We start from the raw sequence: 56,295 nt of genomic DNA, 5'->3' as shown, positions 1-56,295 counted from the left end.
GAGCGTCTGCGTGGCGGCCGGCACCGGCAGTTCGTCCTGCAGCAGCGCCGGCGAGATCAGCGGACGCACGGCGCCGATGCGGACGTCGTCGATACGCGTGGTGTCCTGCGTCGCGTCGGCACTGCCTACCTCGCGATCATGGGAAGGATTGTCGAGGTTCTGCATGGTGATTCTCCGGGGGACGTCTGGAATGAGGTGCAGGCTCGATTATGGCACTCGCGCAAGGCGGCAGCGAGGCGCGGCGGGGGCATGCGATCTGCGTCAAGAGGCCGGGCGAAAGAACGGCGATCCGCAACGGATCGCCCGGGCATTCGGCGCGTTGCGCCGATGCCGCGCGATTCGGGCGCGCGCCTGCCGACGTTTCCGGGCCTGTCGACAGGGCTTCATGGAACGGGCGTCATGCAGGCGCCGCCGGTCGCCAGCCGCAACGCGACCCGGGGCGCCGGCCGTTCGGCCGAGTGGTCGCGTGTGGCCGACGTACCGTACGATCATGGCTGTCCGCTGCCGATGACGCCTCGCCTTCTGCGCAGGCGGCACGACGCACCACCTGTCTGTGATTGATCGTACGCAACATGACCCGACACGCCACGATGACCGTATCCGAACTGCTCAGCGCCATCCGCCAGCCCTACGCCGACCTGCTCGCACAAGCGGCAGCGCAACCGGCGGCCGTCGTCGAACCGGCCTACCGGAAAGCCGACGGCACGCTGGCCACCGAAGGCCCGCTCGCACTGCCGTGCCGCGCCGACATCGTTCACACCGAAGGCGAATCGGCCGGCCAGCCGGCAATGGTCGACTCGACCACGCAACTGGACTTCGAACCGTTCGCGTTCGAACTCGAAACGGCGGCGGTGTCGATCCGGCCGTTCGTGTGGGACTGGGCGACGATCGAAGCCGACGGCATCGGCGAGGCCGCGGCCACCGACGCGTTCAGGACATGGTTCTTCGCGTGGTTCGACGCCGACGACGCAGGCGAGCCGGCCGAGGACGGCCTGCACGGCATCGTTCACTATCTGTCGGAACCGGCGGGCACGGAGCAAGGATGGCGCGTCAATGCGGACCTGGGCTCGGCGCCGGGCGCGGCCGTCGAGGATCTGCTGTTCCGGCTCGTCGACGCAGGTGCCACGCGAATCAGCATCGGCTGAATCGCTTCTCCATCCACGACTCAAATGCGCGCCGGTGTCGAGTTGGCTCGGGCGGGCAATCAGCCGGCGTCGCCCGGGGTATCGACGTCGATCCCGAGTTCGGTCGCCATCCGCTGCACGAGTGCGTTCAGCCGCGCCACTTCATCCGCAAGCCGCTTCTGCTCGGCCTTGAGCGCCTCGAACTCCGACGGCGGAACGGAATCCGCGCCGCCGCCCGCGTCCGCACCGGCGTAGTCGGCGACGTTCACCTCGCCGCACATCAGGTGCATCCAGCGGTTCTCGCGCGCACCGGGCGCGCGCGGCAGCCGGACGACGAGCGGCTGCGCACGCGCCGCGAGTTCGTCGAGGAACGCCTCGACCGACGAGATGTCCGCGAAGCCGTGCAGGCGTGCGCTGTTCAGGCGCAGTTCGGCGGCCGTCTGCGGGCCGCGCAGCAGCAGGATCGTCAGCAGCGCGATCGCCTGGCTCGGAATCCCGAGCACGCGGTTCACATTGTGCTCGAAACGCGGCACGCGGCTGCTGCTGCCCTCCATCACGAGGCTCAGGTGCTTGAGCCCGTCGAGCGCGGTCGTGACTTCGTCCTCGCTGACGTTCATCACCGGCGAGCGCGCGGTTTTCTGGTTGCAGCCCGCGGTCAGCGCATTCAGCGACAACGGATAGGTGTCCGGCACCGTGTGCTGCTTCTCGACGAGCACCCCGAGAATGCGGGCCTCGAGGGGCGTGAGTTCGCGCAGGGCGCGTGGCGTGGGCATGTCCGGCGTGGTGTTCATGGATGGCGTCGCAGCGTGCAGCGGGTGAAGGGAAACGGTCGCGGCCCGTCCGGCGTCGCGAACGGGCGAGCCATATGATAGCTCGCGACGTGAGGCCCGGCGCCACTCGCCGCCGCGGCGCGCGCACTTGCCGCGGCCGGTTTTCGTCCAACGGTTCGGCCGTGCGGCGGCGCACGACGACGCCTGCGTTCGGCCGCACGAACGCATGCTCCGCGCTCACGCGCGGCGTCGTCCCGCGTTTGCGCGTCGCGCAGGCCGGCGCTACGATATGCGTACACCCGGACGCGCGGCGCTCGGCCGGATTCGTCCGCCAGTTCAATACCGCGCATCGCCCGTCCCGCACGCCGTGCCGCCCCGCCTGCGCGCCGCGCCTGTCAACACGCTTCAACCGTTCACTCGTTCACCGCCATGATCGCCTCCTCTCTCGCGCCGCACGTGCGCGCCATCGTCACCGGACACACGCGCGGCCTCGGCGCGTCGCTTGCCGAACAATTGCTGCAGGAAGGCATCGCCGTGCTCGGCGTATCGCGCAGCCGTCATCCGTCGCTCGCCGCGCAGGCCGGCGACCGTTTCGCCGAAATCGAACTCGACCTGTCGGACACGTCGGCCGTCGCAACCTGGCTCGCCGGCGACACGCTGCGCCGCTTCGTCGACGGCGCGTCGATCGTGCTGCTCTTCAACAACGCGGGCATCGTCGATCCGATCGGGCCGCTCGACGCACAGGATCCGGCGCTCGTCGCGCGCGCGGTCGGCCTGAACGTCGCGGCGCCGCTGATGCTGTCGGCCGCGCTCGTGCAGGCGGCAGCGGCGCCGACCGAATGCCGGATCCTGCACGTGTCGAGCGGCGCCGCGCGCAACGCGTACGCGGGCTGGAGCGTCTACTGCGCGACCAAGGCCGCGCTCGATCATCACGCGCGCGCCGTCGCGCTCGATGCGAACCGCGCGCTGCGGATCTGCAGCGTCGCGCCGGGCGTCGTCGATACGGGCATGCAGGCGACGATCCGCTCGACCAGCGAAGCGAACTTCCCGATGCGCGAGAAATTCGACGAACTGAAGTCGAGCGGCGCGCTGTCGACACCCGAGGCTGCCGCGCGGCAGCTGATCGGCTATGCGCTGAGCGATGCGTTCGGATCCGTGCCGACGGCCGACGTTCGCGAACTGCCCGCGTCCTGATCCGGGATAGAATTTCGCGATTGCCCTTCCCCAAGGATCCCCGATGGTCACGAAGACCACCGCACCGTTCCAGCAGATCAAGACACTCGTTCGCCAGAACGTCGATGCGGGCGACTGGCGCCCGGGGGACCGCATTCCGTCCGAACTCGATCTCGCCGCGCAATTCGGCGTCGCGCGCATGACGGTCAACCGCGCGCTGCGCGAGCTGACCGAGGAAGGCGTGCTGAAGCGCATCGCGGGCGTCGGCACCTTCGTCGCCGAGGTGAAGCCGCAGTCGAACCTGCTGATGATCGCGCACATCCGCGACGAGATCCGCGCGCGCGGCCACGAGTACCGCTGCCGCGTGCTCAGCCAGTCGCGCGAGCCCGCGTCGTTCGACGTCGCGGCCGCGTTCGGGCTGGCGGTCAACACGCCGGTGTTTCACGTGGTGTGCGTGCACGAGGAAAACGGCCGCCCGATCCAGCTCGAGGATCGCTACGTGAACCCGGCCGCCGCGCCCGAATTCATCGATCAGGATTTCCAGGCCGAGCCACCGTCCGAATACCTGTTCAACAACGTGTCGCACTACGAACTGGAGATCGAGCACGTGGTCGACGCGTCGCTGCCGTCCGGTGAACAGGCGCGGCTGCTCGACATGCGCGCCGACGAGCCGTGCCTCACGCTCACGCGCCGCACCTGGACGAACGGGCTGCCCGTCACGTTCGTGCACTTCCTGCATCCGGGCAACCGCTACCGGCTCGGCTCGCGCTTCAAGCCGGGCGCCGGACGTCACCAGACCTGAACCTTCCTCAGCGCGGGTAAGAGACCACGCGGGGCGCGCCGCTTCGCGAAGCAACGGCCACCGCGCGCATGGCGTCGCTGAAGGTCGCTTGCCGTCGCTTGCCGTCGCTTGCCGTCGCTCGATGTCGCTCGATGTCGCGCGACGTAGTCGATCCGCGCCGCTCAGATCGCCCCGACCTGCCCCGCGCCGCGCGACCACACGACCGGAAACAGCGCATGCTCGAGCGGCGCGCCGTCGGGCAGTTCGTCGGCCAGTCCCGGGAAATCGGGCGACGTCTTCCAGCGGCGCGGCGCATGACGGATATCGTCGCCGACGAAGCGGATCGAGAACGCGCGCCGGCGGTTCTGCGTCCCGCCCGACGCATGCAGCGTCAGCATCCGGAAGCACACCATGTCGCCCGGCTCGAGCGCCCAGTGACGGATCGGGAACGCCGCGCGGTCGGCTTCGATGTCGGGCAGGTCGGCGAGGCTGCCTTCCGGGAACCACTTCGCCTCCTTGTCCATGAACGTGCGCGGCATCAGCCATGGCCCCTGGTGCGAACCCGCGACGAATTCGAGCGTCGATTCGAGCGGCACCGGATCGACCGGAATCCACATGCTGACGTTGTCGTCGCCTTCGATGTTGTAGTACGGCTGGTCCTGGTGCCACGGCGTGCGCTGCCGCGTGCCGGGCTCCTTCACGAGCAGGTGGTCGTGATGCAGCCGCACCGTCTGCGTGCCCATCAGCGCCGCGGCCACCGACGGCGCGGGCGACCGCACGATGAAGTCGCGATACGCGTCGTTGTGCTGCCAGTTGCAGAAGTCCTCGAAGAACCAGCCCGGATCGTCGGGCCGGCTCGCGACCTTCGCGCGCGCGCTCGGCTGCGCGAGGTTCGCGTCGATGCCGGCACGCAGCGCGGCCACTTCGTCGGGCGAGAAGATGCCCTTGATGCATACCGCGCCTTCGTCGCGGAAGGCGGCGATCAGTTCGGGCGTCACGGCTTTCGCGACGCGTTCCTGGATACTCGTCATGGGTTGCCTGTCGATTGATTGAGCCACGGGGTCATGGAATTGCAGGGTCACGGGTTCACGGCGCGGAAGTCAGCTGCTGCTTGGCGCCGTAGATGTCGAAGTCGAAATATTTCGCGGCGATCTTCTGGTACGTGCCGTTCGCGCGGATCGCGACGATCGCGTCGTTCAGCCGCTTCTTCATCTCGGCGTCGCCTTTGCGCACGCCCATCGCGACGCCGTAGCCGGTGATGCGCACGTCGGTCACGTCGGGCCCCGCGAATGCATAACCCTTGCCGCGCGGCGTCTTCAGGAACGAATAGCCGGCTTGCGTCTTGTCCTGGAAGGTCGCGTCGAGGCGGCCGTTCACGAGATCCTGATACACCTGGTCCTGGTTCTGGTACGACACGATCGTCACGCCCTTGGTCGCCCATTCGGCCTTCGCGTAGGCCTCCTGCGTCGTGCCCTGGTCGATCCCGACGCGCTTGCCGGCGAGCGACGCCGCGGTCGGCAGCAGCTTCGAGCCGGCCGGTGCGACGAGCGCGCCCGGCGACGCATACAGCTTGTTCGAGAAGTCGATCTGCTTGAGCCGCTCGTCGGTGGCCGTCATCGCGGACATGATCACGTCGAACTTGCGCGCGCGCAGCGCCGGAATCATCCCGTCGAAACCCTGCTCGACCCACACGCATTTCGCGCGCAGCTGCTCGCAGATCGCATTGCGCAGGTCGATGTCGAAGCCGGCGAGCGAGCCGTCGGGCTGCTTCGCCTCGAACGGCGGATAGGTGGGATCGATGCCCCAGCGGATCGTCGCCGTGTCCTGCGCGAACGAGACGAGCGGCGCGAACGCCAGCGCGGAAGCGAGAAGCCTTGCAGTGCGGTTCATGGTGTGTCCTTTTGGTCTCGACGTGGCGGGGGAAGGCGCCGGGCGTCCGTTGGGGAGCGTCGTGCCGGCTGGCCCGGCGCGGTACGCGAAAGACGGGGACTTCGATGAAGCTGCGATGCAGTCTAGACCGCTTGATTTTCGAGCGCAAGCGGAAGGAATGGATGTGGGGCGGATTGAGGGAGTCGGGGAAATTAAATCGGGGAAAGGAGCAGAATAGATGAGCGAAAAATGGGCATTTACACGATTTTCTCCATATTTTGAGCGTTTACCCGGGGTGATGCTTGACTGCCACAAAACGAGTTTTCACGGATTTCCGTCGAGCGAGTATGTCTATACAGCGCGACCGATCGCCGTCTCTCGCAACATTTTCTTCGCTTGAACAGACCATCCATCCTATACCGCACCCGCGTCCATGCGTGACAATGCATACCATCGAGATGTAAGATATAACTTACATTTTCGTGCGGTGAACCTGCGTCGGGAGGTGAACATGCAACTCTATGAAATCGGTCAGGCCGTTGCCAAACGGCGGGCGGAACTCGATCTCACACAGGCCCAGCTTGCAAAACTCGCCGGATTGTCTCGTCTCACGGTGAACCAGCTCGAAACCGGCAAGGTCAAGGATCTTGGAATCAACAAGCTCATCCCGTTGCTCAGCGTGCTCGGCATCGAACTCCTGGCGCAGCCGCGATCGGCCCAAAGCGGCCTCTACAAGGCCGTCGTGAGCTCGAACGTCAGCTATAAGGGTGAATTGACCGAGCGACTGCTGGCGGACGCGCTGACCACGGGACAAATTCCGGCAGGGTACGAATCGCAGATCTCCGTCATCCTCGACGAGGTGCCGTTGCCGGTGGTGGTGAAGGCCGCCGAAGAAGCGGCCGCACGCTCCGGCACGCCGCTTCGCGCCATCTGGAAAAACCTGGCCGCATGGTCGAAGGATCTTCATCTGTACCGGGAGGTATGGGCATGACTGCACCGGCCGAATTGCCCGACGGCCCGTGGCAGGGGCTTTTCCGCAAAACGCTGACGCTAATCGACGAGATACGCCAGTACGGCACGGCACATCCGTTCTGGACATTTGGCGGCGGCACCGTCCTCATGCTGCGTCACGGACATCGTGTCAGCAAGGACATCGATATCTTCGTACCCGACCCGCAGTACCTCGGGTACGTGAACCCACGCATCAGCGACGCCGCATCCGACATCACGACCGAGTACGAGGAACACGCCGGTTTCGTGAAACTGGTGTTGCCCGACGGTGAAATCGACTTCGTGGTCTCCCGAAACCTGATGTCTCCCGGTTACGACGAATGGATGCTGATGGACCACATCGTCAAGGTCGAGACTTCAGCGGAAATCGTGGCCAAGAAAATGTGGCATCGCGGAGATCGTCCCACCGCGCGGGACCTGTTCGATCTCTGCCTGGTCATCGAGCGGGAGCCGGAGAGCCTGATGGAGGCAAGCGCATTTCTCGTTCGCCATCGAGATACCTTCCTGCATCTGCTCGACGAACGTCGCACGTTCGTTCAGTCTCGCTTCAACGATATCTCGACACTCGGTTACACGCCGTCGTTCGACTACTGCGTGAATCTGGCCGGCGAGTTCCTCCGCCAGCTTCCCGACACCGGCACCGCGCGCAAATCGCATCCCCGCTGACGCCACTGCCCTTTCGCTGCCCCCGAAATCCGCTCGATCTTCGTATACCTCGGCTGCGCGCATGCCACAGCGGTGTCTCGCCGTTCGAATCGGCCAGGTTCACGTCCGCCTTCGCATCCACCAGCAACTGCACGATCCGCACATGGCGCTCGCCGCCGTCGCCGAGCGCAATCGCTTCCAGCAGCGCGGCCGCGCCGAGCCGGTTCACGTGATCGACCTTCACGCCCGTGTCGATCAACGTGCGCACCGTGTCGCCGTGGCCACGCTCGGCCGCCCCTTCGAGCGCGCCACCGTCGGCGGCGGCACTCGTGAGCTTCATCAACACAAACGCGCCGACGATCGCCATCCGTTTGAAAAACCCCCGGTGCCTCCTTGCAAGTCCGCCCGCACAGCCGCGCCGGGTCCGGCGAAACCGCGATTGCCCGCGGTCTCGGGCCATGTTAAAAGTCGTCGCACGCATTTGAAAATGAAATGCTCGAATCCGAAAAAGTGCAGAAATGAATAGACCTTTGTTCGACCTCGACCTGTTGCGCGCGCTCGTGATGGTCGCCGACTGCGGCAGCTTCACGACCGCGTCCGCGCGCCTGCATTCGACGCAGTCGACGGTCAGCCAGAAGGTGCGGCGGCTGGAGGAGATCGCCGGGCATCGCCTGCTCGATCGCGGTACGCGCGACGTGCGGCCGACCGACGCCGGCGTGACGGTGCTCAGCTACGCGCGGCGCATGATCGCGCTGAACGACGAGATGCTGGAAGCGCTGTCGGGCGCGACCGTCGCGCTGACGATCCGGCTCGGCGTGCCCGACGATTTCGCGGCGGGCCGCACGACCCATGCGCTCGCCGCGTTCAAGCGCGATCATCCGCAGGTGAAGCTCGAGGTCACGTGCGGGCTGAGCCGCGACATCTGCGCGGCCTACGATCGCGGCGAGCTCGATCTCGTGCTGATCAAGCAGCGGCGCGACAGCCGCGAGGCGGTGGTGCGCTGGCCGGAGAAACTGCGCTGGATCGACAGCGCGCAGCATCCGACGATCGACCTCGATCCGGTGCCGATCGTCGTGTTCCCGCCGCGCGGGCTTTATCGCGACGACATGATCAAGGCGATCGAGGAACGCGGCCGCCGCTGGCGGATCAGCTTCACGACGTCGAGCCTGAGCGGGATCCAGGCAGCCGTCGCGGACGGGCTCGGCATCAGCGTGCTGCCCGCGCGCGTGGTGACCGACGACCACGTCGTGCTGACCGACGCGCACGGCGGCTTCGCGCCGATCGAGCACATGGACATCGCGATCCTGCATCGGCCGACCGCCGATCCGATGGTCAGCGAGCTGACGAAGGCGCTCGCGGCGATGCTGGAGCACGAGCAGGAATGAGCGCAGCGATGCGGGCCGGCATCGACCGGGCGGCGGCGCATGTCGAGAAAACCGACCGTCAGAACATCGTGTTCCCGTTCGCCGCCTGCTCCGGCACCGGCTGGTTCACGTCCCAGTGTTCGACGATCTTGCCGTGTTCGAGGCGGAAGATGTCCACGATCGCGCTGCCGCGCGTGCCGGGTTCGCGCACCGCGTGCACGTGCAGGATCACGTAGTCGCCGTCGACGAACGAGCGCTTGATCTCGCTGTGCGACTGCGGATACTTGTCGCGCAGGAACGCGACGAACTTGCGGAAACCGTCGCGGCCGTCGGCCGCGTTCGGGTTGTGCTGCACGTACCGTTCGCCGACGTACGCGAGGGCGGCATCCGCATCCTTCTCGTTCAGGCCTTTCTCGTAGAACGCGAGCACCGTGCGGCGATTCGCTTCCTGCTGCGCGCTGTCCGCACCGCCCACGCCGGCGGCCATCGCCTGCGCGGCCGCCGTCGCGAACGTCGCCGCGGCGATCCATCCTGCGGCCCGTGCGGCCATCGTGCGTGTGCGTCGCATCGTCGTCTCCCGGAAGATCAGGCTGAAGGAAGCCCGATCATACCCGGCACGATGCGGCGCCCGGTTCAGACCAGCGCGCCGTCGCGCGCGACGATCCGCCCCGACGACACGACGAGCCGCCGCGTCGGCCGCGCGACGACGGCCTCGGCGAACGTCAGCGCATCGACGAGCACGACGTCCGCGCGCTTGCCTGCTTCCAGGCCATAGTCGGCGAAGCCGCAACCGCGTGCCGCGCCGTGCGTCACGCAGTCGAGCGCGACTTCGAGCGCGTCGTCGCGGCGGAAATCGTTGCGCATGCCGATCAGCATCGCGCGTTCGAGCATGTCGGGCGAGCCGTACGGCGTCCACGTGTCGCGCACGCCGTCGTTGCCGCCGATCACGGTCACGCCGGCCGCGCGGCACGCAACGACCGACGGCACCGGCACCGCGGCCGGCGCGGTCGTGACGATCGCGACGCCGAGCTCGGCCATCCGCGCGAGCAGCGCGTCGCGCTCGCGCTCGGCGATGTCGCCGAGGCAGAAGCCGTGGCTGATCGTGACCTTGCCCTGCATGCCGAGCGCGGCCGTGCGCTGCAAGACGAGATCGAGCGAATACGCGCCCATCGATCCGCGTTCGTGCAGATGCAGGTCGAGGCCGCGGCCATGACGCTCGGCGATCCCGAACAGCACGTCGACCGCCTCGACCGGATCGCCTTCGATCGCGCACGGGTCGAGGCCGCCGAGCAGGTCGGCGCCCGCGCCGAGCGCGTCGGACAGCAGCGCGGCCGTGCCGGGCCGCTTGAGCACGCCCGACTGCGGAAACGCGACGATCTGGATCTCCACCTGGCCGCGCAGCGTCTCGCGCGTCGCGAGCACGCCGTGCAGATGGCGCAACCCGGCTTCGGTGTCGACGTCGACGTGCGTGCGGATGCGCGTCGTGCCGGCCGCGAGGAATGCGCGCGACAGCGCGAGCGACGCGGTGCCCGCGTCATGGCCGCTCGTCGCGCGGTAATTGCGCTCGTTCTCGATGCGGTCGACGAGACGCGGCCCCACCGCGTTGCGATACCACGGCATCCCCCAGTGGGTCTTGTCGAGATGCGTGTGGCCTTCGACGAGGCCGGGCAGCGCGAGCGCGCCCGCGCCGTCCTCGATCGCGCAGCCGGCGGGCGCGTCGAGCGACGGGCCGACGCGCGCGATGCGCTCGCCGTCGATCAGGATGTCGAGCGCTTCGTCGGCGTGCGTGCGGACGTTGCGGATCAGCAGGTTCGTCATGTCGGTTCCGGTGTGGTCGGTCAATCGTTCAGTCAGTTTGAAGCCGTCGCGATGCACGCACCGCGACGGCGGTCGGGTCGTCAGCGCGTGAAACGCAGCGCCGGCGCGAACGGCGCGCCGGTGTCGCTTTCGCCGCGCCGGAACACCCAGCGTTCGGCCGGCACGCCGGCGACGGCGGCCGCCGCATTCGGCGCGCGCACCGCGACGAAGCTCGCGTCGCAGCCGACCGCGATGCCGTAGTGCGCGAGGCCGAGCGCGCGCGCGCCGGCGTGCGTCGCCATGTCGAGCGCGATGCCGAGCGCTTCGTCGGTATGGAAGCCCGAGCGGTAGCCGACCATCATCGCGCGCTGCAGCATGTCGCCGTTGCCGTACGGCCACCACGCGTCGCGAATGTTGTCGTTGCCGGCGAACACGTGGACGCCCGCGTCGCGCAGCTGCTGAACCGGCGGGAATGCGCAGTCGCCCGGCGCGTTGGTCAGGATCGACACGCCGGCGTCGGCGAGTGCCGCGGCCGCACGCTCGACGTCGCCATGTTCGACCTGGCCGAGCGCATACGCGTGGCTCACGTTCACGCGGCCGCCGAGGCCGGCCGCGCGCGTGCGCGCCGCGATCCGCAGCAGTTGCGCGATGCCGGTCTCGCCCGGTTCGTGCAGGTGGATGTCGATCTTCGCGCCGCGCTTCTCGGCGATGCCGAACACGATGTCGAGCTGGCCGTCCGCGTCGCCGTCGAGCGTCGTCGGGTCGATCCCGCCGACCACGTCCGCGCCTTCGCGCACGGCCGCATCGAGGAGCGCGGTGGTGCCCGGGCACGTCACCACGCCGGCCTGCGGAAACGCGACCAGTTCGATGTCGACGATTCCGCGCCACTGTTCGCGCGCGGCCATCACGGCGTGCAGGTTCGACAGGCCGGTCGTCGCGTCCACGTCGACGTGGCTGCGCATCGCGATCGTGCCGAACGCGGCGGCCTGCGCGATCAGCGCATTCGCGCGCTCGACGATCGGCGGCGCGGCCGCGAGCTGGCGCTTCTCGACCACGAGCCGCTCGCGCAGCGAGTCGACCGATTGGTGCGGCACCCAGCGGTCGCCGACGAAACTCTTGTCGAGATGGATGTGGCCGTCGACGAAGCCGGGCAGCACGACGCGGCCGCCGAGGTCGATCGTTTCGGCGCCGGGTGCGGCAGTGCAATCGGTGCCGATCGCGACGAAGCGGCCGTCATTGACGACGAGGTTGACGGGCCGGCCGCCGGCATCGACGGCGTTGGTGAAGAAGCGATCGGTCATGAGTCGGAATGAGTGGGGCGGACGCTGCGCGACGCCGACGCGGACAGGGGAAGGCACCGCAGCCGGCACGGCGCGACCGTTGGCAGGGATGTGCGGTCACGATATCGGACGGGGCGGCCAGTGGCCAATTAAATGTCGCGATGCCGCGCATTCGATTTCGCGATATGCGGGCGAGCTGCCCGTCGGGCGTGGCGCGAAGATGGGGTGTGATCACCGGGCGGGCGCCCGCGGATGCCGATCGTCGCACAATCGGCGCCCTCACGCGGCTGCCGGACGGCGAACCGCATCGTCGAATCTCGGCCGCGCCGCACCGCGATTTGCGCGGCAACAGACTTTACACGTTGTTACCCGGCCGCACCGGACGTGCATCCGCCCTTTCCTTATACTCACGCCGAGTTCGCCACCCGTCCCGGAATTCGTCGGCGAACACGTTGCCGATGCAGGAAACATCATGATGCGCATGCCTTCCACGAAGACCGTTCTGTTCGCCACGCTCGTCGCCGTGGCGGCGCTTCCGCTGACCGCCTGTGTCGCGCCGGGCTACTACGGCGCGCAACCGGGCTATCCGCAGCAACAGTACGCGACGCCCGGCTACGCGCAACCCGCGTATTCGCAACCGGGTTACGTGCAGCCGCAGCAGCCGGCCTATCCGAACCAGGCGCCGCAGTACGACCAGTACGGCAACCCGCAGCCTTACGGCGGCCAGTACGGCAACGGCTACGGCACGCAATACGGCACCGTCGCGAACATCCAGCCGATCAACGGCTCGGTCGGCACGTCGGGCGTCGCCGGCACCGTCGTCGGTGCGCTGGTCGGCGGCCTGGTGGGCAACCAGTTCGGCCGCGGCCACGGCCGCGATGCGGCCACCGTGATCGGCGCGCTCGGCGGCGCCGTCGCCGGCAACCAGATCGGCCAGCAAATGGGCGCGGCCCAGCCGCCGAGCAGCTACCGGATCGACGTGCGGGTGAGCGACGGCTCGACGCGCTCGTTCGACGTGCAGTCGCCGGGCGACCTGCGCCCGGGCGATCGCGTGCAGATCAACGGCAATCAGCTGTCGCGGTATTGAGGCGGATCGCATGCGCCTGAGCTGATCGGGTGCATCACACGTATCGCGGACACCTCACGTCGCGGAGGCGGTATCGAGGCGGATCGCATGCGCCTGAACTGATCGGGCGCATCACATATATCGCGGCCCCCTCACGTCGCGGACGTATTTCGCGTGTCCGGCGGCGCTTCGGCGCAATGGCCGGCACGCGCTTCACTTCATCCCTCTTCCACGAGTCGGCGCGGCATGCCTGTCGCGCACGGCACTGCGTCGTCACGTTCCTCACGTCGCGCGCCACATGCACGCGTTCGCGTCCAACGCAACGGCAGGTGCGTTCGCATCCGGCTCGTTTCCACGCGCATGCGTTCGGCGCCCCGAGCACGATTGCCTGCGGACTTCGCGAACGCGCAGCGATGCTCCACGCGTCATCCCGACCATCACTCGCGCCTCGGTAGCGCGCTTCACGCCTGTCGATGCGGCGTGCCGATCGCACCGGCAAATGCGTGTGTTTTCGATTAGCATCGGTCGATGCCTTGCCGCGCACCGCGCCGCAGATTCCGACCTTCCGGCACACCAACGACAACACCGACCGATGATCACGATCCGCCTGCTCGACGCCGCCGACGCGGCGCAATTCCAGTCCGTTCGCCTGCGCGCGGTCGACTCGTCGCCGACTTCGTTCCTGCCGACCCGCGACGAGGAAGCCGGCGTCCCGGTCGACGAATTCGCGACGCGCATCACGCCCACCCACGAGCGCGCCGTGTTCGGCGCATTCGACGATGCATCGCTCGTCGGCATCACGGGCGTGCGCCGCGACGCGCGCGCCAAGGTCGCGCACAAGGCGACGATCTGGGGCGTGTTCGTCGACCCCGCGTATCGTGGCCGCGGCATTGCGCAATCGCTGCTCGACGGCGCGACCGCGCATGCGGCGCATGCGTGGAAGTGCAGGCAACTGATCCTGTGCGTGAACGAGATCAACGGCACCGCGGAACGCTTGTATGTGTCTCAAGGGTTCGTCCGGTTCGGCACGGAACCGCGTTCGCTGTTCGTCGACGGCCGCTTCTACGATGAACATCACATGGTCAAGACGCTGGCATGACGCGTCGCGTTCGCGCGCATCGGCCGGCCGCACGCGAACGCCCCTCCACCCCGTTGCGCCACCGCTTGCCGGTGCTCGTCGCGTTGCTGCCTGCCTGGCGATCGTCACGTTCGTCAGCGTCATCGCGCTCACATTGAATGCATGGATCGCCCCCGGCGATGTGACCATCGGCATGCCCGATACACCGGCGTGCCGAAGTCGTAGTTGCCGATCGTCACGCGGGAAATCGGCTGCACGGCGGGCAGCGGCGGCGTGCCGTTGTAGTCGAACGCAACCGGCCCCTGCACGACGATCGCCTGGAAACACGACGCAGTCACGCCGCTCAACGTCACGTCCGAGATCGCCACGTTCCGCGCGACCGGCGGCCGCGTGTGTACCGCATCGTTCGCGGGCTGATCGTCGCGGTCGAACGCGCCCCATTCATATGTCGTCGTACCATACTGTGCAGCCTAGACGCGATCGAGGCTGGGGATGAATTGGTTGTTTACTCCGATTACATTGGTCTAATGCCGTAAATGTGAGTACACACTCACATCTAATTTCGCGCCCCAAGAGATAGGTTGTCGTATGTTTATGCGCAAAAACTTCGACTGAAAGACCCCGCCCGATACGTCCGACGGGGCCACGGCCTTACTCGCCGACTGCGGAAACCCGCTCCACCGCCGGCTCGCGTCCAGCCGACGCGGCCGGTTCGAACACCAGCACGACACTGGCCGGATTACGGCCGACAGTCGGCTGCCCGGTTCCGCGCACGTCCTGCACGTGCGCGCTGATCTTCACGTCATGAGTTTCGTCGTAGCCGTCGAAACCGTCGTGTCCGCGCTTCGCCAGCCGGACCGGCCGGCCGGCGCCAGGCACCGTGCCCCGGTCGCCCGCGTTGTCCGTCAGACCGACCTTCACATCGGCCAGGCCGTCAACGCCGCTCGGCGAACCGGACGGCCGCAACAGTACGACGTTGATATCGGGATTCGTCGCGCGCACGCGAATCGGCAACGTTGCGCCGACGGTCTGCTGCGCGCCGCCCGTCGCGTTCAGTTCGACCACATCGCCCAACGCCGAGTTGTCCGGCCTCGAAACGAACAGACTGTCGCCGATGTTCGCGGTCAGCGTGATCTTCTTGACGACCGCCTGCGGCGATGTCGGCCCGGCGTACGTCAGGCCGGTCAATGCGCAGCAAGCGGCGAGCGCGGCGAGTTGATGGTGGATCTTCATTGTGAGGTCCCGCTTTCAGGATGGTTGAAACCCGGTTGCCGAAATAGCCGGCCCGTTTCGAGCGCCCGATCACCATCGCAATGAAAAATCCGCATTCCGTTATCCCGAAATTGGCCTGCAATGCGAGGTGGAATTCGCTTCGCTCAGCCGTATGCGTGTGCGATCGAAGCACCCGCCAGCCATTGCGATCGTGCGTCGGATACGCTGCACAGCCAGCAACGATGGCATCCGGCAGACCGCATGCGCCACGGCTTACCACCACGATAGGTCGCGAAACCTCATACCAGAATCCATGAAAACCTTCATGTTTCTGCCGGGTTTCGATTTACCTGTGCAATCTCGAAATCAAACAGGAATTCGCCGCGAACATGCCGTACTCACTTGCGCATCGGTGTCGGTAATTCTGCGTCTGTTCAGCCCCCGCCCGCCGCGCTATCGTTGTTCCACCTTCACAGCCCAGGAGTTGCCTTTGCCTTCCCGCCACGGAGTCGACCTCATCCGCGCCCGCGCGCTGTTCGATCGCGAGCGCCGTGCATTCACCGAAGCCATGCCGATCTCCCGCGCGTTGTCCGCGGAAGCGTCCGAGCATTTGCTGTTCGGCGTGCCGCTGCACTGGATGCAGGACTGGTCGACCCCGTTCTCGCTGGTCGTGAAGGAGGCGCGCGGCGCGACCTTCACCGACGTCGACGGTCATCGCTACGCGGACTTCTGTCTCGGCGACACGGGCGCGATGTTCGGCCATGCGCCCGAGCCGGTCGCACGCGCGCTCGCCGAACAGGCGACGCGCGGCTACACGACGATGCTGCCGAGCGAGGACGCCGCCTGGGTGTCGCGCGAACTCGCGCGCCGCTTCAGGCTGCCGGTCTGGCAGTTCGCGCTGAGCGCGAGCGACGCGAATCGCTTCGTGCTGCGCTGGGCGCGCGCGGCCACCGGCCGCAACACGATCGTCGTGTTCAACGGCTGCTATCACGGCACGGTCGACGACGTGTTCGTCGATCTCGTCGACGGCCGCCCGGTGCAGCGCGACAGCCTGCTGGGGCAGTCCTACGACCTGCTGGCGAACACGCGCGTGGTCGAGTTCAACGATCTGGCCGCGCTCGAGGCGGCGCTGAAGGATGGCGACGTCGCATGCGTGCTCGCCGAGCCGGCGATGACGAATATCGGCATGGTCCTGCCCGAGCCGGGCTTCTGGGAGGCGGCGCGCGAACTCACGCGCCGCTACGGCACGCTGCTCGTGATCGACGAAACCCACACGATCAGCAGCGGCCCGGGTGGCTACGCGGCCGCACACGGTCTCGAACCGGACGCGCTGGTGGTCGGCAAGCCGATCGCGGGCGGCGTGCCGTGCGCGGTGTACGGATTCAGCGCCGAATTCGCGGAACGCGCGAAACAGGCGAAGCTGAGCGCACCGCCCGGCCATTCCGGGATCGGCACGACGCTCACCGCGAACATGCTCGCGATGCATGCGATGCGCGCGACGCTCGCCGACGTCGCGACCGATGCCGCGTATGCGCATATGTTCGAACTGGCCGCGCGGCTTGCGACCGGGCTCGAACAGGCGATCGCGAAGCATCGGCTGCCGTGGTGCGTGACGCGCATCGGCGCACGCACCGAGTTCCAGTTCACGCCGGTGCCGCCACGCAACGGCACGATCGCCGGCGAGCAGCTCGACAGCGAACTCGAGCACATCGTGCATCTGTATCTGCTGAACCGCGGGGTGCTGATCACGCCGTTCCACAACATGATGCTCGTGTGTCCGCAGACGACGGCCGACGATGTCGACACGCTCGTCGCGCAGTTCGACGCGTGCCTGGGTGAACTGGTGTGATGTGGGACACGCGGTGTGTCCGGCCCGCCTGCATCGGGCCGACCGGACACATGCCCGACGCTACTTCGGCAGATCCGTCGAATCGACCTGCGCGCCGGGCACGCCCACGGAGCACGCACTCACTTCCCGCTCCACACGCAGCGCCGCACACGTATCGACGCGCCTACTTCGGCAGATCCGTCGGATCGAGCTGCGTGCCGGGCACGCCCGCGGTGCGCGCACTCACTTCGAGTTCGTCGCGCAGCGCCGCAAGCGTATCGCCGGCGCCGCCGCCCTGCCCCGACGCCGCACCGCCATCGAGCGCCGGCAGGATGTAGCCGTTCACCATCCGCCGGAACAGCTTCACGTTCTCCGCGTCGCGCAGGCCGCCGTCCACCGGCAGCACGCCCGTCATCACGATCACCGTATTGCGCTTCGGCAACACCGTGATGAATTGCCCCTTGAAGCCCATCGCGTCGAATTCCGGCTCGCTGTCGACGATGTTGTTGATCCACCAGTAGTAGCCGAAGTGCGGCGACACGCGCGGCGCCGTCATCTGCGCGATCCACGCCCGCGGCACCACCTGCCGCCCCTGCCAGCGCCCGCCGTCGAGCACGAGCATGCCGATCTTCGCCATGTCGACGGCGCGCAGCCGCAGCCCCCAGCCGGCCGACACGAGCCCGGTGCGATCCGCGCGCTCCCATGCCGCGCGCTTCATGTCGAGCGGGCCGAACAGGTGCGTGCGCGCATAGCGCTCGACGGGCTCGCCGGCCGCCGCGCTCAACATCGCCGACGCGAGGATCGGGTTCACGTCGGTGTACTCGAACGCGGTGCCCGGCGCGACCTTCGGCGCGGCCGACGCGGCGAGCTTCAGCCGGTCCGGCGCGGTGTAGTAGATCGGATCGTCCTTCGGGCTGAAGTCGTAATGCAGGCCGCTCGACATCGACAGCACGTGCTTCAATTCGATGCCGCGCTTGTCCGCGAGCGCGCCGCCGAGCTCGGGGCGCCACGCGGCAAGCCGCGCGGCCACCGGCTCGTCGAGCTGCACGGCGCCCTGCTCGACCAGGATGCCCGCGACGAGCGACGTCACGGCCTTCGTCACCGAGTACAGCTCGTAGGTCGAGTCGCGCGACGCGTTCGCGCCGTAGCGCTCGAAGATCAGCTTGCCGTCCTTCACGACGAGCAGGCTGTACACGTCGAGCTTCTGCTCGCGGATCCAGCGCGACAGCGCGACGAGCCTGCGCGAATCGACGCCGACGTCTTCGGGTGCGGCCGCCGCGATGCCGGTTTCATGCAGCGGCAACGCGTCGGCCGCGTGCGCCGCGGACAGCATCGGTGCCGATGCCGAGGCCAGCGCCCCGCCGCCGATCAGCAACGCGGCAACCCGTGCGAGCAGCCGGCGCATGAACGGCGCAGCGGGCCGCCGTGCATCGGAACGCCACACGGACGAATGGTCACTGAAATTTGCAATCCTCATCAAATCTCCGGCGCATCGTTGAACGCGGTGGCGGTACCGGGCACCCCCTTCGTCTGCCGGCTGCGCTCGAGTTCGTCGCGCAGCGCCTGCGTGGCTGCCGCGCTTTCGACCGGCGGCCGCGCGGGCGTGAGCGCCGGCAGGATGTAGTCGTCGACCATCCGCCGATAGAGGTTCAGGTAGGTCGCGTCGCGCAACCCGCCGTCGGTCGGCAGCAGGCTCGTCATCACGACGACCGCGCGCTGCGCGGGCAGCACCGTGATGAACTGCCCCTTGAAGCCCATCGCGCCGAATTCCGGCGTGCCGCGCTCGACGACATGGCCGATCCAGCAGTAGTAGCCGTAGTCGGCCGCGGCCGGCGATGGCGTCGTCATCTGCCGGACCCAGCCGGCCGGCACGACCTGCTTGCCGTTCCAGCGGCCGTTGTCGAGCAGCAGCATGCCGATCTTCGCCATGTCGACGGCGCGCAGCCGCAGGCCCCAGCCACCCGCCACCGCGCCGGTGCCGTCGGCGCCGCTCCAGCGGTAGTGCGCGAAGCCGAGCGGCTCGAACAGCCGCTCGCGCGCGAAGTCGTCCTCGCGCTCGCCCGCGGCGATCGACACGGCCGTACCGACCAGCACCGGGTTCACGTCGATGTAGTCGAAATGCGTGCCGGGCGGCTGCGCGGCACGGCTCGTCACGGCAACCTGCAGCCGGTCGGGCGCGTCGTAGTACAGCGGATCGGTGCCTTCGCGCGTCGTGTAGCGCAACCCGCTCGACATCGACATCAGGTGCCGCAGCTCGATATCCTGCTTGTCCGCGAGTTCGCCCGCGAGATCGGGCCGCGCGGCCGCGATCAGCGGCGCGACCTTCGTCGACGGGCCGAGCTTGCCATCGCCGTCGAGAATGCCGGCGAGCAGCGCGGTGATCGTCTTCGTCACCGAATACAGCTCGTAGTTGTTGTCGCGCGTGAGGCCGTCGCCGTAGCGCTCGAACACGATCTTGCCGTCCTTCACGACGACCAGGCTGCGCACGTCCATCCGGTCGCGGCGCAGCCATTCGGACAGCCGCACGAGCGGCGCCGAATCGACGCCGGCCGCTTCGGGCACGACGCTCGGCGGATCCTGCGGCGCGCCGCCGGCAGCCAGCGCCGGGCCGCCGCCGCATGACCCGGCGACGATCGCCGCGGCCGCGAGGCCGCGCATTGCGAGGGAAACGCTCATCGTAGCTCCTGTTGAAACGGCGCCCGCCGCGTCGCGCGGGCGCTCACATCGCAATCGCATCGCGCGACATCAGTCGAGGCACGGCTTGCCGGCCGGCAGGAACTGCCCGCGCCCCGGCTCCGCCGCGAGCAGCCGGCCGTCCTCGACGAGCAGCTCGCCGCGCGACAGGCAATGACGCGGCCAGCCCGTCACCTCGATCCCTTCATAAGGCGTGTAGTCGACCGCATGATGCAGCGACGCATTCGCGATCCGCACGCGCTTGTCCGGATCCCACACGACGATATCCGCGTCGGCACCGACCGCGATCGTCCCCTTGCGCGGATACAGCCCGTACAGCTTCGCGGGGCGCAGCGAAGTCAGCTCGACGAACTGGTGCAGCGACAGGCGCCCGTTGCGCACGCCGTCGAACAGCAGCGGCAGGCGCGTCTCCAGCCCCGGAATGCCGTTCGGGATATGGTCGAACGAGACGGCCTGCCCGCCCGGATGCTTGCCGCACGGATCGTCGTAGTTGAACGGCGCGTGATCGGACGAGAATACCGAGAACACGCCCTGCTTCAGCGCCTTCCACACCGCCTGCTGGTTCGCCGGATCGCGCGGCGGCGGGCTGCATACGCATTTCGCGCCTTCGTAGCCGTCGTGACCGTGATGACCGAGATCGGCGGCCGTCAGATACAGGTACTGCGGGCAGGTTTCGGCGAGAATTGGCAGCCCGCGCGACTGCCCCCAGCGAATCTGCTCGATCGCCTCGGCGCCCGATACATGCACGATCAGGATCGGCACGTCGACGAGTTCCGCGAACGCGATCGCGCGATGCGTCGCCTCGCGCTCGACCACGGCCGGCCGCGCGTGCGCATGAAAATGCGGCGCGACGTGGCCGTCGCCGAGCAGCCGCTCGGTCAGCCAGCCGATGCAGTCCGAATTCTCCGCATGCACCATCACGAGCGCGCCGTGCTCGCGCGCGACCGACAGCACGTCGAGCATCTGCCGGTCATTCAGCTTCAGGTCGTCGTAGGTCATGTACACCTTGAACGACGTGTAGCCGTTCGCGATCAGCCGCGGCAGCTCGTCGGCCAGCACGTGCGGCGTCGGATCGGCGACGATCAGGTGAAAACCGTAGTCGATCAGCGCGCGCCCTTCCGCGCGCCGGTGATAGTCGTCGACGGCCGCCTGCAGCGACTGCCCCTTCGCCTGCGCGGCGAACGGCACGACGGTGGTCGTGCCGCCGCACAGCGCGGAGCGCGTGCCGGACAGGAAATCGTCGGCCATCTTCAGCCCGTCGGGCATCGGCTGGTCGAGGTGGCAGTGCGCATCGACGCCGCCCGGCATCACGAGCATGCCGCTCGCATCGAGCTCGCGCGGCGCGCGCGGCAGCCCGTGGCCGAGCATGGCCACGCGCCCCGCGCGGATGCCGATGTCGCACGAGAACCGGTCCGCCGCCGTCACGACGTCCGCGTGACGGATCACGAAATCGAGATCGTTCGACATGACGCGCGCCTCAGATCACGTCGCTGAAGAGACGCCCCCAGCCCTTCACCTGCCGCGTGTCGTAATCGGCGAGCTGCAGCGACTTCCACACGACGGTCGAGATCGTGTCGTAGATCGGAATGCCCGTCTCTTCCTCGAGCGCCGGCACCAGGTGCGCGGCGTTCAGGTTCGTGCAGAAGATCGAGATCGCGCGCGGGCCGGCCTTCGCCACTTCGCGCACCATCCCGCCGATCTGGTCGCCCGTCACTTCGGAGAACGAGAAATTGACCTTCAGGTTCAGATGGCGCTCGGCGATGCAGTTCAGCCCCGAGCGGCGATAGTTGTCGACGATCTTCGTCTGCACGTCGTCGAGATACGGCGTGACGAGGCCGAACTCGTGCGCGTTCGTCTTCTTCAGGATCTCGTTGAGCGCGAGCACCGAGGTCGTGGCGGGGATCCCGGTCGCTTCGGTGATGCGCTGGCACAGCCGCTCGTCGGCCTCGAAGCCGAGCCAGCCGGACGACGTGCCGTTCCATGCGATCACGTCGACCTTCGCGTCCGCGAGCAGCATCGCGGCCTGGATGATCTTGTCGTCGTCGAACTGGCCGAGCGCCTGGCCCGTCAGCGAGATTTCGGTGACGGGAAAGCGCGCGAAGTGCGCGGACACGCCCGGCAGGCCGGCGACCATCGCGCTCGTCAGCGGTTCGAGCGACGTGTTGGACGAAGGGGTGAGCATGCCGAGCAGGGTACGTTTCTTCATGATGGGTTTTCTCTCTACCAATGAATGCAGTCGATGCAGTGAAAGGGGGCGGTCAGACGGGGAGCTTGTTTTCGTAGTCGATCGCGCTGGAGCACACGAACAGGCCGACGCCGGCCGCCGCGAACACCATCAGCGCAAGGAAGTAGGAACCGGTGAACTGCACGATCGCGCCGACGAGGATCGGCACGGTGATGCCGCCGATGTTGCCGCCGAGGTTCATGAGGCCGCCGAGGAAGCCGATCTTGTTGCGTGTGCCGAGCGACGACGGGATGCACCAGTACAGCCCGCACCAGCGCAGGAAGAACAGCGTCGTCGACAGCAGCGCGACGCACACGACCGGGCTCTTCACGTAGGCGACGGAAAAGATCGACACGGTCGCGATCACCGCGGCGATGCCGAACAGCGTGCGCATCACGACGTTCGGACGCCCGCCCGCGGCTTTCCACTTGTCGGCGATCCAGCCGCCGAGCAGCTCGCCGACGAAGCCGCAGAAAAAGATGATGAAGGTCGACCCGCCCATCTGCTTGATGTCGAAGCCGTGCACCTTGTGCAGGTAGTTCGGCATCCACGTGAGCAGCCCGTAGAACACGCTGTTGAAGCACATCCAGCCGAAGAACATGCACCACACCGAGCGGTATTTGAAGAAGTCGCGCGAGCGCCCCGATGCACCGGCCGGCTCGGCCGCGAGGTCGCTCGCGTGCGACGCCTCGATGTAGTCGGCCTCGAGATCGTTGACGCCCGGATGCTCGCGCGGCGTGTTGCGGATGTAGTACCACGCGAGGAAACCGGCCAGCACGGTGCCGACGCCGGCCACCGCGAACGCGAGCCGCCACGAGCCGAGCAGCGCGATCAGGCCGGCGATCAGCACCGCGCCCAAGGCCGCGCCGAGCGGCGCGCCGCCGTCGAGCAGCGTGGCGCCGCGGCCGCGCTCGGTCTGCGTCATCCAGATCGCGTTGAGCTTGCCGCCGGCCGGATAGATCGGCGCTTCGGATGCGCCGAGGCCGAGGCGCGTGAGCAGCAGCGACGGCGCGTTCGTGCACAGCGCGGCGATCGCCTGGAAGAAGCCCCAGAACACGGTCGCCGTCGCGATCACGATGCGCGGCTTGAACCGGTCGGCCAGCATCCCGCCCGGGATCTGCATCACCGCATAGGTCCAGAAGAACGAGCTGAGGATCAGGCCCTCCATCGCCGGCCCGATCTTGAACTCCTGCGAGATGTAAGGCATGGCGACGGACAGCGACGCGCGATCGACGTAGTTGATCGCGATGAGGCTCAGCATGACGACGAATATCTTCCAGCGGACGGCGGACTTGCCGACCGTCAGGGCGGCGACACCGGAGGTTGAAGACATGGACGGACTCCAGGGATGAACGAGGATGGTCAGGACGTCGCGCAACGTTGAGCCGAGTATAGGATTAGAAATTTATAATTACCGTTAGCGTAAACGCTTGGTTTCATTGAATTTGTTTTATCACTATCGTGATGCAGGGTAAGCCCCGATATCGTGATAAGCTTGCGCCATCATGAGCCAGACACCCCGCAATCCCCTGCTTCTGCGCACGCGCGGCATGGCCGCGGAGATCGCCGCGCGCCTGCGCGTGATGATCGACGAGGGCGAACTGCCGCCCGGCGCGCGGATCGACGAAAAGGAACTGAGCCTCGCGTTCGACGTGTCGAAGACGCCGCTGCGCGAAGCGCTGAAGGTGCTCGTCGCGGAAGGCGCCGTCACGCATCGCCAGTACATCGGCTATCGCGTCGCGTCGATCGACATCGACGATCTCGTGTCGACGTTCGAGCTGCTGCACGGGCTCGAGGCAATGGCGGGCGAATTGCTGCGCAAGCGGATCGGCACGTCGACGCTCGCCTCGCTGCAGGCGAAGCACCGGCGGATGGTCGAGTGTCACGAGGCCGGCAAGCGGGTCGAGTATTTCCGGCTGAACCAGCAGATTCATCAGATGATCATCGACGCGGCCGGCAACCCGGTGCTGTCGGGCATTTATGCGTCGCTGATGTCGAAGGTGCACCGCGCGCGCGGCGCCGCGAACGCGGACACGCTGCGCTGGGCCGAATCGCTGCACGAGCACGAAGCGATCATGGCTGCGCTCGCCGAGCCCGACCACGCACGGCTGCCGCAGGTGCTGCGCAGCCATTCGGAGAACACCGCGCGCGAAGTGCTGGCGATCCTCGATCGCACCGGCACGGCCGACGTGTCGGCCAAGCGGGCGGCCGAAGCGTAACGGCCTGCCGGCGAACCGAACGCGTAGCGGGGGCCCTGCGAACAGACCGCCGACGGCCTGCTACGCCGCCTTCAACGCCCGTCGCGCCACCTCCGCGAAATACCGCGCGCCGACCGGCAGAATCTCGTCGTTGAAATCGTACGCCGCGTTGTGCAGCGGCACCCCGCCGCGCTCGGCCGCTTCGCCGTTGCCGATGAACACGAAGTTGCCCGGCACCGCCTGCAGGAACGCGCCGAAGTCCTCCGAGATCATCATCGGCTGCACGTCGGCGTTCACCGCGTCGGCGCCCGCGACCTGCGCCGCGGCCTCGACGGCCGTGTCGACCCATTCCGGGGAATTCACCGTCGGCGCGAACTCGTGCGTGTATTCGAACGTGCAGGTCGCACCGTGCGCGCGGCAGATCCCTTCGCTGATCTCGCGCATCCGTGTTTCGAGCAGCGTTTGCACGTCACGCGCATAGCTGCGCGTGTCGCCCTTGATCGTCACCGTCGACGGCAGCACGTTGCGCAGCCCGTCGGTGATGAACTCGGTGCACGAGATCACCGCCTGCAGGCCCGGATCGAGATTGCGCGACACGATCGTCTGCAGCGCGAGCACGATCTGCGAGCCGATCACGATCGGATCGATGCCCATGTGCGGGCGCGCCGCATGCGTGCCGCGCCCGTCGATCCGGATCACGAAGTTGTCCTCGCTCGCCATGATGCCGCCCGCGCGCGTCGCGAACGTGCCGGCGCGCATGCCCGGCATGTTGTGCGCGCCGAAGATCGCGTCGACCGGGAAGCGCTCGAACAGCCCGTCGGCCATCATCGCCTTCGCGCCGCGGCCATGTTCCTCGGCCGGCTGGAAGATGAAGCGCACGGTGCCGTCGAAGTCCTTGCGCTCGGCCAGCAGTTGCGCGGCGCCGAGCACCATCGACATGTGTCCGTCGTGCCCGCACGCGTGCATCTTGCCCGGCGTGCGCGACGCATGTTCGCGGCCCGGCGCGTGCTCGGCGATGTTCAGCGCGTCCATGTCCGCGCGGATGCCGATCGCGCGCGTGCCGGTGCCGGCCGTCAGGTTCGCGACCAGCCCCGTGCCGCCGATCCCGCGCTGCACGTCGAGCCCGAGCGTCGTCAGGATCCGCGCGACGTAGTCCGACGTGTTTACTTCCTCGAAACCCGTCTCCGGGTGCTGGTGCAGATGCCGGCGCCAGGTTTTCAGCCGGCCCTGCAGCGTGCTTCCTGCCGTTGCGTCCAGTGCGTCCATCGTGCTTGCCTCGTCGGTCGTCAGGTCGTTCGGGGCGCTCAGGCTTCCGCGGCCGCGCGGGTCCGCGTCAGCCAGTCGCGCTGGCGCGCCAGCACCGCGTCGGCCGTCTCGCCGACACACCGCCGGTAGACGCTCGGCGCGGTCGCGCCTTCCGTGTTGATCGCCAGCACGCGCGCGTTCGCATCGAGCCCCGCCTGCCGCGCCAGCGCCGGATCGCGCATCAGCACGGTCAGCCCCGCGATGCCCGCCGCGCCCGACTCGCCGGACACGAACGGCACGTCGCGTTCGCTGCCGGCGGCCAGCGCGCGCATCGCCTGCACCGCGTCGTCGTCGTCGATCAGCATGAAGTGATCGATGCCCGGCTCGAGAAAGTCCCATGCGAGCGGCGACGCCTCGCCGCACGCGAGCCCCGCCATCACCGAGTCGACGCTGCCGGTCGCCTTCGTCGCGCGCCCGGCGAGCGCGCTCTGGTACAGGCAATCGGCCTGGCGCGGCTCGACGACGATGAAATGCGGCCGCCGTGCGCCGGCATGCTCCCACAGATAGCTCGCGACACCGGCCGCAAGGCCGCCGACGCCGCCCTGCAGGAACACGTGCGTGAACGGCCGGTTATCGCCGCTGCCATCGCCATCGCCATCGCCATCGCCGATGGTTGCCCTCTCCCGCCGCCTGCGCGAGCGCCTCGGCCGCGATCACGCCGTAGCCCTGCATCACGTCGCGCGGAATCGCCTCGTAGCCGTCGTACGACGTATCGGACACCAAGTGCCAGCCGTTCGCGTCCGCGAGCTGCGCGGCGTGCACGACCGATTCGTCGTAGTTGCCGGCGATCCGCACGATCCCTGCGCCATGCGCGGCGATCGCATGCTCGCGCTCCGCGTCGACGTGCGCGTGCAGCACGATCACGCAGCGGCAGCCGATCGCCCTCGCGGCGGCGGCCAGCGCTCGGCCGTGATTGCCGTCGGTTGCGCTGATCACCGTCAGGTCGGCCAGCGACGCCGCGTAGCGGCCCGTGACGAGCCCCTGCGGATCGAGCGCCTCGTTGCGCCGCAACCGCTTCACGAGCCGCATCAGCGCGATCGGCGCGCCGAGCGCCTTGAAGCTGCCGAGCGGCGAACGGCACGCTTCGTCCTTCACGCTGACGCTCGCGACGCCGAGCCGCGCGGCCAGATCGGGCAGCGCGCGCAACGGCGTGCGGGCCGCGCCGACGAGCGGCCAGTGCGCGAGCCACGCGCCGCTCTCGTCGGCCGCGGCGATGTTCATGATGCGGCGCAGCGTGTCGGGATAGTCGGTGCGCGACGCGCGGGGATTGGCAATCAGCATGGCTGGAAGGGCTCCGGAAATTGGCCGCGCGGGCGGCCCGGCGGTGAATGCGGTGCGGGCGCATACGGGTTGCGCACGCCGTCGGTCCGAAAAATAATATTGCGCATCCCGGTCAATAAAATCGCCAAATCGGCGCTCCGGACGCAAAAATTTCTCATTCTTTCGAGGCAGCCGCACCATCATGTCCACCCCACTCGATGCGTTCGATCGCAAGCTGCTGATGGAAGTCCAGCGCGACGCGCACACGCCGCAGACCGAACTCGGCGCCCGCGTGAACCTGTCGACCGCCGCCGTGAACCGCCGCCTGCGGCGGCTCGCGGAAGACGGCGTGATCGAGCGCTACACGGCGGTCGTCGCGCCGGAGAAGGTCGATCATCCGCTGACGATCGTCGTGAACGTCGAAGTCGAGCGCGAGCAGATCGACCAGCTCGACGCGATGAAGCGGACCTTCGAGCGCTGCCCGCAGATCCAGCAGTGCTACTACGTGACCGGGGAATGGGATTTCGTGCTGATCCTCGCCGTGCGCAACATGGATCAGTACAACGCGCTCACGCGCGAGCTGTTCTTCGCGAACAACAACGTGAAGCGCTTCAAGACGCTCGTGAGCATGAGCCGCGTGAAGGTCGGGCTCGAGGTGCCGATGGATCCCGGCGAGTGACGCTCGAACGTCAGCGCCTGTCGGCAGCCAATGAACCGAAAAACGTCGCGACCTTCGCCTTGCTCGTCGTCTGCAATCGCGACATCAGCCCGTGATCGACCTGCCGCAACCCGTAAGTCTCGCCGATGTCGCGCTGCATCCGGCACCACAGATGGCTCGCGATCTCCGCGTCGACCATCGCGCGGTGGGCACGGCCCGTCTGCGGCAAGCGCAGCATGGTCGCGAGGTTCGACAGCCGGTGACTTTGCGCGTGCGGGTAGAGGCGCCGCGCGACGAGCATCGTGCATGCGAACGCATGCTCGGCCGCCATCCCGAGCATCGCGAGTTCGGCCTGCCAGAACCGCTTGTCGAAGCCGGCGTTGTGCGCGACGACGGGATGGCTGCCGACGAACGCGGCGGCTTCCTTCATGACCTTCGCCACCGGCGGCGCCGACGCGATCATGTCGTTCGTGATCCCCGTGAGCGCGACGACGTCGGACGGAATGCGGCGGCCGGCGTTCATGAGGCTCTGGTAGCGGTCGACGATCTGGCCGTCGCGCAGCAGGATCACGGCGATCTCGGTCGCCCTGTCGCCCATGTTCGGAGAAAGCCCGGTTGTTTCGAAGTCGAGTACCGCTACGGTTTGCATGGTCGAATCGGAGGAAGGATAGCTGGCGGCGCACGTCGGCCGGGACGTGTCTCGCCGACGCGAAAGCGCCACAGTGTATCCCCGGATGCCGCGTCGGGCGGCAAACTCGATCGTCATGCGCGGCGCACCGCCGTTTCCATCCGGACGGACCGGCACGCTCGCGCCATCCGCCGCCGAACGGCGGCGAATGTACCGAAGCTTCCGCGCGTCGGTACATCCCCCTTCCCTACATCATCGACAACTGAAGCTCGCCGCCGAATTCACGTCGCCCGAGCCGTTGTAGCGCGCGACCTGCGGATACGGGCACAACGGCCGCGTGCGTCCCGCGCCCCACGACGTCGGCACGTCCGCGTTCGGCACCGCGTTCGTCGTGTCGCGCGCCGTGGCGACGATCGCCGCGGGCGCCTGCCCCTGCTCGACCCACGCGACGAGCGGCGTCAGCATGTCGAACTGGTCGGCCGCCGGCCCGCCCGAGCAGTGGTTCATGCCCGGCACCGGATAGAAGCGCGCGAAGCCCGACGCGTCGCCGCCGTTCGCCTGCGCGAGCCGCCCGTACCAGTCGCTCGTGTCGTTGAACGAGAACACCGGGTCACCGGTGCCGTGATAGACGAGCAGCTTCGCGCCGCGCGATTTCAGCGCGGACAGGTTGGTCTCGTCGGGCGGCGTCATGAACGACCACGACGATTGCGTGTACACGCCGTTCGTCGCGAAGATCGCCGGCGCGTCGTTGTCCATGTCGAAGCCGAGCGCGAAGCCGGTGAGGTTCGCGAGCGTCGCGGCGGTTTTCGGCGGCGTCATGAACGTGAACGCCATCGCGGCCGGGTCGAGCGTGACCGAATTCGACTGCTTCCACGCGGCCCAGCCGCCGCTGGCCATGCCCGGATCGTATGGAAAACTCGCATAGAGCGCCGTGCCCGCGCTGTTGCGCGCGCCCGCGAACACGTTTTCGAGCGCGCTCTTCTGCGCGGTCGTGAGGCACGCGCCGGTGCGCGTGCCGCTCGCGCAGGTCGGGATGTCCGTCTCGACGCTGAAATGCGCCTGGCACGCGGCGACGTCCTGCACCATCCCGTCGGCCACGCCATCGAGCGCATCGCACTTGTCGAGAATCTTCGCACCGACGAACCGGCGTTCCGCATCGGTGAAGCCGCTGCGGATGTCGGGCAGCCCGTTCGAGCCCGTCGCCGATGCGATCTTCGCGAACTGCTGCGCGCCGTACATCTCGCCGATCGCCGCCTTCGGCAGATGGAAGCCAGGATCGCCCGCGATGATCCCGTCGTAGTCGCCCGCGTTGCGCACGGCCGTGACCATCGCGTGCCGGCCGCCGTTCGAGCAGCCGCCGAAATAGCTGCGGTCGGGCGTCTTCCCGTATGCGAGCCGGATCACCTGCTTCGCCATCGGCGTGAGCGCGTCGACCGCGCCGTAGCCGTAATCGATGCGCGCCTGCGGATCGAGGCCGAACAGCGGGTTCTGCGCGGCGCTGTGCCCGGAATCCGAGCTGATCACCGCAAAGCCCATGTTCAGCGCATCGGTCAGCGGCCCGCCGCCGCCGACCTCGCCGGTCGCGGTCACGATATTGCCGTCGAGCCCGCCGTTCGCCTGGTAGAAGAAGCGGCCGTTCCACGCTTTCGGCAAGCGCATCTCGAAGCCGATCGCATAGGTCTTGCCGTCCACCGCGCTCACGCGCTCGTTCATCTTCCCGTCGATCACGCAGTGCTCGGCGATCGGCTTGCCGGCCACCGTCAGCGCGCCGGCGGCTGCGGTCGTCACCGACGTGAACGACGTGTTCGCATACGCGAGCTTCGCGGCGAGCGCGTCGCACGTCTGCGCCATCGCGGCCGGCGTCGCGGCGCTCAGGTGCGTCGGCGTGGCGCTGACCGAATCGTCGCCGCCGCAGCCGGCGAGCATGGCCGCCGCGGACAGCGGCGCAATACAGAGGAATGCAGATTTCCTGTTCAAGATAGCTCCCGTTCGTCTGGCTGCCGGATCAGAACATGTGCCGCACGCCGACCATCGCGCCGAGCTGCCCCATCCCTGCGCCGGGCGTCGTGCCGGGCCCGCCGCCGCTGACCGCGTAGCGTGCATGCGCGCTGTTCCACAGATACGACGACTGTGCGTAGACGGCCGTGCGCTTGCTCAGCAGATAGGTCGCGCGCAGCGTGGCCATCGTCGCGCGCGTGTCGTGCGCGCTGTTGACGATCCGGTAGCCTTCGCCGTCGACGACGAAATCGGGCTTCACCGCATACGACGCGCCAAGGAAGAACAGGTCCGAATGCGCGCCCGGCGCGGCCGGCGAACCGGTCGACACGCGCCGCCCGATCCAGCCCGCGCCGACCCGCGCGCCCGCCGCCTGCGCATACGCGCTCACGTGCGTGCGCGCGTCCTTGCCGCCGCTGCTGGTAAAGGCGACCGGCGCGACGCCGTCGAAGAAGTTCGCGGCCGCGCCGGTGCCGCCGCGCTGCTCCTCGTACGACGCCGCCGCACCGAAATACGCGCTGTCGTACTTGAGCATCACCGACCAGTTGCGGCACTGGACGGCATCGCCCGGCACCTGCCCCGCGCAGGTGCCCTGCCCCGGCGAGTTGCCGGTGCCCGCGCCGTCGCGGCCGAACGAATACGCGGCGCCGAGCGTCACGCCGCGATAGGTGCCGACGTAGGTCACCGCGTTGTCGGCGCGGCCGTTAGGCACGTATGCGTCGAACGAGCCGAGCCCGTAGATGTCGGGGCCGATGATGTCCGCGCCCTGCAGCGCGAGATAGGTCATCGTGTACTGGCGGCCGAACGCGAGCGTGCCGAAGCCGCTCTTCAGCCCGACGAACGCCTGCCGCCCGAACAGCCGGCCGCCCTGGCCGAGATCGCCGCCGCGCACGTTGAAGCCGCTTTCGAGCGTGAATACCGCCTGGTAGCCGCCGCCGAGATCCTCGGTGCCGCGCAGGCCCCAGCGCGACGGCAGCTCGCCCGTCACGCCCGGCATGCGCACGACGTGGTCGCCGGCCGCGTTCGCGTGCGACACGAACTCGACGCCCGTATCGATGATCCCGTACAGCGTCACGCTCGACTGCGCGTGCGCGCCGGTCGCGGCGAGCGCGCATGCGCCGGCCGCCAGCAAGGCTTTGGTGTGCTTCATGGTGTTCGTCTCCAGACCTGTGTCGTAATCGCGCTCTACCGGCGCTCGTGGTTGAAATGGGAAGAAATCAGTCGTGCGCCTGCGGGCGCCGGATCAGCACCAGCGCAGCGACGGCGGCGACGAGCGTGACGGGAATGCTCGCGCCGATCACGACCGACGCGCTGCGGCCCATTGCGAGCAGTTCGGCGGCGGCGAGCGGCCCGACCACCGAGCCGAGGCGGCCGACGGCAACGGCGGAGCCGACGCCGGTGCCGCGCATCGCGGTCGGGTAATAGATCGCGGCCAGCGCATACAGCACCGACTGGCCGCCGACGACGAACATCCCGGCCGCGAACGCGGCGGCGGACAGCCACAGGAGTCCAGGTGCGATCGCCAGCGCTGCAAGCGACAGTACGATCCCAGCGTACATGCCACCGACCACGCGCGATGGACGCAAGCGGTCCATCGACATGCCGATGCCGAGCACGCCGAGGCCGCTGCCGATGTTGAAGAAGATCTGCACGATACCGGCCTGGCTGCGAGCGAGCCCCTTCGCGGCCATCAGCGACGGCAGCCAGTTCAGCAGGAAATACAGCACGATCAGCGTGCAGAAGTAGCTGAGCCACAACGCCAGTGTCGTGCCGGTGCGCGAGCCGCCGAACAGCGTCTGTCCGACGCTGGGGCGCGCCGCGCCCGATGCGCTGACGTCGAGGAACGCACGCGATTCGGGCAGCAGTGCGAGCAGCAGCGGCGCGAGCAGCAGCGGGCCGACACCCCCGACATAGAAAATGTGCCGCCATTCGGTGTCGCCTGCGAGCAGCACGCCGATCAGCGACGCGATCACGCCGCCGAACGGAATCCCGCAGTACATCACGGCCACCGCGCTGCTTCGCGAGCGTGCGTCGACCGCTTCCGACGACAATGCAATGAGGTTCGGCATCGCGCCGCCAAGGCCGAGGCCGGTCAGCGCACGAACGGCGACCAGCATCGCGAAGCTCGACACCTGCGCGGTCGCGATCGACAGCAGCCCGAACAGGCAGACCGACGCGATCAGCACGTGCTTGCGGCCAACCCGGTCGGCCAGCCAGCCGCCGAGCATCGCGCCCGGCAGCAGGCCGAACGTGCCCGCGCTGAACGCGAGCCCCATCTGTGAAACCGAGAGCCCGAATTCGTGGGCCATGCGCGGTGCCGCGACGCCGACCGACTGCAGGTCGAGCCCCTCGAGCAATGCGATCGCGAAACACAGGCCGAGCGTCGTCGCGACGGCCGGCCTTGCGGCAACGGAAGTGTCCATGTCGTCTCCTAACCGTGACTCGCGCGGCATACGCGGAACGCATGCGCGGTGTCCTTGCTTTATCGTGATCGGGTCTCGTCAATTTATCAGGTAACCTGATTAAGAACCCGAAAGAAAATCCCGTCGAGGGACGGGATGATTTAATAACAGGTAACCTGATATTTCAAGTGTCGCGAGCGCGGTGTTAACCCGCAACCCGTTCGCAACCCGGGCCACGCTGCGGCGTGGCCCGGCGCGGCCGGCGAAACCGGAACGAAAGACGCGGCGGCGTGCTCAGTCGCGCAGGTTGCGCACGAACAGTTCGAGCGTACGGTGAACCTGCGCGACGTCGTCGGCGCTCACGTCGTCGCCGAGCATCCGGCGTTCGAGCGGCCGCAGCACCTGCTCGCATTCGCGCAGGATTGCCGAGCCCTCGTCGGTCAGACGCAGCAGGATCACGCGGCCATGGCTGGGATCGGCCTCGCGCGTCACGAAGCCGCGGGCGGCCATCGCAACCATCACTTCGTTCGCGGATTGCGGCGTGATGAACGAGCGCACCGCGAGTTGCGCATTGGACAGCGCGCCGCGCGCCTCGAGCACCGACAGCGCCGTGTACTGCGCGAGCGTCACACCGAGCGGCGCGAGCGCATCGCTCATCTGGCGGCGCAGCAGCCGGTCGAGATTGCCGATCAGGTAGGTAAGCCGCTGCTGCGAACGCATGCGCGGCCTGGCTTCGCTGGCGCGGGCCGTGCGTTTCGTGCCGGCCGGTTTGACGGGTGTCGAGCTCATGAACGTGTCGGAAGGAGGATCGCGGGCCATCTTACCTCACGCGGTCCGTATATCGGCCCGCACGGCGGCTCGTGCCGGCCGGCGAGCCGCCCCGGGCCGTCCACGCCCGGCTCGGACGAACCTTATGCCGCGGCAGCCGGCAACGCCGCGCGGCAGCCCGCGTCCACCAGCGCGAGCCGGTGTGCGAATGCCGCGAGCGGATAGTCGAAGAAGTAGGTGCCGACCGCGCGCTTGCCCGCACGGAACGAATCGTCTCCCGGCGCATCGCCGACGATGCGCAGCGTGCGCGCCCACGCGAACGCGAGCAGCAGCCAGCCGACCAGCGCGAGATAGTCGTCCGCGACCCGGTAGGGCAGATCCGGATCGTGCTCGCTCGCGCGAATCACGCCGCCCGTCACGCGCTCGAGCTCCGCGCACAGCGTGGCGACGCGCGCCCCGGCGTCCCTCGCCCGCTCGTCCGCCGCCGCCTGGACGCTCTGCGCGGCTTCCGCGCGAATCAACTCGAGCAGCGCATGCAGCGCCTCGCCGCGATCCCCCAGCACCTTGCGCACCAGCAGATCGATCGCCTGGATCTCGTTGGTCCCTTCGTACAGCATCGACACGCGGCAATCGCGCACCGTCTGTTCGATCCCGTATTCGTGAACGTAGCCGTAGCCGCCGAATACCTGCAGCGCGTTCGACGCGGCCGCGAAGCCGTTCGCGGTGAAGAACGCCTTGGCAATCGGAGTGAGCAACGATGCCAGCCGCGACGCCGCGAGCCGTGCCGGCGGCTGCGGATCGTGCGCGGCGACGTCGAGCCAGTGCGCGATCCAGTAGCCGATCGCGCGCTCGCCTTCGACGATCGCCTGCGCATCGAGCAGGATGCGGCGGATCGCGGCATGTTGCGCGATCGGCGCCGCCCTGCCCTGCACGCGTTCGCGCGCATAGGCCGACGCGGCCTGCCACGCGCTCTGCGCATGCCCGACACCCTGCATGGCGACCTGCAGGCGCGCCGCGTTCATCATCACGAACATCGATGCGAGCCCGCGATGCGGCTCGCCGACGAGCCAGCCCGCGGCCGCGTCGAAACGCATCGTGCAGGTCGGGCTTGCCTTCAGCCCCATCTTCTTCTCGATGCCGTCGCACCAGACGCCGTTGCGCACACGGCCGCCCGGCGCGTCGAGCCACTTCGGCACGACGAACAGCGACAGCCCCTTCGTTCCCGCCGGCGCATCGGGCAGGCGCGCGAGCACGAGGTGCACGATATTGTCGGTCAGGTCGTGCTCGCCACCGGTGATGAACAGCTTGCTGCCGCTGATTCGGTAGCCGTCGGCGGCCGGGTCCGGCACTGCCTGCGTGCGCAGCAGGCCGAGATCGCTGCCCGCCTGTGGCTCGGTGATGCACATCGTCGTCAGCCACTCGCCGCTCGCGATCTTCGGCAGCACGTCGCGCTTCAGGCGCTCGCCGCCGTGCGCGCGCAGGCACGCCACCGCGCCGTGCGTGAGCCCCGGCGACATCAGCCACGCGTGGTTCGCCCCCGCGAGCATCTCCTGCAGCGCGACGTCGAGCAGATGCGGCAGCCCCTGGCCGCCGCAATCGGCGTCGAGCGCCAGCGTCGGCCAGCCGGCGTCGACGTAGTCGCGGTACGCATCGCGAAAGCCCGCCGGCATCGTCACTCCGGCACCGTCGAACCGGCAGCCCTCGAGATCGCCGGTCGAATCGAGCGGCGCGATGCGTTCGACCACGAAGCGGGCGGCTTCGTCGAGCACTTGCCCGGCAGTCGACAGGTCGAGCTCCGCCCAGTCGGGCACGCGGCGCCACAGCGCCGGCGCATCGAGCCATTCGCCGATCACGAACAGCATGTCGCGCAATGGCGCGCAATACGCGTTGCTCATCGCGCGCACCTCATGCCCGGCGCGCCGTGCCGGCGACGATCACGCCCGTGTCGGCCGCGCCCGGTTCGTACATCGCGTCGACCACTGCCGCACGGTGCATGAGTACCGCACGCTGGTTGATCGAGCCCTTGTCGGTGACTTCGCCGAGATCGAGCGAAGGCGGCGTATCGAGCACGCACAGCCGCGTGACGAACGTCGCGCTGCCGGTCGCATCGCGGTTCAGGCGCTCGAGCAGGTCCGCGAAGAACGCCCGCACCGCGGGCGCCTGCAGGACGGTGCGCACGTCGGCATCCGGTGCCACGCCGGCCAGGCGACGGCAATCGTCGACGCGCGGGAAGATCATCACGCCGACGTCGTCGCGGTTCATCCCCGTGACGACCGCGTCCTGCACGTACGGCGCGCCGTTCGATACGATCCGCGCGCGCATGGGCCCGACGCTCACGAAGGTACCGGACGATAGCTTGAAATCCTCCGCGATGCGCCCGTCGAACATCAAGCCGATCTCCGGCCGCGCGGGATCGACGAAACGCACTGCATCGCCGCTGCGGTAGTAGCCCTCCTCGTCGAATACCTCGCGCGCGTCGTCGCCGCTCGCGCGCCAATAACCGGCCATCACGTTCGGCCCGCGAAAGCGCGCCTCGAGCTTGCCGTCGACCGGCACCAGCTTCGCGTCGCAGCCGGGCGCGGGCAGGCCGATGTAGCCGGCCCCCGACACCGGCCCGGTGGTAAACATGCACGATGGCGCGGCCTCGGTCATCCCGAGGCCCGCCATGATCCGGATGCGCTCGCCGCAGTGCGCGAGCGTCACGCGCTCGAGCCGGTCCCACGCGGCCTGCGACAGTCCGGCGCCCGCGAAGAAATACATCCTCACGCGCGAGAAGAAGGTTTCGCGCAGCGCGGCATCCGTTTCGAGCGCCGCGGTCAGCTCTTCCCAGCCCTTCGGCACGTTGAAATACACGGTGGGCGCGATCTCGCGCAGGTTGCGCAGCGTCTCGCCGAACTTGCCGGCGACCGGCTTGCCGTCGTCGATGTACAGCGTGCCGCCGTTGTACAGCGCGATGCCGACGTTATGGCTGCCGCCGAACGTGTGATTCCACGGCAGCCAGTCGACCAGCACCGGCGGCTCCAGACCGAACTGCGGAAACGTCTCGAGCAGCATCTGCTGGTTGCTGCACAGCATCCGGTGCGTGGTCGGCACCGCCTTGGGCAGCCGTGTCGATCCCGACGTGAACAGGAATTTCGCGATCGTGTCGCCGGTGATCGCATCGTGCGCGGCATCGACGCTGCCCGGTGTCGTGTCGAGCAGCGACGAGAAACGCGTGACGCCGTCCATCCCGTCGGGTGCCGACACGACCACGCGCTCGACATCAGGCGGCACCGACGCGTCGAGCGCGGCACGAAACGCCGCGCCGTCCGACGCGAAGACCAGCCCCGGCGTGAGCAGGGCGAGCGCGTGGCGCAGCTTGCCGTAATCGCTCGACACGAGCGAATACGCGGGCGACAGCGGCGCATGCGGAATGCCGGCCCACATCGCGCCGAACGCGAGTTGCAGATGTTCGAGGTCGTTGCCCGAGAGGATCGCGACGGGCCGCTCGGCCGACAGCCCGCGATCGAGCAGCGCCTGGCCGATCGCGCGGGCGCGCTCGAGCATCTGCGCATACGTGATGCCGATCCACGTACCGTCGGGCCCGCGCCGCGCGACCAGCCAGCGGTCCGGATGCGCGCGCGCGCCGCTCGCGAGCCGGTCGGTCAGCCGGTGCGGGTACGCGCCGAGCGGGGTCGTCGCGCGCAAGGTCCAGCAGCCGTCACGTTGCACGATCTCCGGCGGCGCCGTGCCGATCGCCACGGGGCGATAGCCGGCGGGAACGCGCTGTGCGGCAGCCGCGTCGCGCAGTTGGGTCGGATCCGCATCCAAGTTCTGTCTCCGGTCGGTTCCGCCCCGCGCGCGTGCGCGCGCCGGGCGGAGACTTCATTGTGTCGTTGTCTTAACTGGGGCGCCGCGGCGCCCGGGACTGCTCAGATCGGGTAGTGACGCGGCGTGGTCTGGACCGTGATCCAGCGCAGGTCGGTAAACTCGGCGATCGACGCCTTGCTGCCGAACCGGCCGTAGCCGCTTGCCTTCATGCCGCCGAACGGCATCTGCGCCTCGTCGTGCACCGTCGGCCCGTTGATGTGGCAGATGCCCGATTCGATCTGCTTCGCGACCTGCATCGCGCGCGCGATATCGCGGCTGAACACCGCCGCCGACAGCCCGTACTCGCTGTCGTTCGCGGCCGCGAGCGCGGCGGCGTCGCCGTCGACGCGCTGCACGGTCACCACCGGCCCGAACGATTCGTCCGCATACAGCTGCATGTCGCGCGTGACACCGTCGACGATCGTCGGCTGCATCACCGCGCCGCTGACTTCACAGCCGAGCGGCAGCGCGGCGCCGTGCTCGCGCGCGTCGTCCACCATCGCCGCGATCCGCTGCGCGGCGGCCGCGCTTTCGAGCGTGCCCAGCACGGCGCCCGGCGCGGCCGGGTTGCCGGCCTTCAGCGTGCGTGCCTTCGCGACGAGACGTTCGACGAACGCATCGGCGACCTTGCGATCGACGATCACGCGCTCGGTCGACATGCAGATCTGCCCCTGGTTGAAGAACGCGCCGAATGCGACTGCCTCGACCGCCGCGTCGAGATCGGCGTCGTCGAGCACGAGCACCGGCGCCTTGCCGCCGAGTTCAAGCAGCGCCGGCTTCAGGTGCTGCGCGGCGAGCGTCGCGACGATGCGGCCGACGCGTGTCGAACCGGTGAAGTTCACGCGGCGCACCGCCGGGTTCGCGATCAGCCGCTCGACGATCGCCGGCGCATCCTGCGGCGCATGCGTGATCACGTTGACCACGCCGTCGCCGAGCCCTGCGTCGTGCAGCACGCTGCCGATCAGCCGGTGCACGCCCGGGCAACCCTCGGACGCCTTCAGCACCACCGTGTTGCCGCATGCGAGCGGCATCGCGAGCGCACGGGTCGCGAGAATCACCGGCGCATTCCACGGCGCGATCCCGAGCACGACACCGCACGGCTGGCGCACGGCCATCGCGAGGCTGCCGGGCACGTCCGACGGGATCACCGCGCCGTCGATCTGCGTGGTCATCGCGGCCGCCTCGCGCAGCATGTTCGCCGCGAGCATCACGTTGAAGCCGTACCAGTTCGCCATCGCACCGGTTTCCGCGCGGCCGGTTTCGATGAATTCGCCCGCGCGCGCGTCCATCCGGTCGGCCGCCGCGAGCAGCCGCCGACGGCGCTCGGTCGGCGCGAGCGCGGCCCACGCGGGGAATGCGCGCGCCGCTGCCGCGACCGCGGCGTCCGCGTCGGCAAGCGTCGCCGCGGCGGCGCGCGACGCCACCTGTCCCGTCGCCGGATCGATCCGGTCGAAGGTCCCGCCGTCCGACGCGCCGCGCGACACGCCGTCGATCAACAAACTCACTTCGTGCATTTCCGTGTCTCCACTCGGATCCGGTTGCGTGCGGCGGCGCGCGTCAGCGCTTGTACGCCTGCAGGCCCGGCTTGATGCTCTTGTCGTCGAGGAACTGCTTGAGGCCCTGCTCGCGCCCGCCTTCCGGATCGCGGTAGTTCGCCTGATCGAGCTTCGCGTACAGGTAGTCCTCGTTCTGCTCCCAGGTCAGTTCGCGGCAACGCTTGAAGCCGTGCTTCGCGTTACGGATCACGACCGGGTTCTTGTCGAGCAGCTTCGCGGCCAGCGCGCGCACCTCGTCGCGCAGCTGCGCGCGCGGCACGCTCTTGTTGACGAGCCCCATCTGCGCGGCCTGCGGGCCGGTGAAGGTGTCGCCGGTCATGATGTAGTAGAGCGCCTGGCGATGTCCCACGGTGTCGGCCATCGCCTTGCTGACGAGGTTGCCCGGCGGGATGCCCCAGTTGATTTCCGACAGGCCGAACACCGCTTCGTCGGCCGCGATCGCGAGGTCGCACGCGACGAGCGGCGAGAAGCCGCCACCGAAGCACCAGCCGTTGACCATCGCGATCGTCGGCTTCGCATACATGCGCAGCAATTGCCACTGCCAGCGGCTCGCGTCGCGGCGAATCTTTTCCTGCAGGATTTCCGGGCCCGCGTCGACTTCGCGGAAATACTCCTTCAGGTCCATCCCGGCCGTCCAGGCGTCGCCCTCGCCGGTCAGCACGAGCACCTGCGCCTCGGCATCGAGTTCGATCGCCTCCAGCACGTCGATCATCTCCGCGTTCAGCGTCGGGCTCATCGCGTTGCGCTTGTCCGGACGGTTCAGCGTCACCCATGCGATCCCGCCCTCGACCTCGACCTTCACCGTTTTCCAGCGCCCTTCGTAACCCATTTTCGTTCTCCAATGACGATGCCGCCCTGTGCGACTCGCGACCAATTTACTATCAGGTAACCTGATATGTAAAGTAGAATGGAAGCGGCTCCGGACAAACCCCTAAACGAGCCCGGACAGCCGATTTCGCGCCGTGCCGGCCGACGAATCACGACATGAGGAGACACGCTTGGACATCGACAACCTGATCGCCATCGACACGCACGTGCACGCCGAAGTGTCGTGCTGCCAGCCGCCGGACCTGTTCGCGAAGGCATTCGACGACGCGGCCGACAAGTACTTCGGCACCGTGCTGAAGCAGGGCCGTCGGCCGACCATTCCGGAGACGATCGCGTATTACCGCGAGCGCCGGATCGGCTTCGTGATGTTCACCGTCGACTGCGAGACGAACATCGGCCGGCGGCGCATTCCGAACGAGGAAATCGCGCAATTCGCGCAGGACAACGCCGACGTGATGATCGCGTTCGCGAGCATCGACCCGCACAAGGGCCGCTTCGGCGCGCGCGAGGCGCGCCGCCTGATCGACGAGCATGGCGTGAAGGGCTTCAAGTTCCACCCGACGATGCAGGGATGCTTCCCGAACGACCGGCTCGCATATCCGATCTACGAGGTGATCGCGGAATACGGGTTGCCGGCCGTATTCCACAGCGGGCATTCGGGGATGGGATCGGGGATGCGCGGCGGCGGCGGGCTGCGTCTGAAGTATTCCGAACCGATTCACCTCGACGACGTCGCGGCCGACTTCCCGGACATGAAGATCGTGATCGCGCACCCGTCATGGCCGTGGCAGGAGCAGGCGCTGTCGATCGCGCTGCACAAGCCGAACGTCTACATCGACCTGTCGGGATGGTCGCCGAAGTACTTCTCGCCGGAGCTGGTGAAATACGCGAGCACGCTGCTCAGGCACAAGGTGCTGTTCGCGTCCGATTTTCCGCTGATCCGGCCGGACCGCTGGCTCGAGGATTTTCAGGGTGCCGGGTTCCGGCCCGACGTGCATTCGCTGATTCTGAAAGACAACGCAGTCGCGTTGCTGGGGCTGCAGGCCGCGCAGCAGTCGTGACCCGTCCGGCCGTGACGGCGCCGGCAGCGCGCGGCGGCGCGACCGACCGCGCAGCCGCCCGCACCGGCGCGCTCAGTTCGCGGGCTTGCCCGCGAATCGCGCGGTCGGCAACCCCGCGTAGCGCGTCCGGGCGACGAACACGCCGCCGGCATCGGCATCGCTCGCCAGCGCGTCGTCGCTCAACCCGACACGCGCGCTCGTCACGTACAAGCGGCCTTCACCGTCGATTGCGACGCAGCTGGGCTGCGCGGTCGGCACGGCCACGCGATCCGTCTCGACGCCATCGGGCCCATAACGCACCACCCGCCGGCCGCCCCACTGCGCGTTCCACAGCCCGCCGTCGCGATCCATCGTCGAGCCGTCCGGGTCGCCGTCGGCATCGGTCAGTCGCGCGAACGGCCGCACGTTGGCCACGTCGCCGCCCGCGCGGTAATCGCAGACGAGAATCTCGCGCACCATCGAATCGCAGAAATGCATCTTCGCGCCGTCCGGCGAGAACGCGATGCTGTTCGCGATCGCGGCCGCCGGCAATGCAAGCCGTTCGAGCGTGAGGTCCGGATTGAGCCGGTAGAAGCCGCCGACCGCGCGCGGCGGATCGCCGCCTTCGTCCTTCATCCCGAACACGAACGCGCCGAACGGATCGCAGCGGCCGTCGTTCAGCCGCGTCGGCAGGTCGGATTCGACGTCGACGATCCGCGTGAATTCGCCGCTGCGCAGATCGAAGAACGCGAGATGCGTCGCAAGCCCGACCAGCAGCACGTCGGGATCATGCGTGAGCGCGAAGCACGCGAGCCGTTCGGGCATCGGCCACTGTGCGAGGTCCGAGCCGTCCGCGCGGCAGCGCCACAGCCGCGCGCCTTCGATGTCCGTCCAGTACAGCGCGTGCGTCGCGTCGCACCACGTCGCGCCTTCGCCGAGCGTGTTGCGGCTGTCGACCAGCAGCGCCGCCGCCGTGCCCGGATGAGTCTGTTGCATGCCGTCTCCCGATGTCTTTCGCATTCGCAGGCGGCCGCGCGTTCGTCAGGGTCAGATCTTCATCGCGCGCCGCTGGTTGCGACGATACTGGTCGAACAGCACCGCGAGCAACAGAATTCCGCCGCGTATCAGATATTGGTAAAAGGTCGGCACGTTCAGGAGGCTCATCGCGTCCTGCACGGAGCCCATGATCAGCACGCCGACCAGCACGCCGGAGATCGTCGCGACGCCGCCCGTCAGCGACACGCCGCCGAGCACGCACGCGGAGATCACGCCGAGCTCGAGGCCGACCGACGTCTTCGGGTCGCCGAGGCTCATCCGCGACGCGAGCATCACGCCGGCGAAGCCGGTCACGAGCCCCTGCAGCACGAACACCGCGATCTTGATGCGCATCACCGGCAGCCCCGCGAGCAGCGCGGCCTCGCCGTTGCCGCCGACCGCCAGCACGTTCTTGCCGAACACGGTCTTGCGCAACAGGAAGCCGAACACGACGAAGCCGACGATGTTGCTCCAGATCGGATACGAGATGCCGAGGAACGAGCCGCCGCCGAGATCGAAGAAGCGCTCCTCGGAGATCATCACCGCGTCGCCGTTCGACGTGATGAACGCGAGCCCGCGCACGACTTCCATCATCGCGAGCGTGACGATCAGAGAGTTGATCCGCCAGCGCGCGATCAGCACGCCGTTCACGAGCCCGACCGCACCGCCCGCGAGCACGCCGGCGGCGATGCCGAGCACGACGCTGTGCGTCGCGGTGATCAGCGTCGACGCGACGACGCCCGAGAACGCGACGATCGACGCGACCGACAGGTCGACTTCGCCGAGCGCGAGCACGAACATCATCGTCACCGCGATCGAGCCGATCAGCGTGACCGACAGGAGCAGGCCCTGGATGTTGCGCGGCGTGAGGAAGTCCGGCACGGTCAGCGACAGCGTCGCGAACAGCACGAGAAACACCATCACGATGCCGGAGCGGTTGATCAGTTGCCACACGCCGCCGCGCGCTCGCGCGGGCGCGGCTGCGGCATCGGGGGACGGGGAAGTGCGTTGGGGTTGCATTGCCTGGCTCATAACGTTTGCTTTCCGGTTGACTGCAGGCCGCTAGCGCGGCAGCGCGAGCTTGATCAGCGCGTCGGGCGTCGCCTGCGCCTTCGCGACCTCGCCCGCGATCCGTCCTTCCTTCATCACGATGACGCGGTCCGCCACGCCGATCACCTCGGCCAGATCGCTCGACACGATGATCACCGTGCGGCCCGCTTCCGCGAGTTCGTAGAACAGGTTGTAGATTTCCGCGCGCGCGCCGACGTCGATGCCGCGCGTCGGCTCGTCCATCAGGAACACGTCGATGCGCTCGGCCAGCCAGCGCGCGAGCACGACCTTCTGCTGGTTGCCGCCCGACAACGCGCCGATCGGCGTCTCGCCGTCGCGGGTCTTGATCGCGAGCCGCTCGATGTATTGCTGCGCCAGCTCGCGTTCGCGCCGCGCGTCGAGCAGCACGCGCGCCGGGCTGAAATGACGGCGCGCGCTGATGTTCAGGTTGTCGGCCACCGACGCGATCGCGACGATGCCTTCCTGCTTGCGGTCCTCGGGGCACAGCGCGATGCCGGCGCGCACCGCGTGCCGCGGGCTCGCGAACGCCACGCGCTTGCCGCCCAGCTCGACATGCCCGCCCGTGGGCCGTGCCGCGCCGTACAGCAGCTTCATCAGCTCCGAGCGGCCCGCGCCGACGAGCCCGAAGAAGCCGACGATCTCGCCGCGCCGCGCGGCGAACGACACCGGCTCGGACAGGCCGGGCCCGACGAGCCCCTTCGCCTCGATCAGCACGTCGCCTGGCGTGCGCGGCCGGTAGCCGTACACGTCCTCGATCGAGCGGCCGACCATGCAGCCGATCAGCCGGTCGCGATCAAGGTCGGCGACCGATTCGAACGTCTCGATCCGGCGGCCGTCGCGGAACACCGTCACGCGATCGCACAGCGCGTCGACTTCCTCCATGCGGTGCGTGACGTAGATGATCGCGCGGCCCTCGGCGCGCAGCGAACGGATGATGCGGAACAGCTGCGTCGTCTCGCGCGCGGACAGCGAGCTCGTCGGTTCATCGAACGCGATCACGCGTGCGTCGCGCATGAGCGCCTTGCCGATCTCGATCATCTGGCGCTGGCCGATCGACAAATACTTCACCGGGATGTCCGGGTCGATGTGCTCGCCGAGCCGCTCCAGCGCATCGAGCGCGCGCACGGCAAGCGCGCGCTCGTCGACCACGCCTAGCCGGCTCGGCAGCTGGCCGAGCATCAGGTTCTCGGCGACCGTCAGCTCGGGTACCAGATGCAGCTCCTGGTAGATGATCGCGATGCCGGCCTCGAGCGCGGCGCGCGTCGACGCGAAGCGCTGCACCGCGCCGTTCAGCGTCAGCGTGCCGGCCTGCGGCTGGTTCACGCCGGACAGCACCTTCAGCAGCGTCGACTTGCCCGCGCCGTTCTCGCCCATCAGCCCGTGCACCTCGCCCGCGCGCACCGACAGCGACACGCCGTCGAGCGCGCGCACGCCCGGGAACGTCACCGTAATGCCGTCGAGCGCGAGCAGCGCGCCGCCGGGCGTGGCCACGTCGTCGTGGCGCGAACTGGCCGTCATCATCTGCATCGTCATCGCGTCGTCGCCCCGCACGTTCAGATGCCGAGTTCGGCGCGCACGGCCTGCCAGTTCGCGCGCGTCATCAGCTTGCCGCTCGTCTGCGTGTCGGCCGGCGGCGTCTTGCCGTTGCGGATCCAGTCGACGAGGTTCTGCGTGCTGTCCTTGCCGTGATTCGTCGAGCTGACCGCGATCGTTCCGTAGAAGCCGGTCGGCTCCTTCTTCTGGAACTCGGCGAACGCCTCGCCCGCGCCATTGATGCCGACGCCGATCACGTCCGCGGCCGGGATGTGCAGCTGTTCGGTCGCGCGTACCGCGCCGAGCACGGTTTCCTCGTTCAGCGCGTAGACCACCCACTTCTTGATGTTCGGATGGCGCGCAAGCACGGGCGCCGCCGCGCTGAAGCCGCCTTCGTCGTCGGTCGTCTTCTGCGGCGCGTCGAAGATGTTTTCCTTGCGGAAGCCGTTCGCGAGCAGCGCCTGCGTCGCGCCGTCGGTGCGCAGCTTCGCGGTCGGCAGCTCGTAGTTGGTGACGCGCAGCGCGCCGACTTCCTCAGGCTTCCAGCCGCGCCGCTTCATCTCGTCGGCGATCGCCTGACCGACCTGGTTGCCGATCTTGGTCGCCGACATCCCGAGGTGCGGCACGTTCGGCAGCGGCTTGCCGGTCGAGTCGACGAGCTGGTCGTCGACCGTCACGAACTTCATGTTGTAGCGCTTCGCGCGCGACGCGATCGCCGGCCCGAGGCGCACGTCGGGTGCGCAGATCACGAAGCCCTGCGCGCCTTGCGAGCCGAGATTGTCGATCGCGGCGAGCACCTTCTCGCCGTCCGGCGTGCCGATCTTCACGACCGAGAAGTTCTCCTTCTGGCCGAGCGCGGACGCCGCGTTCTGCTCGTTGATGAACCATGCCTGCTCGGGCATCTTCACCAGGAAGCCGATCTTCAGCGGCGCGTCGGCGTGCGCGGCGCCCTGCATCCCGAGCGGCGCGAGGCAAAGCGCGGCCAGCAGCGCGCGCAGCGTGTGGCGGCGGATCGTGTGGGTCGTGCGGTTCATGCGGTGTCTCCTTGTCTGTTGGCTTGGGTCTTCAACTCTCGTCGTGCGCGTCTCGTCGTGCGCGGTCGCGCTCGCGGCGGCACGGTGTCAGCGGCCGAACGCGTCGGTCCCGACGCGCCGGCCGAACAGGAATGCGTCGGCGACGAGCCGCAACGGCCGCACGTCGACGTCGCTTGCGCCGCGCGCGATCAGCGCGCGGAACTGCGCATACAGCGCCGGGTACTCGCGCTGCGGCCCGAGCTCGACCGGCTCGCCCGCAATCGACAATTGCGCGCCGCCGCGGCTGATCGCGAGCACGCCGTCCGAGGTGTCGACCGCGATCTCCCATTGCTCGACGGGGCCGTGCCGCCAGTCGAATTCCGCGCGCACGGGCACGCCGTGCGTATCGGCGCATTCGAGGTCGGCCGCAATCGGCATCTGCGCGTCGCTCGGCACGTAGAGCGTCGCCTCGCGCAGCACGAGCTCGCGCGGCAGAATCCGCGTAACGATCGACAGCGCGTTGATGCCGGGATCGAACACGCCGAGGCCGCCGGGCTCCCAGATCCACTGCTGGCCCGGATGCCAGCGCCGCACGTCTTCCTTCCAGCGCACCTGGACCGCACGGATCGTGCGCGTCGCGAGCCACGCGCGCGCCGGTTCCACCGCGCTCGCGCAGCGCGAATGCCAGGTCGCGAACAGCGTGAGGCCGCGTTCGCGCGCGAGCGCGTCCAGCGCGGCCACTTCGCCGAGCGTCGCACCCGGCGGCTTCTCGAGCATCACGTGCTTGCCGGCCTCGAGCGCGGCACGTGCCTGCGCGTAGCGCACCTGCGGCGGCGCGCACAGCGACACGGCGTCGAGCTCGGGCTCGGCGGCCAGCAGCGCGCCCAGGTCCTGGTAGTTGCGCACGCCGTCGACTTCCGCATGACGACTCGCGCACGCGGTCAGCACGAAACCCGGTTCGGCGGCGATCGCCGGCAAATGCTGGTCGCGCGCGATCTTGCCGATCCCGATCACGCCCAGTGAAATCACGTCGCTCATCTGCGTTTCTCCTTCGCCACTTGCTCAGTGCGCCCAGCGCAGCACGAGCGGATCGAGCCGGCGCGCGATCGCGAGCAGCTCCGCGCGCGTGTCCGGGTGCAGTTCCGGCATCGGGTGCCGTGGCCGCTCGCACGCGATCACACCGCCGGCGCGCATCAGCGCCTTCGCGGTGAGGATCCCGGACTGGCGGTTCTCGTGATTGATCAGCGGCAGCCACGTCTGATAGCGCGCGAACGCCTCGTCGTGCCGCCCTTCGCGGAATGCTTCGAGGATCGGCCGGATGCCGTCCGGAAAGCCGCCGCCGGTCATCGCACCGGTCGCGCCGGCATGCAGGTCGGCGAGCAGCGTGATCGCCTCCTCGCCGTCCCACGGCCCTTCGATCGCGTCGCCGCCGAGCCGGATCAGCTCGCGCAGCTTGTTCGCCGCACCCGGCGTCTCGATCTTGAAGTACGCGACCTGCTCGATCTCGCGCGCCATGCGCGCGAGGAACGGCGCGGACAGCGCGGTGCCGCTCGCGGGTGCATCCTGGATCATGATCGGGATGTCGATCGCGTCCGACACGCGTGCGAAGAACTCGAAGATCTGCGCTTCGGGCACGCGGAACGTCGCGCCGTGATACGGCGGCATCGCCATCACCATCGCCGCGCCGAGCTGCTGCGCGCGCAGGCTGCGCGCCGCGCACACCTGCGTGCCGTAGTGCGACGTCGTGACGATCACCGGCACGCGGCCGGCGACGTGTTCGAGGATCGTGCGCGTGAGCACGTCGCGTTCGTCGTCGGTGACCGCGAACTGCTCGGAGAAGTTCGCGAGGATGCACAGCCCGTCCGAGCCCGCGTCGATCATGAAGTCGACCGCGCGCTTCTGGCTCGCGAGGTCGAGCTCGCCGGTCTCGGAAAACGTCGTCGGGACGACGGGGAAGATGCCGCGATAGCGCGGCGTGCTGCTCGATGTCATGGTTCGGTCCTGCGTCGGTCGAAGCGGCGTTCAGCCGGAAAACACGGGGTTCAGGATTCGCCGGCGAATGTGCCCGCGGCCGGCTCGGGCGCGCGCAGCGCGGCGCGCACCACGAACGTCATCAGCACCGCGAACAGCAACGTCGCCGCGAGGAAGTACAGGCCGGCCGCGAGGCTGCCGGTCGACGCCTTGATCAGGCCGATGCCGTACGGCCCCAGGTAGCCGCCGAGATTCGCGAGCGAATTGATCGCGGCGATGCCGACCGCCGCGCTCGTGCCGGTGAGGAATTCGCCGGGCAGCGCCCACACGACGGCCTGGATCGAATACAGCGAGAACGCGGTCAGGCAGATGAACAGGAACTGCAGCGCCGGTTCGCGCACCCACGCGCTCGCGCCCATCGTCACGGCGGCGGCCGCCGACACGACGACGATGTGCCAGTAACGCTCGCGCTTGCGATCCGAATGACGCGGCACGACGAGCAGGCCGACCACCGCGAACAGGTACGGCACCGCGGACAGCATCCCCGTCGCCGCATCGCCGGTGCCGAACGCGTGGATGATCGTCGGCAGCCACAGCGACAGCCCGTAGATGCACAGCGGAAACGGCAGGAACAGCGCGGCGAGCAGCAGTACGCGGCGGTCGCGCAATGCGGCGAGCGGATTGCCGTGCGAATCGGGGCGATACGTGTCGCGATCGGCGGCGAGCTGCCGCGCGATCCAGCGGCGCTCGTCGTCGTTCAGCCAGCGCGCATGCGCGGGCGATTCGGGCAGCAGCCGCAGCGTGGGCCACGCGAGCAGCACGGCCGGCAGGCCGCTGACGACGAACAGCGTCTGCCAGTCCGACAGGCCGAACAGCCCGTGCGTCGACAGCAGCCAACCGGCGAGCGGGCCCGTCACGATGCCGGCGAGCGGCTGCGCAAGGACGAGCAGCCCGATCACGCGGGCACGGTCGCGCATCGGGAACCATTGCGTGAGGAAGTACAGGATGCCGGGATAGAGGCCGGCTTCCGCCGCGCCGAGCAGGAAGCGCAGCGCGTAGAAGCTGGCCGGCCCCTGTACCAGCGCCATCGCCATCGTGATCACGCCCCACGTCGCGAGGATGCGTGCGAACCAGACGCGCGCGCCGAAGCGTCCGAGCGCGAGGTTGCTCGGCACCTCGCACAGGAAGTAGCCGATGAAGAACAGTCCGGCGCCGAGTCCGTACGCGGCATCGCCGAGGCCGATCGCCGCGTTCATGTGCAGCTTCGCGAAGCCGACGACGGTACGGTCGACGTAGGCGACCACGTAGATCAGCGCGAGGAACGGCACGAGCTTGCGCGTGAGCAGGCGGGTCAGTTGCCGTTCGTCGACGGCTGCCGGCGACTCGGACTGGTCCGCCACGGCGTGCGCGGGGGGGTACTGCGTCGTCATCTTGTCTCCTGTCGGCCACCGTTAGCGCTTTAGCGCTTACGGGGGCCCCATGCTTCGCGGTCGGCGTACGTTGGCGCTTTAGCGCTTACGTACGCCCCATGCTTCGCGGTCGGTCACCGTTAGCGCTTTAGCGCTTACGGGGGTCCCATGCTTCGCGGTCGGCGTACGTTGGCGCCTTAACGCTTACGTACGCCCCAAGCTTTACGGTCGGCCTACGTTGGCGCTTTAGCGCTTGCGTACGCCCCATGCTTTGCGGTCGGCCCGCATTAGCGCTTTAGTGCTTGCGTGCCCCCCATGCTTCGCGCTCGACCACGGCCGGCGCGTCACTCGTTTCCCTCAGGCCCCGCCGCGGTCCGCGTCCCTGCACGGCTATGCGCCGCTCAATGCGAATGGCTCGGCACGTCCGCGCCGCGCGTGCCGACCAGGAAGTCGAGGTCGCACCCCTCGTCGGCCTGCAGCACGTGATCGATATACAGCCGCGCATAGCCGCCCTTGCCGAGCTGCCCGGCCACGCCCGGCGCCGCGGTCGGATCGACGTCCGACAGGCGCCGCTGCAGTTCGTCATCCGAAATGTCCAGATGCAGCGTGCCGGCCTCGCAGTCGAGCTCGATCCAGTCGCCGTTGCGCACGGCGGCCAACGGGCCACCCGCGGCCGCTTCCGGCGCGACGTGCAGCACGACCGTGCCGTACGCGGTGCCGCTCATCCGCGCATCCGAGATCCGCACCATGTCCTTCACGCCCTGGCGCAGCAGCTTCGGCGGCAGCCCCATGTTGCCGACCTCGGCCATCCCCGGATAACCGCGCGGCCCGCAGTTCTTCAGCACCAGCACCGAGCTCGCGTCGACGTCGAGTGCTTCGTCGTTGATCGTCGCCTTGTAGTGATCGAGATTCTCGAACACCACCGCGCGGCCGCGATGCTTCAGCAGCTCGGGGCTCGCCGCCGACGGCTTCAGCACCGCGCCGCGCGGCGCGAGATTGCCGCGCAGGATGCAGATCCCGCCGTCGGCGATCAGCGGCCGGTCGAGCGGGCGGATCACCTCGTCGTCGTAGTTCGGCGCTTCGCGCACGTTGTCCCACAGCGACTTGCCGTTGACCGTCAGCGCGTCCGGGTGCGGCAGCAGCCCGCCTTCGCCGAGCCGGCGCAGCACGGCCGGCAGCCCGCCCGCGTAATAGAACTCCTCCATCAGGAAGCGCCCCGACGGCATCAGGTCGACGATCGTCGGCGTGTCGCGGCCGATGCGCATCCAGTCCTCGAGTTCGAGCGGCACGCCGATGCGGCCCGCGATCGCCTTCAGGTGGATCACCGCGTTGGTCGAGCCGCCGATCGCCGCGTTCGCGCGGATCGCGTTCTCGAATGCGGCACGCGTCAGGACCTTCGACAGCACGAGCCCTTCGAGCGCCATCTCGACGATGCGGATGCCCGACATGTGCGCGAGCACATAGCGGCGCGAATCGACCGCCGGAATCGCCGCGTTGTGCGGCAGCGCGACGCCGAGCGCCTCGGCCATGCACGCCATCGTCGACGCGGTGCCCATCGTGTTGCAGGTGCCGGCCGAGCGCGACATGCCGGCCTCGGCCGACAGGAAGTGGTGCAGGTCGATCTCGCCCGCCTTCAGCGCTTCATGCAGCTGCCACACGGCCGTGCCCGAGCCGATGTTCTTGCCTTCGAGCTTGCCGTTCAGCATCGGCCCGCCCGACACGACGATCGCCGGCACGTCGCAGCTCGCCGCACCCATCAGCAGCGCGGGGGTCGTCTTGTCGCAACCGGCGAGCAGCACGACCGCGTCGATCGGGTTGCCGCGGATCGCTTCCTCGACGTCCATCGACGCCAGGTTGCGCGTGAGCATCGCCGACGGCCGCAGGTTCGATTCGCCGTTCGAGAACACCGGGAACTCGACCGGGAACCCGCCCGCCTCGGAGATCCCGCGCTTCACGTGCTCCGCGAGCTTGCGGAAGTGCGCGTTGCACGGCGTCAGTTCGGACCACGTGTTGCAGATGCCGATGATCGGCCGGCCGTCGAACTCGTGATCGGGGATGCCCTGGTTCTTCATCCAGCTCCGGTACATGAAGCCGTTCTTGTCGTTGGTGCCGAACCATTGGGTGGAGCGCAGCCTGGGTTTCGTTGCCGACATCGTCAGTCCTGTGGTGACGGGATACCGGCGCAGTCTAGGCAGAATTTTGATAACTGGCTAATGACGTTTTAGGCGATTATGATATCGATTCCGATATCGATATAAACCCGTACGATGCCCGAAGCCAGCCCGTGGGGAAACCGCAGCCGCCTGAAGACGCGCCAGCTCCTGCTGGTCGTCGCGCTCGCCGACGAAGGCAGCATCCACCGCGCGGCGGCCGCGCTGAGCATGACGCAGCCGGCCGCGTCGAAGCTGCTGCGCGAGCTCGAGGAATCGATCGGCGCGGTGCTGTTCGAGCGGCTGCCGCGCGGGATGCGGCCGACGCTGTACGGCGACGCGCTGATCCGCCACGCGCGCGCGGCGCTCGGCAGCCTCGACCAGGCGCGCGAGGAGCTGGCCGCGCTGAAGGCCGGCCATCTCGGGCACGTGGCGGTGGGCGCGATCACGTCGCCGGGGCTGCGGCTCGTGCCGCCGGCCGTCGCGGCCGTCAAGGGAACGCATGCGAACGTGCGCGTGTCGGTGACGATCGACACGAGCAACGCGCTGCTCGAACACCTCGCGCAGGACAAGCTCGACATCGTGCTCGGCCGGCTGTCCGCCGAACACGACAAGCTGCACCTGCGCTACGAGCCGCTAACCGGCGAGCCGGTCGCCGCGGTCGTGCGGCCGGGCCATCCGCTGCTCGCGCAGGCGCCGCTGTCGCTCGCCGATGTGCAGCGCGCCGCGTGGGTCATGCCGCCGGCCGGCAGCGTGCTGCGTCACCGCTTCGAGCTCGTGTTCCAGCGCGCGAGCCTGGCGCCGCCCGCGAACGTGGTCGAGACGGCGGCGCTGCTGTTCATCACGCAGCTGATCGAGCAGAGCGACATGATCGCGGTGCTCGCGGAGGACGTCGCGCTGTACTACGCGCGCCACGGGATCGTCACGGTGCTGCCGCTGGAGATGGATTGCCGGATGGACGATTTCGGGATCATCACACGCACGGACCGGCTGCCGTCGCCGGCTGTCGAGGTGATGGCCGATGCGATTCGGGCGGCGGCGCGGGAGGTGTACGGGGTCGTGTTGTGAGGCGACGCGGCCCGGTTTCGTCGAGCCTGCTCGCCTGTCGAAAGACACGCGTGCGCTCGCGTCCCGCGTTTCGGTTACGCCCGGTACGCAGCGAACCCCGCCCGTTCCACGGCATGCATCACGCTTCCGCGACCTCGATCACCGGCTCGCACCGGATCGGGAAGTTCACGGAGTTCGCCACATAGCACTTCGCATGCGCGTCATGATGCAGCCGCTCGGCGAGCGCACGATCGTCGCCCGCCTGGATCGTCACGCGCGGATGCAGCACGATTTCGGTGAAGCGCCCCGGCCCGGGGCTGTCGAGCATCGTCCCTTCCGCGTCATCCACATACGCCAGCACGCGGATCCCCGCATCGGAACACAGATGCAGATACCAGAGCTTGTGACACGCCGAGGCCGACGCGAGCAGCAAGTCTTCCGGATTCCAGCGCGCCGCGTCGCCGCGGAACGCCGCGTCCGACGAGCCCGGAATGTCCGGCTTCGAACCCGCGCGGATCACGTGATCGCGGCCGTATTCGCGATACCCCGACGTGCCGGTTCCCCGGTTGCCGGTCCACTCCACTGCCACGCGGTACTTGTGTTCGCCATGCGCCATCTCGCTCTCCTTCGATATCGGAACGTGAGGCCGTCATTGTGGCACCGGAATGTCATTTGGTATACCATTATTCCAAAATGAGGAGCACGGGAACATGGAAGCCAGACTCGATTCGACGGCGGACGCGGTGGCTGCATCGTTGCGGGAGATGATCATCAACGGCGAGTTGCAGGCAGGCGAGCGGCTCGTCGAGCGCGACCTCGCCGAACGCTTCGGCATCAGCCGGATTCCGATGCGCGAGGCGATCCAGCGCCTCGAACGCGAAGGATTGCTGGATATCTTCAGGAATCGCGGCGCGGTCGTGCGGATGCTGAGCGCATCCGACGTGCAGGAGATCTACGACATGCGCGCGCTGCTCGAAGGCGACGCGATCTACCGCAGCGTGAAGCGGCTCGACGACGAAACACTCGCGCGCGCCGAACTCGTGCACAGGCTGCTCGGCGAATCGAACGTGCCGCGCCGGCAAGGCGAGCTGAACCGCGAATTCCATGCGCTGCTGTACTCGTGCTGCGGCAACGAGCGGCAGTTGAAGGCGATCGCGGAGCTGCGCAGCCAGGTCGAGCGCTACGAGCGACTGCAGGCGACGTTGCTCGCGGATACGCCGTCATTCCAGGTCGAGCATGAGGAAATCCTGCAAGCGTGCCGCGAACGCAATGCACGTGGCGCCCGCGCGATGACGGTCGCGCACCTCGATTCGGCCCGACGCATCGTGATGCGGCTCGTCGAGGACGATCTGCGCCTTGGGGCGTGATCGAGCCACTCGTGTGATTCCATCTACCGGCCCGCGGCCGGCCTCTACTCAGGCTTAGCCCGTCGGCTTCGGCTTCGGCTTCGGCTTCGGCTTCGGCTTCGGCTTCGGCTTCGGCAAGCATGACACTACGCGACGCGCCCCGCGTGGCCGCCTTCTCCCGCTAAGCCATCGCGCACCGCCCCCGTCGTCCCTCGCACCACCAGCCGCGGCACCGACGCCGTCCGCACGCGCGATGCATCGTCGACCTGACCGCCCGCCTCGCGCAACGCGTTGAGCAGTTCGACCGCGAGCCCCGCGGCCTCGGCGGTCGGAATCGCGACGGTCGTCAACGTAGGACGCGTATCGCTCGCCAGATGAATATCGGTGATGCCGACGATCGACAGATCGTCGGGCACACGCCGGCCGCGATCGGCGGCCGCATGCAGCGCGCCGATCGCGGGCAGGTCGTTGGTCGCGACCAGCGCGGTCAGCCCGGGATGAGCGTCGAGCAGCCGCCCGGCCGCACGCACGCCGCCTTCGATCGAATCGGGCTCGGCCGCGACGATCGACGCGTCGAGCCCCGCTTCGCGCATCACATCGACGAAGCCGTCGTAGCGCGCCGCCTGCACACCGCTCGCCGAGCCGCCGACGATCACACCAATGGACTTGTGCCCGAGCTCGACCAGATGCCGCGTCGCAATCCGCCCCGCCTCGCGAAAATCCACCGCGACGCACGGCAAGCCTTCGGGCGGCGCATCGGGCCGCTCCCACAGACACAGCACGACCGGCACGCCGCGCCGCGCGACGTCGACCAGATCCGGCAGGTGCAGGTTCGCGTTGGTCACGAGAATCCCCTCGGAAATCGTGCCGGCGATCTGGTCGAGATACGCGCGCCCCTGCAACGGATCTTCGTTCGTATTGCAGACGATCAGGAATTGCCCGTTGCGCCGCACCGCGCGCTCGACCGCGAGCGCGAACTCCGGATAGAACGGGTTCGCGATGCTCGACACCATCAGCGCGACCGTCGGCGCGCGCCCTTCAGCCAGCGCCCGCGCGGCCAGATGCGGCCGGTAGCCGAGCGCCTGCACCGCTTCGAGCACCCGCGCGCGGGTGGCTTCGCCGACCCGGCCGCGGTTGCGCAGCACGTTCGAGACCGTCGCGGCCGTCACGCCGGCGCGACGGGCCACTTCATCCAGTGTCGCCATGATTTGCCCACTATATGAGACGTCGATCCAGTATTTGCTTCGCTCACCGAAGCGGCGCACTATCGCCGCACACCCTGCCGCCCGACCGACGGGCGCGACTCGGCCGCGATCGCGATCGGCTCTTTTTTTGATCGCGTTGCTTAAGCGCTTAAGCATCGACGAAGGCGCATTAGAACATGGAGCGGAGACAATGGCGAGCATCTCGATGCGACGCGTGCAGAAAGCCTATGGCGAGCACGCGCCGGTCATTCGCGACGTCGATCTGGAGATCGGCGCGCACGAGTTCTGCGTGTTCCTCGGCCCGTCCGGCTGCGGCAAGTCGACCCTGCTGCGGATGATCGCGGGCCTCGAGGACCTGAGCGACGGCGAGCTGTCGATCGACGGCCGCCGCGTCGACGACGTGCCGGCCGCCGAGCGCGGCGTCGCGATGGTGTTCCAGAGCTACGCGCTGTTTCCGCACATGACGGTCTACGAGAACATGGCGTTCGGGCTGAAGCTCGCGCGCGTGCCGAAGGCCGAGATCGACCGGAAGGTGCGCGACGCCGCGCGGATCCTGCAGCTCGACACGCTGCTCGAGCGCAAGCCGAAGGCGCTGTCCGGCGGCCAGCGGCAGCGCGTCGCGATCGGCCGCGCGATCGTGCGCGAGCCCGGCGTGTTCCTGTTCGACGAGCCGCTGTCGAACCTCGACGCGGCGCTGCGCGGCCAGACCCGCATCGAGATCGCGAAACTGCACCGGCAGTTCGAGCGCGCGAGCGTCGTCTACGTGACGCACGACCAGACCGAAGCGATGACGCTCGCCGACAAGATCGTGCTGCTGCACGCCGGCGCGGACACCGCGCGACACGGCAGCATCGCGCAGGTCGGCGCGCCGCTCGACCTCTATCACCATCCGGCGAGCCGCTTCGTCGCCGGCTTCATCGGCTCGCCGCGGATGAACTTCCTGCCAGCCGTCGTCACCGCCTGCGACGCGCGGCGCACGATCGTCACCGTCGTGTTGTCCGGCGAAACCTTCACGCTGCCGCGCGACGGTTCCGCGCTCGCGGTCGGCGCGGCCGTCACGCTCGGTATCCGCCCCGAACACCTGACGCTCGACGCCGCGCACGACGCGACGACGCTCGCGCGCGACGTCGCGCTCGTCGAACGCCTCGGCGAGCAGACCTACGTGCACCTCGACCAGCCCGGCGGCACGCCGCTGATCGCGAAGGTGCCCGGCGACGCCCCGCTGCGCCGCGGCGAACGCGTGCACGCGCATGCGCCGGCCGCCGCCTGCCACCTCTTCACCGAAGACGGCCACGCGGTGCCCGCGTGCGCCGACCTTCCCGTCCACCACTACGCATAAGGATCGGGCATGCGCCTCGGAGTCTGTTACTACCCGGAACACTGGCCGGAATCGATGTGGGCCGACGACGCCCGCCGGATGAAGGCACTTGGCATCGCGCAAGTGCGGATCGCCGAATTCGCATGGAGCCGCATCGAGCCGTCGCCGGGCGAATACGACTGGGGCTGGCTCGACCGCGCGGTCGACGTGCTCGGCACGGCCGGCCTCGAGATCGTGATGTGCACGCCGACCGCGACACCGCCGAAATGGCTCGTCGACCGTCACCCCGACATCCTCGCGATCGGCGCGGACGGCCGGCCGCGCAAGTTCGGCTCGCGCCGCCACTACGACTTCTCGTCGCCGACCTATCTGGAAGCGTCGCGCCGCATCTGCACCGCGGTCGCCGAACGCTACGGCCGCCACCCGGCCGTGCGCTACTGGCAGACCGACAACGAACTCGGCTGCCACCAGACGGTCGTCAGCTACTCGCCCGCCGCGCTCGTGCGTTTTCGCGGATGGCTGCAGGCGCGCTACGGCACGATCGACGCGTTGAACCGTGCGTGGGGCACCGTGTTCTGGAGCATGGAGTACCGGCATTTCGACGAAGTCGATGCGCCGGTCGGCACCGTGACCGAAGCGCATCCGTCGCACCGCCTCGACTACCGGCGCTTCGCGTCGGATGAAGTCGCGCGCTATCACCGGATGCAGGTCGACGTGATCCGCGCGCATTCGCCGGGCCGCCCCGTCGCGCACAACTTCATGCAGCTCTTCACCGAGTTCGATCATTACGACGT

The 56,295-nt window shown here is 68.4% G+C and carries 52 protein-coding genes and 2 pseudogenes (2 of these 54 running past the window's edge); 18 read left to right on the top strand and 36 right to left on the bottom strand.

Annotation, left to right across the window (positions count from 1 at the left end):
* A protein-coding gene (locus tag DIE12_RS06515; protein WP_014900794.1) for a 3-deoxy-7-phosphoheptulonate synthase crosses the window boundary here: on the bottom strand, positions 1–165 show its 5' end (the start). The gene continues 966 nt to the left of window position 1, outside the view; the window shows 165 of its 1,131 coding nt (coding positions 1–165); the start codon lies at positions 163–165; its stop codon lies beyond the left edge, outside the window.
* Positions 166–590: 425 nt separating this feature from the next.
* Here DIE12_RS06515 and DIE12_RS06510 point away from each other — a divergent pair, with 425 nt between their 5' ends.
* Complete coding sequence (locus DIE12_RS06510) at positions 591–1,145, top strand: hypothetical protein (RefSeq protein ID WP_124486034.1); 555 nt, start codon at positions 591–593, stop codon at positions 1,143–1,145.
* Between the two features lie 59 nt (positions 1,146–1,204).
* On the opposite strand, the gene DIE12_RS06505 is transcribed toward DIE12_RS06510, so the two are convergent.
* Complete coding sequence (locus tag DIE12_RS06505; protein WP_044844969.1) at positions 1,205–1,915, bottom strand: YceH family protein; 711 nt, start codon at positions 1,913–1,915, stop codon at positions 1,205–1,207.
* A gap of 408 nt (positions 1,916–2,323) precedes the next feature.
* Between DIE12_RS06505 and DIE12_RS06500 the strand changes: the two genes are divergently transcribed.
* Positions 2,324–3,088 (top strand): SDR family oxidoreductase, encoded by a 765-nt coding sequence (locus DIE12_RS06500; RefSeq protein ID WP_124486033.1) that lies wholly within the window; start codon positions 2,324–2,326, stop codon positions 3,086–3,088.
* Positions 3,089–3,131: 43 nt separating this feature from the next.
* Entirely contained in the window at positions 3,132–3,869 is a 738-nt protein-coding gene (gene hutC, locus DIE12_RS06495; RefSeq protein WP_044844967.1) for a histidine utilization repressor, read from the top strand.
* 161 nt (positions 3,870–4,030) lie between these two features.
* On the opposite strand, the gene DIE12_RS06490 is transcribed toward hutC, so the two are convergent.
* Positions 4,031–4,879 carry a phytanoyl-CoA dioxygenase family protein gene (locus DIE12_RS06490; protein ID WP_044844966.1) on the bottom strand — a complete coding sequence of 283 codons (849 nt, stop codon included), beginning with the start codon at positions 4,877–4,879 and terminating at the stop codon, positions 4,031–4,033.
* A 55-nt stretch (positions 4,880–4,934) separates the two neighbouring features.
* Entirely contained in the window at positions 4,935–5,738 is an 804-nt protein-coding gene (locus DIE12_RS06485) for an ABC transporter substrate-binding protein (RefSeq protein ID WP_124486032.1), read from the bottom strand.
* Between the two features lie 217 nt (positions 5,739–5,955).
* On the opposite strand from DIE12_RS06485, the gene DIE12_RS38000 reads away from it, so the two are divergent.
* The 3 genes from DIE12_RS38000 to DIE12_RS06475 all read left to right on the top strand — a co-directional run bounded on the left by DIE12_RS38000 (position 5,956) and on the right by DIE12_RS06475 (position 7,394).
* Positions 5,956–6,117, top strand: a complete 162-nt coding sequence (locus tag DIE12_RS38000) for a hypothetical protein (RefSeq protein ID WP_185640962.1) — start codon at positions 5,956–5,958, stop codon at positions 6,115–6,117.
* A 111-nt stretch (positions 6,118–6,228) separates the two neighbouring features.
* Positions 6,229–6,708: a helix-turn-helix domain-containing protein gene (locus tag DIE12_RS06480; protein ID WP_124486031.1), complete on the top strand. Its 480-nt coding sequence runs from the start codon at positions 6,229–6,231 to the stop codon at positions 6,706–6,708.
* Positions 6,705–7,394 carry a nucleotidyl transferase AbiEii/AbiGii toxin family protein gene (locus DIE12_RS06475; RefSeq protein ID WP_124520253.1) on the top strand — a complete coding sequence of 230 codons (690 nt, stop codon included), beginning with the start codon at positions 6,705–6,707 and terminating at the stop codon, positions 7,392–7,394. The genes DIE12_RS06480 and DIE12_RS06475 overlap by 4 nt, the downstream gene beginning before the upstream one ends.
* Here the strand turns inward: DIE12_RS06475 and DIE12_RS39015 are convergent.
* The gene (locus tag DIE12_RS39015; RefSeq protein ID WP_409333438.1) at positions 7,276–7,617 is read right to left on the bottom strand and encodes a hypothetical protein; all 342 of its coding nucleotides are present in this window, start codon (positions 7,615–7,617) and stop codon (positions 7,276–7,278) included. The two genes, DIE12_RS06475 and DIE12_RS39015, sit on opposite strands and share 119 nt — an antisense overlap.
* Here DIE12_RS39015 and DIE12_RS39010 point away from each other — a divergent pair.
* Both DIE12_RS39010 and DIE12_RS06465 read left to right on the top strand, forming a co-directional pair.
* Positions 7,537–7,899, top strand: a complete 363-nt coding sequence (locus tag DIE12_RS39010; protein ID WP_185640963.1) for a hypothetical protein — start codon at positions 7,537–7,539, stop codon at positions 7,897–7,899. The two genes, DIE12_RS39015 and DIE12_RS39010, sit on opposite strands and share 81 nt — an antisense overlap.
* On the top strand, positions 7,892–8,758 hold the full coding sequence (locus DIE12_RS06465; RefSeq protein ID WP_124486029.1) for a LysR family transcriptional regulator: 867 nt from the start codon (positions 7,892–7,894) through the stop codon (positions 8,756–8,758). The genes DIE12_RS39010 and DIE12_RS06465 overlap by 8 nt, the downstream gene beginning before the upstream one ends.
* 58 nt (positions 8,759–8,816) lie before the next feature.
* Here DIE12_RS06465 and DIE12_RS06460 read toward each other — a convergent pair whose 3' ends face one another.
* From DIE12_RS06460 to DIE12_RS06450, 3 genes are all read right to left on the bottom strand, one after another.
* Entirely contained in the window at positions 8,817–9,305 is a 489-nt protein-coding gene (locus tag DIE12_RS06460; RefSeq protein WP_124520254.1) for a nuclear transport factor 2 family protein, read from the bottom strand.
* Positions 9,306–9,370: 65 nt separating this feature from the next.
* Positions 9,371–10,555 (bottom strand): amidohydrolase family protein, encoded by a 1,185-nt coding sequence (locus tag DIE12_RS06455; protein ID WP_124520255.1) that lies wholly within the window; start codon positions 10,553–10,555, stop codon positions 9,371–9,373.
* A gap of 80 nt (positions 10,556–10,635) precedes the next feature.
* Positions 10,636–11,835: an amidohydrolase family protein gene (locus DIE12_RS06450; protein ID WP_124486026.1), complete on the bottom strand. Its 1,200-nt coding sequence runs from the start codon at positions 11,833–11,835 to the stop codon at positions 10,636–10,638.
* 451 nt (positions 11,836–12,286) lie between these two features.
* On the opposite strand from DIE12_RS06450, the gene DIE12_RS06440 reads away from it, so the two are divergent.
* Positions 12,287–12,901 carry a glycine zipper 2TM domain-containing protein gene (locus DIE12_RS06440; protein WP_044844961.1) on the top strand — a complete coding sequence of 205 codons (615 nt, stop codon included), beginning with the start codon at positions 12,287–12,289 and terminating at the stop codon, positions 12,899–12,901.
* A gap of 571 nt (positions 12,902–13,472) precedes the next feature.
* On the top strand, positions 13,473–13,979 hold the full coding sequence (locus DIE12_RS06435; RefSeq protein ID WP_124486024.1) for a GNAT family N-acetyltransferase: 507 nt from the start codon (positions 13,473–13,475) through the stop codon (positions 13,977–13,979).
* Positions 13,980–14,069: 90 nt separating this feature from the next.
* Here the strand turns inward: DIE12_RS06435 and DIE12_RS38535 are convergent.
* Positions 14,070–14,428 (bottom strand): annotated as a pseudogene (locus DIE12_RS38535) (endopolygalacturonase); the annotation flags it as partial.
* A gap of 181 nt (positions 14,429–14,609) precedes the next feature.
* A complete protein-coding gene (locus DIE12_RS06425) occupies positions 14,610–15,191 on the bottom strand; it encodes a hypothetical protein (RefSeq protein WP_124486023.1) in 582 nt (193 codons plus the stop codon).
* Positions 15,192–15,660: 469 nt separating this feature from the next.
* Here DIE12_RS06425 and DIE12_RS06420 point away from each other — a divergent pair, with 469 nt between their 5' ends.
* On the top strand, positions 15,661–17,019 hold the full coding sequence (locus DIE12_RS06420; protein WP_124486022.1) for an aspartate aminotransferase family protein: 1,359 nt from the start codon (positions 15,661–15,663) through the stop codon (positions 17,017–17,019).
* 163 nt (positions 17,020–17,182) lie between these two features.
* Here the strand turns inward: DIE12_RS06420 and DIE12_RS06415 are convergent, their stop codons facing one another.
* From DIE12_RS06415 to DIE12_RS06395, 5 genes are all read right to left on the bottom strand, one after another.
* Positions 17,183–18,475, bottom strand: a complete 1,293-nt coding sequence (locus DIE12_RS06415) for a serine hydrolase (protein WP_124486021.1) — start codon at positions 18,473–18,475, stop codon at positions 17,183–17,185.
* Positions 18,475–19,674, bottom strand: a complete 1,200-nt coding sequence (locus tag DIE12_RS06410; RefSeq protein WP_124486020.1) for a serine hydrolase — start codon at positions 19,672–19,674, stop codon at positions 18,475–18,477. Before DIE12_RS06410 ends, DIE12_RS06415 begins: the two co-directional genes overlap by 1 nt.
* 69 nt (positions 19,675–19,743) lie before the next feature.
* Positions 19,744–21,159: a dihydropyrimidinase gene (hydA, locus tag DIE12_RS06405; RefSeq protein WP_124486019.1), complete on the bottom strand. Its 1,416-nt coding sequence runs from the start codon at positions 21,157–21,159 to the stop codon at positions 19,744–19,746.
* 10 nt (positions 21,160–21,169) lie between these two features.
* Entirely contained in the window at positions 21,170–21,898 is a 729-nt protein-coding gene (locus tag DIE12_RS06400) for an aspartate/glutamate racemase family protein (RefSeq protein WP_124486018.1), read from the bottom strand.
* A 52-nt stretch (positions 21,899–21,950) separates the two neighbouring features.
* Positions 21,951–23,249 carry an MFS transporter gene (locus DIE12_RS06395; protein ID WP_124486017.1) on the bottom strand — a complete coding sequence of 433 codons (1,299 nt, stop codon included), beginning with the start codon at positions 23,247–23,249 and terminating at the stop codon, positions 21,951–21,953.
* A gap of 172 nt (positions 23,250–23,421) precedes the next feature.
* On the opposite strand from DIE12_RS06395, the gene DIE12_RS06390 reads away from it, so the two are divergent.
* Positions 23,422–24,135 carry a GntR family transcriptional regulator gene (locus DIE12_RS06390; protein ID WP_124520256.1) on the top strand — a complete coding sequence of 238 codons (714 nt, stop codon included), beginning with the start codon at positions 23,422–23,424 and terminating at the stop codon, positions 24,133–24,135.
* Positions 24,136–24,195: 60 nt separating this feature from the next.
* Here the strand turns inward: DIE12_RS06390 and DIE12_RS06385 are convergent, their stop codons facing one another.
* Together DIE12_RS06385 and DIE12_RS06380 are read right to left on the bottom strand one after the other, a co-directional pair.
* Entirely contained in the window at positions 24,196–25,380 is a 1,185-nt protein-coding gene (locus DIE12_RS06385) for a M20 aminoacylase family protein (protein WP_124520257.1), read from the bottom strand.
* Positions 25,381–25,418: 38 nt separating this feature from the next.
* Positions 25,419–26,700 (bottom strand): annotated as a pseudogene (locus DIE12_RS06380) (diaminopropionate ammonia-lyase).
* 181 nt (positions 26,701–26,881) lie between these two features.
* Between DIE12_RS06380 and DIE12_RS06375 the strand changes: the two are divergent.
* Positions 26,882–27,358, top strand: coding sequence for an Lrp/AsnC family transcriptional regulator (locus DIE12_RS06375; protein WP_124520258.1), 477 nt, complete (start codon positions 26,882–26,884; stop codon positions 27,356–27,358).
* A 10-nt stretch (positions 27,359–27,368) separates the two neighbouring features.
* On the opposite strand, the gene DIE12_RS06370 is transcribed toward DIE12_RS06375, so the two are convergent.
* From DIE12_RS06370 to DIE12_RS06330, 9 genes are all read right to left on the bottom strand, one after another.
* Positions 27,369–27,986, bottom strand: a complete 618-nt coding sequence (locus tag DIE12_RS06370) for a PolC-type DNA polymerase III (protein WP_124520134.1) — start codon at positions 27,984–27,986, stop codon at positions 27,369–27,371.
* Between the two features lie 231 nt (positions 27,987–28,217).
* Positions 28,218–29,942: a tannase/feruloyl esterase family alpha/beta hydrolase gene (locus tag DIE12_RS06365; RefSeq protein ID WP_124520259.1), complete on the bottom strand. Its 1,725-nt coding sequence runs from the start codon at positions 29,940–29,942 to the stop codon at positions 28,218–28,220.
* A 28-nt stretch (positions 29,943–29,970) separates the two neighbouring features.
* Positions 29,971–31,110 (bottom strand): porin, encoded by a 1,140-nt coding sequence (locus DIE12_RS06360; RefSeq protein ID WP_124520260.1) that lies wholly within the window; start codon positions 31,108–31,110, stop codon positions 29,971–29,973.
* A 67-nt stretch (positions 31,111–31,177) separates the two neighbouring features.
* Positions 31,178–32,383 (bottom strand): 3-(3-hydroxy-phenyl)propionate transporter MhpT, encoded by a 1,206-nt coding sequence (gene mhpT, locus DIE12_RS06355; protein ID WP_124486009.1) that lies wholly within the window; start codon positions 32,381–32,383, stop codon positions 31,178–31,180.
* Positions 32,384–32,656: 273 nt separating this feature from the next.
* Entirely contained in the window at positions 32,657–33,151 is a 495-nt protein-coding gene (locus tag DIE12_RS06350; RefSeq protein WP_027790251.1) for a MarR family winged helix-turn-helix transcriptional regulator, read from the bottom strand.
* 122 nt (positions 33,152–33,273) lie between these two features.
* Positions 33,274–35,025 (bottom strand): acyl-CoA dehydrogenase, encoded by a 1,752-nt coding sequence (locus tag DIE12_RS06345; RefSeq protein ID WP_124486008.1) that lies wholly within the window; start codon positions 35,023–35,025, stop codon positions 33,274–33,276.
* A gap of 10 nt (positions 35,026–35,035) precedes the next feature.
* Positions 35,036–36,940 (bottom strand): feruloyl-CoA synthase, encoded by a 1,905-nt coding sequence (locus DIE12_RS06340; protein WP_124520261.1) that lies wholly within the window; start codon positions 36,938–36,940, stop codon positions 35,036–35,038.
* Between the two features lie 101 nt (positions 36,941–37,041).
* On the bottom strand, positions 37,042–38,493 hold the full coding sequence (locus DIE12_RS06335; protein ID WP_124520262.1) for an aldehyde dehydrogenase: 1,452 nt from the start codon (positions 38,491–38,493) through the stop codon (positions 37,042–37,044).
* A 43-nt stretch (positions 38,494–38,536) separates the two neighbouring features.
* Positions 38,537–39,364, bottom strand: a complete 828-nt coding sequence (locus tag DIE12_RS06330) for a p-hydroxycinnamoyl CoA hydratase/lyase (protein ID WP_021163522.1) — start codon at positions 39,362–39,364, stop codon at positions 38,537–38,539.
* A gap of 169 nt (positions 39,365–39,533) precedes the next feature.
* On the opposite strand from DIE12_RS06330, the gene DIE12_RS06325 reads away from it, so the two are divergent.
* A complete protein-coding gene (locus tag DIE12_RS06325; RefSeq protein ID WP_124486005.1) occupies positions 39,534–40,424 on the top strand; it encodes an amidohydrolase family protein in 891 nt (296 codons plus the stop codon).
* 72 nt (positions 40,425–40,496) lie between these two features.
* Here the strand turns inward: DIE12_RS06325 and DIE12_RS06320 are convergent, their stop codons facing one another.
* The 8 genes from DIE12_RS06320 to DIE12_RS06285 all read right to left on the bottom strand — a co-directional run bounded on the left by DIE12_RS06320 (position 40,497) and on the right by DIE12_RS06285 (position 50,588).
* Positions 40,497–41,399, bottom strand: coding sequence for an SMP-30/gluconolactonase/LRE family protein (locus DIE12_RS06320; protein ID WP_124486004.1), 903 nt, complete (start codon positions 41,397–41,399; stop codon positions 40,497–40,499).
* Positions 41,400–41,450: 51 nt separating this feature from the next.
* Positions 41,451–42,470 carry an L-arabinose ABC transporter permease AraH gene (gene araH, locus DIE12_RS06315; RefSeq protein ID WP_044847378.1) on the bottom strand — a complete coding sequence of 340 codons (1,020 nt, stop codon included), beginning with the start codon at positions 42,468–42,470 and terminating at the stop codon, positions 41,451–41,453.
* Positions 42,471–42,500: 30 nt separating this feature from the next.
* On the bottom strand, positions 42,501–44,042 hold the full coding sequence (araG, locus tag DIE12_RS06310; protein WP_124486003.1) for an L-arabinose ABC transporter ATP-binding protein AraG: 1,542 nt from the start codon (positions 44,040–44,042) through the stop codon (positions 42,501–42,503).
* Between the two features lie 20 nt (positions 44,043–44,062).
* Positions 44,063–45,076, bottom strand: coding sequence for an arabinose ABC transporter substrate-binding protein (locus DIE12_RS06305; RefSeq protein ID WP_124486002.1), 1,014 nt, complete (start codon positions 45,074–45,076; stop codon positions 44,063–44,065).
* Between the two features lie 87 nt (positions 45,077–45,163).
* Positions 45,164–46,093 carry a Gfo/Idh/MocA family protein gene (locus DIE12_RS06300; protein WP_044847380.1) on the bottom strand — a complete coding sequence of 310 codons (930 nt, stop codon included), beginning with the start codon at positions 46,091–46,093 and terminating at the stop codon, positions 45,164–45,166.
* A gap of 24 nt (positions 46,094–46,117) precedes the next feature.
* Complete coding sequence (locus DIE12_RS06295; RefSeq protein ID WP_124486001.1) at positions 46,118–47,047, bottom strand: dihydrodipicolinate synthase family protein; 930 nt, start codon at positions 47,045–47,047, stop codon at positions 46,118–46,120.
* Between the two features lie 50 nt (positions 47,048–47,097).
* Positions 47,098–48,456, bottom strand: a complete 1,359-nt coding sequence (locus tag DIE12_RS06290) for an MFS transporter (RefSeq protein WP_124486000.1) — start codon at positions 48,454–48,456, stop codon at positions 47,098–47,100.
* A 380-nt stretch (positions 48,457–48,836) separates the two neighbouring features.
* Positions 48,837–50,588 (bottom strand): IlvD/Edd family dehydratase, encoded by a 1,752-nt coding sequence (locus DIE12_RS06285; RefSeq protein WP_124485999.1) that lies wholly within the window; start codon positions 50,586–50,588, stop codon positions 48,837–48,839.
* Between the two features lie 114 nt (positions 50,589–50,702).
* On the opposite strand from DIE12_RS06285, the gene DIE12_RS06280 reads away from it, so the two are divergent.
* On the top strand, positions 50,703–51,653 hold the full coding sequence (locus DIE12_RS06280) for a LysR substrate-binding domain-containing protein (protein WP_124485998.1): 951 nt from the start codon (positions 50,703–50,705) through the stop codon (positions 51,651–51,653).
* Between the two features lie 118 nt (positions 51,654–51,771).
* Here DIE12_RS06280 and DIE12_RS06275 read toward each other — a convergent pair whose 3' ends face one another.
* Entirely contained in the window at positions 51,772–52,248 is a 477-nt protein-coding gene (locus tag DIE12_RS06275) for an OsmC family protein (RefSeq protein WP_124485997.1), read from the bottom strand.
* Positions 52,249–52,342: 94 nt separating this feature from the next.
* Between DIE12_RS06275 and DIE12_RS06270 the strand changes: the two genes are divergently transcribed.
* Entirely contained in the window at positions 52,343–52,999 is a 657-nt protein-coding gene (locus DIE12_RS06270; protein WP_124485996.1) for a GntR family transcriptional regulator, read from the top strand.
* A 125-nt stretch (positions 53,000–53,124) separates the two neighbouring features.
* Here the strand turns inward: DIE12_RS06270 and DIE12_RS06260 are convergent, their stop codons facing one another.
* Entirely contained in the window at positions 53,125–54,183 is a 1,059-nt protein-coding gene (locus tag DIE12_RS06260) for a LacI family DNA-binding transcriptional regulator (protein ID WP_124485995.1), read from the bottom strand.
* A 190-nt stretch (positions 54,184–54,373) separates the two neighbouring features.
* Between DIE12_RS06260 and DIE12_RS06255 the strand changes: the two genes are divergently transcribed.
* Together DIE12_RS06255 and DIE12_RS06250 are read left to right on the top strand one after the other, a co-directional pair.
* A complete protein-coding gene (locus DIE12_RS06255; protein ID WP_124485994.1) occupies positions 54,374–55,522 on the top strand; it encodes an ABC transporter ATP-binding protein in 1,149 nt (382 codons plus the stop codon).
* A gap of 9 nt (positions 55,523–55,531) precedes the next feature.
* Positions 55,532–56,295, top strand: partial view of a beta-galactosidase gene (locus tag DIE12_RS06250; protein WP_124485993.1) — the start only. The gene runs 1,231 nt beyond the window's last position; 764 of the gene's 1,995 nt are visible here — the first part of the coding sequence; its start codon is at positions 55,532–55,534; its stop codon lies off the right edge, out of view.

This window comes from Burkholderia sp. Bp9015 (genome assembly GCF_003853505.1).
Classification (GTDB): domain Bacteria; phylum Pseudomonadota; class Gammaproteobacteria; order Burkholderiales; family Burkholderiaceae; genus Burkholderia.
Note: the sequence above shows the minus strand (reverse complement) of the source record. Positions and strands in the feature narration are given on the sequence as shown.

Coding starts and splice junctions, on each gene's coding strand:
- DIE12_RS06410 (WP_124486020.1), bottom strand. CDS start 19,674: ATGAGCGTTTCCCTCGCAATGCGCGGCCTCGCGGCCGCGGCGATCGTC.
- DIE12_RS06255 (WP_124485994.1), top strand. CDS start 54,374: ATGGCGAGCATCTCGATGCGACGCGTGCAGAAAGCCTATGGCGAGCAC.
- DIE12_RS06345 (WP_124486008.1), bottom strand. CDS start 35,025: ATGAGCAACGCGTATTGCGCGCCATTGCGCGACATGCTGTTCGTGATC.
- DIE12_RS06390 (WP_124520256.1), top strand. CDS start 23,422: ATGAGCCAGACACCCCGCAATCCCCTGCTTCTGCGCACGCGCGGCATG.
- DIE12_RS06275 (WP_124485997.1), bottom strand. CDS start 52,248: ATGGCGCATGGCGAACACAAGTACCGCGTGGCAGTGGAGTGGACCGGC.
- DIE12_RS06350 (WP_027790251.1), bottom strand. CDS start 33,151: ATGAGCTCGACACCCGTCAAACCGGCCGGCACGAAACGCACGGCCCGC.
- DIE12_RS06295 (WP_124486001.1), bottom strand. CDS start 47,047: ATGACATCGAGCAGCACGCCGCGCTATCGCGGCATCTTCCCCGTCGTC.
- DIE12_RS39010 (WP_185640963.1), top strand. CDS start 7,537: ATGGCGCTCGCCGCCGTCGCCGAGCGCAATCGCTTCCAGCAGCGCGGC.
- DIE12_RS06510 (WP_124486034.1), top strand. CDS start 591: ATGACCGTATCCGAACTGCTCAGCGCCATCCGCCAGCCCTACGCCGAC.
- DIE12_RS06280 (WP_124485998.1), top strand. CDS start 50,703: ATGCCCGAAGCCAGCCCGTGGGGAAACCGCAGCCGCCTGAAGACGCGC.
- DIE12_RS06505 (WP_044844969.1), bottom strand. CDS start 1,915: ATGAACACCACGCCGGACATGCCCACGCCACGCGCCCTGCGCGAACTC.
- DIE12_RS06425 (WP_124486023.1), bottom strand. CDS start 15,191: ATGAAGATCCACCATCAACTCGCCGCGCTCGCCGCTTGCTGCGCATTG.
- DIE12_RS06335 (WP_124520262.1), bottom strand. CDS start 38,493: ATGCACGAAGTGAGTTTGTTGATCGACGGCGTGTCGCGCGGCGCGTCG.
- DIE12_RS06485 (WP_124486032.1), bottom strand. CDS start 5,738: ATGAACCGCACTGCAAGGCTTCTCGCTTCCGCGCTGGCGTTCGCGCCG.
- DIE12_RS06400 (WP_124486018.1), bottom strand. CDS start 21,898: ATGAAGAAACGTACCCTGCTCGGCATGCTCACCCCTTCGTCCAACACG.
- DIE12_RS06300 (WP_044847380.1), bottom strand. CDS start 46,093: ATGAGCGACGTGATTTCACTGGGCGTGATCGGGATCGGCAAGATCGCG.
- DIE12_RS06305 (WP_124486002.1), bottom strand. CDS start 45,076: ATGAACCGCACGACCCACACGATCCGCCGCCACACGCTGCGCGCGCTG.
- DIE12_RS06435 (WP_124486024.1), top strand. CDS start 13,473: ATGATCACGATCCGCCTGCTCGACGCCGCCGACGCGGCGCAATTCCAG.
- DIE12_RS06360 (WP_124520260.1), bottom strand. CDS start 31,110: ATGAAGCACACCAAAGCCTTGCTGGCGGCCGGCGCATGCGCGCTCGCC.
- DIE12_RS06260 (WP_124485995.1), bottom strand. CDS start 54,183: ATGGCGACACTGGATGAAGTGGCCCGTCGCGCCGGCGTGACGGCCGCG.
- DIE12_RS06450 (WP_124486026.1), bottom strand. CDS start 11,835: ATGACCGATCGCTTCTTCACCAACGCCGTCGATGCCGGCGGCCGGCCC.
- DIE12_RS06460 (WP_124520254.1), bottom strand. CDS start 9,305: ATGCGACGCACACGCACGATGGCCGCACGGGCCGCAGGATGGATCGCC.
- DIE12_RS06500 (WP_124486033.1), top strand. CDS start 2,324: ATGATCGCCTCCTCTCTCGCGCCGCACGTGCGCGCCATCGTCACCGGA.
- mhpT (WP_124486009.1), bottom strand. CDS start 32,383: ATGGACACTTCCGTTGCCGCAAGGCCGGCCGTCGCGACGACGCTCGGC.
- hydA (WP_124486019.1), bottom strand. CDS start 21,159: ATGTCGAACGATCTCGATTTCGTGATCCGTCACGCGGACGTCGTGACG.
- DIE12_RS06375 (WP_124520258.1), top strand. CDS start 26,882: ATGTCCACCCCACTCGATGCGTTCGATCGCAAGCTGCTGATGGAAGTC.
- DIE12_RS06330 (WP_021163522.1), bottom strand. CDS start 39,364: ATGGGTTACGAAGGGCGCTGGAAAACGGTGAAGGTCGAGGTCGAGGGC.
- DIE12_RS06415 (WP_124486021.1), bottom strand. CDS start 18,475: ATGAGGATTGCAAATTTCAGTGACCATTCGTCCGTGTGGCGTTCCGAT.
- DIE12_RS06455 (WP_124520255.1), bottom strand. CDS start 10,555: ATGACGAACCTGCTGATCCGCAACGTCCGCACGCACGCCGACGAAGCG.
- DIE12_RS38000 (WP_185640962.1), top strand. CDS start 5,956: ATGAGCGAAAAATGGGCATTTACACGATTTTCTCCATATTTTGAGCGT.
- DIE12_RS06285 (WP_124485999.1), bottom strand. CDS start 50,588: ATGTCGGCAACGAAACCCAGGCTGCGCTCCACCCAATGGTTCGGCACC.
- DIE12_RS06440 (WP_044844961.1), top strand. CDS start 12,287: ATGATGCGCATGCCTTCCACGAAGACCGTTCTGTTCGCCACGCTCGTC.
- araG (WP_124486003.1), bottom strand. CDS start 44,042: ATGACGATGCAGATGATGACGGCCAGTTCGCGCCACGACGACGTGGCC.
- DIE12_RS06480 (WP_124486031.1), top strand. CDS start 6,229: ATGCAACTCTATGAAATCGGTCAGGCCGTTGCCAAACGGCGGGCGGAA.
- DIE12_RS06475 (WP_124520253.1), top strand. CDS start 6,705: ATGACTGCACCGGCCGAATTGCCCGACGGCCCGTGGCAGGGGCTTTTC.
- DIE12_RS06395 (WP_124486017.1), bottom strand. CDS start 23,249: ATGTCTTCAACCTCCGGTGTCGCCGCCCTGACGGTCGGCAAGTCCGCC.
- hutC (WP_044844967.1), top strand. CDS start 3,132: ATGGTCACGAAGACCACCGCACCGTTCCAGCAGATCAAGACACTCGTT.
- DIE12_RS06490 (WP_044844966.1), bottom strand. CDS start 4,879: ATGACGAGTATCCAGGAACGCGTCGCGAAAGCCGTGACGCCCGAACTG.
- DIE12_RS06385 (WP_124520257.1), bottom strand. CDS start 25,380: ATGGACGCACTGGACGCAACGGCAGGAAGCACGCTGCAGGGCCGGCTG.
- DIE12_RS06270 (WP_124485996.1), top strand. CDS start 52,343: ATGGAAGCCAGACTCGATTCGACGGCGGACGCGGTGGCTGCATCGTTG.
- DIE12_RS06465 (WP_124486029.1), top strand. CDS start 7,892: ATGAATAGACCTTTGTTCGACCTCGACCTGTTGCGCGCGCTCGTGATG.
- DIE12_RS06290 (WP_124486000.1), bottom strand. CDS start 48,456: ATGACGACGCAGTACCCCCCCGCGCACGCCGTGGCGGACCAGTCCGAG.
- araH (WP_044847378.1), bottom strand. CDS start 42,470: ATGAGCCAGGCAATGCAACCCCAACGCACTTCCCCGTCCCCCGATGCC.
- DIE12_RS06370 (WP_124520134.1), bottom strand. CDS start 27,986: ATGCAAACCGTAGCGGTACTCGACTTCGAAACAACCGGGCTTTCTCCG.
- DIE12_RS06320 (WP_124486004.1), bottom strand. CDS start 41,399: ATGCAACAGACTCATCCGGGCACGGCGGCGGCGCTGCTGGTCGACAGC.